At 42.1% G+C, this 57,671-nt stretch carries 32 protein-coding genes (2 of these 32 cut by a window edge); 13 read left to right on the top strand and 19 right to left on the bottom strand.

What is annotated here, in order from left to right; genetic code table 11:
• The 7 genes from Q0058_RS00610 to gcvP form a co-directional block, all read right to left on the bottom strand.
• Positions 1 to 20: the 5' portion of a glycosyltransferase family 2 protein gene (locus Q0058_RS00610; protein ID WP_298220630.1), read on the bottom strand. It extends 832 nt beyond the left edge of the window; the window shows 20 of its 852 coding nt (coding positions 1-20); it begins with the start codon at positions 18 to 20; the stop codon falls past the left edge of the window.
• A 101-nt stretch (positions 21 to 121) separates the two neighbouring features.
• Positions 122 to 757, bottom strand: coding sequence for a WG repeat-containing protein (locus Q0058_RS00615; RefSeq protein WP_298220632.1), 636 nt, complete (start codon positions 755 to 757; stop codon positions 122 to 124).
• 160 nt (positions 758 to 917) lie between these two features.
• The gene (locus tag Q0058_RS00620; RefSeq protein ID WP_298220634.1) at positions 918 to 1,439 is read right to left on the bottom strand and encodes a methyltransferase; all 522 of its coding nucleotides are present in this window, start codon (positions 1,437 to 1,439) and stop codon (positions 918 to 920) included.
• A 124-nt stretch (positions 1,440 to 1,563) separates the two neighbouring features.
• Positions 1,564 to 2,199 (bottom strand): WG repeat-containing protein, encoded by a 636-nt coding sequence (locus Q0058_RS00625; protein WP_298220636.1) that lies wholly within the window; start codon positions 2,197 to 2,199, stop codon positions 1,564 to 1,566.
• Positions 2,200 to 2,431: 232 nt separating this feature from the next.
• Positions 2,432 to 3,490, bottom strand: a complete 1,059-nt coding sequence (locus tag Q0058_RS00630; protein ID WP_298220638.1) for a 3-oxoacyl-ACP synthase III family protein — start codon at positions 3,488 to 3,490, stop codon at positions 2,432 to 2,434.
• A gap of 121 nt (positions 3,491 to 3,611) precedes the next feature.
• Complete coding sequence (locus Q0058_RS00635; protein ID WP_298220639.1) at positions 3,612 to 3,992, bottom strand: group III truncated hemoglobin; 381 nt, start codon at positions 3,990 to 3,992, stop codon at positions 3,612 to 3,614.
• A 68-nt stretch (positions 3,993 to 4,060) separates the two neighbouring features.
• Positions 4,061 to 6,910, bottom strand: coding sequence for an aminomethyl-transferring glycine dehydrogenase (gene gcvP, locus Q0058_RS00640; protein ID WP_298220641.1), 2,850 nt, complete (start codon positions 6,908 to 6,910; stop codon positions 4,061 to 4,063).
• Between the two features lie 139 nt (positions 6,911 to 7,049).
• Here gcvP and Q0058_RS00645 point away from each other — a divergent pair, with 139 nt between their 5' ends.
• Complete coding sequence (locus tag Q0058_RS00645; protein WP_298220643.1) at positions 7,050 to 7,871, top strand: hypothetical protein; 822 nt, start codon at positions 7,050 to 7,052, stop codon at positions 7,869 to 7,871.
• Between the two features lie 124 nt (positions 7,872 to 7,995).
• Here Q0058_RS00645 and Q0058_RS00650 read toward each other — a convergent pair whose 3' ends face one another.
• The 3 genes from Q0058_RS00650 to Q0058_RS00660 form a co-directional block, all read right to left on the bottom strand.
• Positions 7,996 to 10,023, bottom strand: coding sequence for a M3 family metallopeptidase (locus Q0058_RS00650; protein WP_298220645.1), 2,028 nt, complete (start codon positions 10,021 to 10,023; stop codon positions 7,996 to 7,998).
• A 153-nt stretch (positions 10,024 to 10,176) separates the two neighbouring features.
• The gene (gene purE, locus Q0058_RS00655; protein WP_298220647.1) at positions 10,177 to 10,662 is read right to left on the bottom strand and encodes a 5-(carboxyamino)imidazole ribonucleotide mutase; all 486 of its coding nucleotides are present in this window, start codon (positions 10,660 to 10,662) and stop codon (positions 10,177 to 10,179) included.
• Between the two features lie 115 nt (positions 10,663 to 10,777).
• Positions 10,778 to 11,938 carry a 5-(carboxyamino)imidazole ribonucleotide synthase gene (locus Q0058_RS00660; protein ID WP_298220649.1) on the bottom strand — a complete coding sequence of 387 codons (1,161 nt, stop codon included), beginning with the start codon at positions 11,936 to 11,938 and terminating at the stop codon, positions 10,778 to 10,780.
• 202 nt (positions 11,939 to 12,140) lie between these two features.
• Here Q0058_RS00660 and hpt point away from each other — a divergent pair, with 202 nt between their 5' ends.
• Together hpt and Q0058_RS00670 are read left to right on the top strand one after the other, a co-directional pair.
• Positions 12,141 to 12,671: a hypoxanthine phosphoribosyltransferase gene (gene hpt / locus Q0058_RS00665; protein WP_298220651.1), complete on the top strand. Its 531-nt coding sequence runs from the start codon at positions 12,141 to 12,143 to the stop codon at positions 12,669 to 12,671.
• Between the two features lie 36 nt (positions 12,672 to 12,707).
• The gene (locus tag Q0058_RS00670; protein ID WP_298220653.1) at positions 12,708 to 13,280 is read left to right on the top strand and encodes an adenylate kinase; all 573 of its coding nucleotides are present in this window, start codon (positions 12,708 to 12,710) and stop codon (positions 13,278 to 13,280) included.
• Positions 13,281 to 13,301: 21 nt separating this feature from the next.
• On the opposite strand, the gene Q0058_RS00675 is transcribed toward Q0058_RS00670, so the two are convergent.
• The gene (locus Q0058_RS00675; RefSeq protein ID WP_298220655.1) at positions 13,302 to 13,484 is read right to left on the bottom strand and encodes a hypothetical protein; all 183 of its coding nucleotides are present in this window, start codon (positions 13,482 to 13,484) and stop codon (positions 13,302 to 13,304) included.
• A 34-nt stretch (positions 13,485 to 13,518) separates the two neighbouring features.
• On the opposite strand from Q0058_RS00675, the gene Q0058_RS00680 reads away from it, so the two are divergent.
• Together Q0058_RS00680 and obgE are read left to right on the top strand one after the other, a co-directional pair.
• Positions 13,519 to 14,745: a hemolysin family protein gene (locus Q0058_RS00680; protein ID WP_298220733.1), complete on the top strand. Its 1,227-nt coding sequence runs from the start codon at positions 13,519 to 13,521 to the stop codon at positions 14,743 to 14,745.
• A gap of 39 nt (positions 14,746 to 14,784) precedes the next feature.
• On the top strand, positions 14,785 to 15,786 hold the full coding sequence (gene obgE / locus Q0058_RS00685; RefSeq protein ID WP_298220657.1) for a GTPase ObgE: 1,002 nt from the start codon (positions 14,785 to 14,787) through the stop codon (positions 15,784 to 15,786).
• A gap of 53 nt (positions 15,787 to 15,839) precedes the next feature.
• On the opposite strand, the gene Q0058_RS00690 is transcribed toward obgE, so the two are convergent.
• Positions 15,840 to 19,385: a T9SS type A sorting domain-containing protein gene (locus tag Q0058_RS00690; protein ID WP_298220659.1), complete on the bottom strand. Its 3,546-nt coding sequence runs from the start codon at positions 19,383 to 19,385 to the stop codon at positions 15,840 to 15,842.
• Positions 19,386 to 19,647: 262 nt separating this feature from the next.
• On the opposite strand from Q0058_RS00690, the gene Q0058_RS00695 reads away from it, so the two are divergent.
• Together Q0058_RS00695 and Q0058_RS00700 are read left to right on the top strand one after the other, a co-directional pair.
• A complete protein-coding gene (locus tag Q0058_RS00695; RefSeq protein WP_298220660.1) occupies positions 19,648 to 20,877 on the top strand; it encodes a T9SS type A sorting domain-containing protein in 1,230 nt (409 codons plus the stop codon).
• 423 nt (positions 20,878 to 21,300) lie between these two features.
• Complete coding sequence (locus Q0058_RS00700) at positions 21,301 to 23,451, top strand: S46 family peptidase (RefSeq protein WP_298220662.1); 2,151 nt, start codon at positions 21,301 to 21,303, stop codon at positions 23,449 to 23,451.
• 244 nt (positions 23,452 to 23,695) lie between these two features.
• On the opposite strand, the gene Q0058_RS00705 is transcribed toward Q0058_RS00700, so the two are convergent.
• The 3 genes from Q0058_RS00705 to Q0058_RS00715 form a co-directional block, all read right to left on the bottom strand.
• The gene (locus Q0058_RS00705) at positions 23,696 to 31,498 is read right to left on the bottom strand and encodes a T9SS type A sorting domain-containing protein (RefSeq protein WP_298220664.1); all 7,803 of its coding nucleotides are present in this window, start codon (positions 31,496 to 31,498) and stop codon (positions 23,696 to 23,698) included.
• A gap of 239 nt (positions 31,499 to 31,737) precedes the next feature.
• Positions 31,738 to 38,748 (bottom strand): fibronectin type III domain-containing protein, encoded by a 7,011-nt coding sequence (locus tag Q0058_RS00710; protein ID WP_298220666.1) that lies wholly within the window; start codon positions 38,746 to 38,748, stop codon positions 31,738 to 31,740.
• 318 nt (positions 38,749 to 39,066) lie between these two features.
• Positions 39,067 to 47,460 (bottom strand): PKD-like domain-containing protein, encoded by an 8,394-nt coding sequence (locus tag Q0058_RS00715; protein WP_298220669.1) that lies wholly within the window; start codon positions 47,458 to 47,460, stop codon positions 39,067 to 39,069.
• Between the two features lie 283 nt (positions 47,461 to 47,743).
• Here Q0058_RS00715 and Q0058_RS00720 point away from each other — a divergent pair, with 283 nt between their 5' ends.
• The 5 genes from Q0058_RS00720 to Q0058_RS00740 all read left to right on the top strand — a co-directional run bounded on the left by Q0058_RS00720 (position 47,744) and on the right by Q0058_RS00740 (position 52,040).
• Entirely contained in the window at positions 47,744 to 48,442 is a 699-nt protein-coding gene (locus Q0058_RS00720; RefSeq protein WP_298220671.1) for a hypothetical protein, read from the top strand.
• Complete coding sequence (locus Q0058_RS00725) at positions 48,443 to 49,798, top strand: Mur ligase family protein (RefSeq protein WP_298220673.1); 1,356 nt, start codon at positions 48,443 to 48,445, stop codon at positions 49,796 to 49,798.
• 83 nt (positions 49,799 to 49,881) lie between these two features.
• Complete coding sequence (gene radC, locus Q0058_RS00730; RefSeq protein ID WP_298220675.1) at positions 49,882 to 50,577, top strand: DNA repair protein RadC; 696 nt, start codon at positions 49,882 to 49,884, stop codon at positions 50,575 to 50,577.
• Between the two features lie 58 nt (positions 50,578 to 50,635).
• Positions 50,636 to 51,322, top strand: coding sequence for a YjjG family noncanonical pyrimidine nucleotidase (locus Q0058_RS00735; RefSeq protein WP_298220677.1), 687 nt, complete (start codon positions 50,636 to 50,638; stop codon positions 51,320 to 51,322).
• A 1-nt stretch (position 51,323) separates the two neighbouring features.
• Complete coding sequence (locus Q0058_RS00740) at positions 51,324 to 52,040, top strand: hypothetical protein (RefSeq protein WP_298220679.1); 717 nt, start codon at positions 51,324 to 51,326, stop codon at positions 52,038 to 52,040.
• Here the strand turns inward: Q0058_RS00740 and Q0058_RS00745 are convergent.
• Entirely contained in the window at positions 52,037 to 53,314 is a 1,278-nt protein-coding gene (locus tag Q0058_RS00745) for a replication-associated recombination protein A (protein WP_298220681.1), read from the bottom strand. The genes Q0058_RS00740 and Q0058_RS00745 overlap by 4 nt on opposite strands.
• Positions 53,315 to 53,610: 296 nt before the next feature.
• Here Q0058_RS00745 and Q0058_RS00750 point away from each other — a divergent pair, with 296 nt between their 5' ends.
• Positions 53,611 to 54,396, top strand: coding sequence for a rhomboid family intramembrane serine protease (locus Q0058_RS00750; RefSeq protein WP_298220683.1), 786 nt, complete (start codon positions 53,611 to 53,613; stop codon positions 54,394 to 54,396).
• Here Q0058_RS00750 and rlmB read toward each other — a convergent pair.
• The 3 genes from rlmB to Q0058_RS00765 all read right to left on the bottom strand — a co-directional run.
• Positions 54,393 to 55,127: a 23S rRNA (guanosine(2251)-2'-O)-methyltransferase RlmB gene (gene rlmB, locus Q0058_RS00755; protein WP_298220685.1), complete on the bottom strand. Its 735-nt coding sequence runs from the start codon at positions 55,125 to 55,127 to the stop codon at positions 54,393 to 54,395. The genes Q0058_RS00750 and rlmB overlap by 4 nt on opposite strands.
• Positions 55,128 to 55,196: 69 nt before the next feature.
• Complete coding sequence (locus Q0058_RS00760; protein WP_298220686.1) at positions 55,197 to 56,747, bottom strand: RagB/SusD family nutrient uptake outer membrane protein; 1,551 nt, start codon at positions 56,745 to 56,747, stop codon at positions 55,197 to 55,199.
• A gap of 5 nt (positions 56,748 to 56,752) precedes the next feature.
• A protein-coding gene (locus tag Q0058_RS00765; RefSeq protein WP_298220688.1) for a SusC/RagA family TonB-linked outer membrane protein crosses the window boundary here: on the bottom strand, positions 56,753 to 57,671 show its final stretch. The gene runs 2,162 nt beyond the window's last position; only the last 919 of its 3,081 coding nucleotides appear in the window; its start codon lies off the right edge, out of view — the gene reads right to left on this strand; its stop codon occupies positions 56,753 to 56,755.

Here is a 57,671-nt window from a genome sequence, read left to right on the forward strand (position 1 = left end):
ATGATAAGGTAATAATGCATCAGGTATTGACTTTATTTAAGAGCCGTAAAATTATAAATTTGAACCATTAAAAAAGGGATTCCGTGAAGAAATCCCTTTTTTATATTGAGGTTAAGGCTTATTAGTTCGTATCGGCCACTGCTGATTTTTTCTTGATAAACGCTTCGATGTTGTCATAAACTACCGGAATGACTTCTTTTCCAGTTTTGTCGATGAATCCTAACTTCTCTCTGCGGTCTTTAACCAAGGCCCAGTTTTTTCTGACTTTGTCGAATTTTTCGATCTCTACATATTTTACAGGAACGATGATGTTGCCTTCTTTATCGAGAAAACCTTTCATTCCGTCAGCTTCTACAAGCATCCAGTCTTTGGCGTATTCTCCGAAACCACCGATTTTATCATAAATTGGTGGAACGATTTCTTTTCCTAAATCGTCAATGAAACCGTATTTGCCATCTTTTTGGACTAAAGCCCAGCCTTCATTTAAAGTGCTATAGTTGTTGATCACTTCGTATTTTGGCTCGACAATGATTTTTCCTTTTTTGTCGATAAATCCGTAGAGGTTGTTTAATCCGACTTTCGACCAATTCATGTGAACCTTATCGAAATCGTCAACGGAATTGTATTTCGCTGGGATAATCTCGACTCCGTTTTCGTTGATTACGCCAAATTTATCATCGGAACTGACAATAAATAATTTCTGACCGAATGAAACGGTACATAAAGCCAATGCTGCGTAGGTGTAGATTGCTTTCATAAAAATTGAATTTTTTGTTAATTGATTTTGTTTATTATTACCGGACAATGATACAACCATTTACCGATAAAAAGCAAATATAATCGACGAAATACACAATTTTCAAAAAAATAAAAATAAAAATCTTACAAAATCAAACGGCTGTATTTAACTTTAATTGTTATTTTCTTACCGCATAAACAATATAATATCTATTGGTTACCAATCTGAGTAAAGGCCTGATTCCTATTTGTTTCACCGGATTGGTCCATTGTTGGCGGTCGATAATTTTCCAGCCTGTTTTTTCCAATAGCCAATCGAGTTGCCAATCTTCAAATTCATGATAATGCCTGTCCCAAGGATCGGTTTTGCTGCGATATGCCGGCGAGAACCACAAACGCATCGGAATCGAAATGAAAAGTTTGTCCGATTGTATTTCTTTTAAAATGGTATATGGATTCAGCAAATGTTCGAAGATTTCAAAAGCAGTTACCACATCAGCAGCTTGCTTTTTGAAAACGGTTTGATTTTCATCCAAATCTTCACCGGTGGTATTGGTCACCTGAAAACCTTCTGATTTCATAATTTTAGAAAACGGATTTTCGACACCAAGATCCAGAATAGTTTCAGTAGTATCAATATGTTTTTTTAGAAATGCTAGGGTCAATTTGAATCTTTTGCTGGGAAAAGTGTTTTCGTACATCAGAGTAATGGTATTGATTTCATGGCTGCAAATATAAGAAGAATGCTATGCCGTAGTTCGCTTCAAAGCATAAAAAAAGGGACTTCAAAAAATGAAATCCCTTTTGCTTTATATCGGACTAGTATTAGTCTACATTGGCGATCACCGTCTGTTTTTTGACGAAAGCTTCGATGTTGTCATACACTACTGGAATGACTTCTTTTCCGGTTTTATCGATGAATCCGAGTTTGTCTTTACTGTCTTTAACCAATGACCAGTTTTTTCTAATGTTATCAAATTTCTCTACTTGAGTATATTTGATGGGAACAATCACATTACCGTCTTTGTCAACAAATCCTTTCAAACCGTTGGCTTCAACGAGCATCCAGTCTTTTACGTAGTCACCGAAAGCGCCGACTTTGTCATAAACCGGAGGAACAATTTCTTTTCCTGCATTGTCGATAAATCCGTATTTATTGTCTTTTCTAATCAAAGCCCAACCTTCGTGGAAAGCATTGAAGGCGTTGATCTCCTGATATTTTGGCTCAATAATAATTTTACCGGTTTTGTCAATGAATCCGTATAAATTATCAAGACCGACTTTTGACCAGTTGGGATGGATCATATCAAACTCATCCACTGAGGTATATTTCGTAGGGATAATTTCTACGCCATTTTCATTAACAACACCAAATTTGTTGTCAGAGTTGACGATGAATAATTGTTGCGCAAATGAAAAAGAACATAATGCGAGGGCAGCACAAGTGTAGATTGCTTTCATAAAAAATTGATTTAGGGATTAATTCTGTTTGTTTTTAACACACTGCAATAGTATGACGAAACGACGATTAAAAACAAAAAAAATCGATGAAAAGCATAATATTTAAAAAAAATGGTATAAAAAACTTACAATAAATAAATTTTTAAAAAGCAAATTATTGCCGATAGTAAGTAGCATTAATCATTGCCAAAGTAATGTTGACTAGTGTAAAATGTAAAAACAAAAGAGAAGATTAATACTTGTATACGAAAGCATTCACGTTCATTCCGGCGCCCACTGAAGCAAAAATCACCACATCGCCTTTTTGAATCTGTTGCCCTTCAATCTTGTCGTTAACGAGCAAATCAAATAATGTTGGAATTGTGGCTACACTACTGTTGCCTAATAAAGTAATGCTCATAGGCATAATCCTATCGGGCATATTGCGATTGTATAGTTTGTAGAACCGGTTTACAATGGCCTCATCCATCTTTTCGTTGGCCTGATGAATTAGGATTTTTTTGATGTCGTCAATCGCAACACCGCTTTTGTCCAAACAGCTTTTCATTGCCAATGGAACTTGGCTTAAAGCAAATTCATATATTTTGCGGCCATGCATTTTGATGTAGCGCACATCGGGATTGAGGTCTTTATTGAAGGAATTTCCAAAGAACAAATAATTGGATTCTTCATAAGCGAAAGTCGCGCTTTCATGTGATAACAAACCTTCATCATCCGCGCAGCCTTCTACAATCGTAGCGCCGGCACCGTCAGAGTAAATCATGCTGTCACGATCGTGAGCGTCAACTACCCGTGATAAAGTTTCAGCGCCAATCACGAGGCAACGTTTGGCCATTCCTGATTTGATAAAGGCATTGGCTTGCAACATACCTTCAATCCAGCCTGGGCAACCAAACAGTACGTCATAAGCGACACATTTTGGGTTTTGGATCCGCAATTTGAATTTTACCCGCGAAGCAAGGCTAGGGACAGTATCCGATTGAATGGCATTGGGTTTTACATCGCCGAAGTTGTGGGCGAAAATGATATAGTCAATGGTTTCAGGATCGATATTGGCATTTGCAATAGCCTTTTGAGCGGCGAAAAAAGCCATGTCAGAGGAAGTCAGATGAGGTTCGGCATAGCGGCGTTCCTCGATTCCGGTAATACTTTTGAATTTGCTGATGACCACTTCATTGGAATAACCGAACGGAGTGCCGTCATCATTAAGAAATACATGGTTGCCAAAATCAGTATTTTTTACCCTTATTTCCGGGACATAACTGCCGGAACCTGTAATCTTGATGTTCATATCATTACTATTTCATTACGAAATTATCAATAAAAAGTGACGGATTCCTCAAAAGGACTGAGTAATTCAAATTAATTGTGAAATAGTCGTAGAATGACGGATATAATTATTGATGTCGTAATTATTTGCTTTTTTCCTGAGCGATTTTGATTTGCATAATCGTAGCGATACTGAGCGCATTGGTCTTTATTTTTTCTGAATTTGTTCCTGTAAAATTCTCGTCAACGGCTGTATCGAAATGCGCTAACCAGATTTGAAACAGTTCCGGAGACAAATATTCCTTCTGATTCACATCAAGATGAATTTGCGTCAGGTTTTTGGTATAACCACCGGTTCCCAAAATAGCCTGCGACCAAAACGTCACCAAGATGGGCAAGTGTTCCTCCAGTTTGATTTTGACCACTTCCGTGAATATATAACTGATCGCTGGATCGCTCAGTAATCGTTCGTAAAAATTTTCCACCAACAAATATAAGTCGTCCTGATTCTGAATGTCATTCATAATTGCATTGTAATAAAAAACCCTTTCAGAATCAATATCTAAAAGGGTTAATTCATAATTCGTAATTCTTATTTCTCCATGTAAGCTTCTATTGGAGCGCAACTGCAGATCAGGTTTCTGTCGCCATACGCATCATCAGCACGACGCACGCTTGGCCAGAATTTGTTTTCTAAGATATAATCCAATGGGAAAGCTGCTTGTTCGCGCGTGTATGGGAAATTCCAGGTTTCGGCAGTCAGCATCGCTAAAGTGTGCGGCGAATTTTTCAAAACATTGTTTGGTTGGTCAGCATTTGCAGCTTCAATTTCTTTTCTGATCGAAATCATCGCTTCGCAAAAACGGTCGAGTTCTTCTAAGTTTTCACTTTCTGTTGGTTCAATCATTAAGGTTCCTGCTACCGGGAATGAAACCGTCGGCGCATGGAAACCATAATCCATCAGACGTTTTGCGATGTCGGTTACTTCAATACCTTTTTGTTTGAACGGACGGCATTCGAGAATCATTTCGTGTGCCGCGCGTCCCATTTCACCGCTGTATAAAGTATCGTAATGGCCGTTGAGTCTTTCTTTGATGTAATTGGCGTTCAGGATTGCATATTTGGTAGCATCAGTAACGCCTTCAGCGCCCAACATCGAGATATAACCATAAGAAATCAAGCAAACCAAAGCCGAACCCCAAGGTGCCGCAGAAATTGCTGTAATCGGAGTGCTTCCACCAGTTGGAATAACCGGATTCGTCGGTAAAAACGGTACCAATTGAGGAGCGACACATATCGGTCCAACACCTGGGCCACCACCACCGTGAGGAATCGCGAAGGTTTTATGCAAATTCAAATGGCAAACATCCGCGCCAATCGTAGCTGGGTTTGTCAATCCGACCTGAGCGTTCATATTCGCGCCGTCCATATAAACCTGACCGCCATTGTCATGAATGATTTTCGTCACCTCAATGATTGAAGCTTCGTAAACACCATGCGTCGATGGGTAAGTCACCATCAAACATGATAAATTGTCTTTGTGTAAAATCGCTTTTTCTCTTAAATCCTCCACATCGATGTTTCCGTTTTCCAACGTTTTGGTCACGACTACTTGCATTCCAGCCATCGCAGCCGAAGCCGGATTGGTTCCGTGCGCCGAAGAAGGAATCAAAGCAATATTTCTGTGATGGTCGCCACGCGATTGGTGGTAAGCACGAATCACCATTAATCCTGCATATTCGCCTTGCGCTCCGGAATTAGGCTGTAAAGTCGTTCCTGCAAAACCCGTGATGATGTTGAGTTGGTGCTCTAATTTTTTGAGCATTTCCTGATAACCCTGCACCTGATCAAGCGGCGCAAACGGGTGGATATTGTTCCATTGCGGATTGCTCAAAGGCAGCATTTCAGCGGCGGCATTGAGTTTCATCGTACACGAACCCAAAGAAATCATCGAATGGTTCAACGACAAATCTTTACGCTCCAAAATTTTGATGTAACGCATGAGCGCACTTTCCGAATGGTAGTAATTGAATACTTCGTGCTGTAAAAAAGCTGAAGTTCTTTCTAAATTTTGTGGAAAATGAATCGCATCGAGTAAAGTGTCAAACTTTGAAAAAGGTTTTCCGTGCGCCAAAGCAAAAACCGAAACGATATCATTCAAATCATTGATACTTGTCGTTTCATTTAAAGAAATCGAAACCGTCTGGTCATCGATATAATTGAAATTGATTTCATGCTGTTCGGCAATTGGGCGCACTTTCTTCGCATCGGTTTTCACTACAATCGTATCGAAATAAGCCGTATTGGTTTGATACAAGCCTAATTTTTCCAGTTCGTTGGCCAAAGTAGCTGTCGAAGCGTGTACTTTTTTAGCGATATATTTCAAGCCTTTTGGCCCATGATAGACGGCGTACATTCCAGCCATAACAGCTAGTAAAACCTGAGCGGTACAAATGTTTGAAGTCGCTTTATCCCTTTTGATGTGCTGCTCTCTGGTCTGCAAAGCCATACGCAAAGCGCGGTTGCCATTCGTATCAACAGTAACACCGATGATTCTTCCGGGCATGCTTCTTTTGTATTCATCTTTCGTCGCAAAATAAGCGGCGTGCGGTCCGCCGTAACCCAAAGGAATTCCGAAACGTTGGGTAGTTCCAACCACCACATCAGCGCCCATTTCTCCGGGAGGCGTCAATTGTACCAAGCTTAAAATATCGGCGGCAACGGCTACTTTAATTTCGTTCAATTTGGCTTTTGCGATGAATCCTGAGTAATCATAAATTTGACCGTGTTTCCCCGGATATTGTAAAATCGCTCCGAAGAAATCGTTGGAAAAATCGAAAGTTTCGTGGTTTCCGATCACCAATTCAACGCCAATCGGTGTCGAACGGGTTTGCAGAACCGATATCGTTTGAGGCAACAGTTCTTCAGAAACGAAGAATTTGTTGATATTGTTTTTCTTTTGGTCACGCGAACGTACATCAAACAGCAAAGCCATGGCTTCAGCGGCTGAGGTGCCTTCATCGAGCAATGAAGCATTCGCGATTTCCATTCCTGTAAGTTCGATGACGGTGGTTTGGAAATTCAGAATCGCCTCTAATCTGCCCTGCGCAATCTCGGCCTGATAAGGCGTATAAGCGGTGTACCAACCCGGATTTTCAAAGATGTTTCTTTGGATTACGGCCGGAACAATGGCCTGATGATAGCCCAAGCCTATGTACGAACGGAACATTTTGTTTTTGTTCCCCAACTGATGGATATGGTTCGCAAATTCGTATTCGGTCATCGCAGGATCCAGATCCAGTGGTGCTTTCAGACGGATGTCATTGGGTAAGGTTTCGTAAATGAGCTGGTCAATCGAGTCAACTCCGATAGTTTTCAACATCTTTGGAACATCATGTTCTCTGGGTCCGATGTGTCGTAGAGCAAACGAATCTGTTTTCATAGCTTATAGATAGGTGTGTGTATTTTTTGAAGCACAAATTTATGGATTAATCTCAAAAAACGACGGTCTTTAACCTTTCATTTTTAGTAATTTTTGAACCAAAAAGCATTCTTATTAACAGTTTGACTAATTTTGTGTGATGAGCCTTTTCAAGCGCCTTTTAGATTTTTATTTAGACAGTAGCATTCATACCGCTTTGTCATGTTATGCCTTGGTGCGCATGACGCAGCATATATTCCAGATTCATGGAAATCAGTATGTCGCAGGTTTCGCTTTTTTCGGAACCATTGTAGGTTATAATTTTGTGAAGTACGATGCGCTCGCCAGAACCCAAAAAATCAAAATGGGCAAACAACTCATGGCCATTGTAGGTTTGAGTATTATGGCATTCATAGGCGCTGCGATTACTTTTTACCAACTCGACCACCTGACACAAATCATTGCTATCGCATTTCTGGCGCTGACATTATTGTATACGCTTCCGTTTTTCCCCAACAAAAGCAACGCGCGCAATTGGCGTGGCATCAAGATTTATATCGTAGCGTTTTGCTGGGTAGGCGTCACTTTGATTTTGCCGGTTTTAGATGCTGGCATCGCACTTACTTCAGATTTTTACTGGAAATGCCTCCAAAGATTTTTGTTATTGTTTGTGCTGATCGCCATTTTCGAAATCATCGACCTCAAAAACGACGATCCGAATTTACAGACCGTGCCACAAAAAATAGGCGTGAAGCGCACCAAAACCGTCGGCATTTTTTTATTGCTGGTGTTTTATGTTCTCGAATTTATGCAAACCAAGACCAACAATTTACAACTTACAGTCAATTTGATTTTAGTCGTCATGATGGCATTTTTCCTAATGTTTGCCCACGAAAACCGTTCGAAATATTACACGTCTTTTTGGGCAGAAAGTATTCCTATGATCTGGTATTTGATGCTCGTTTTGATCACTACATTTTAAATCTGGGCGTTCCCTTCGGTCAGGCTGTCCGCACTCGCTTTTTTGCGCTGAACGCCAGCACAAAAAGAGCTCAGACAAATGCTTCCATCCTTAACGCGGCCTGTCGTAATTCAAACCCAATAATTTAAACCAATCCCGCGCGTTTCAACAAAGCTTCGGGTTTCGGTTCCTGCCCGCGAAATCGCTTATACAAAACCATCGGTGCTTCCGTGCCGCCTTTTGATAGGACGTTGTCCTTAAACTTCGTCGCGACTTCCTTATTGAAAATTCCTTTTTCTTTGAAATATTCAAACGCATCAGCATCCAAAACTTCAGCCCATTTATAACTATAATACCCCGAAGAATAACCACCTTGGAAAATATGCGAGAACGAAGTACTCATCGCGTTTTCCAACACTTCAGGATATAGTTGCGTTTCGGCGAATTGTTCGCTTTCAAATTTCTTGACGTCATTAATGTGTGTTGTGTCCTGTCCGTGCCAGCCCATATCGAGCAAACCGAAACTGAGTTGTCGCATCGTCGCCATGCCTTCCTGAAAACTTGCACTTTCTTTGATTTTCTCCACAAGTTCCATCGGAATCATTTCGCCGGTTTGGTAATGCGTTGCAAACAAGGCCAGCGCTTCGGCTTCGTAACACCAGTTTTCCATGATCTGGCTTGGCAATTCAACGAAATCCCAATACACGGAAGTTCCCGACAAACTTGGGTAAGTCGTGTTCGCCAACATACCATGCAACCCGTGACCGAATTCGTGGAATAAAGTTGTGACTTCATTAAAAGTCAACAGCGATGGTTTGGTTTCGGTCGGTTTGGTGAAATTGCAAACATTCGAAATATGTGGACGTTCGTTGATGCCATCTTTAATATATTGCGATTTGAACGAAGTCATCCAGGCGCCGTTGCGTTTTCCTTTTCTCGGGAAGAAGTCGGCGTAGAAAATTGACACCAGATTCCCGTTTTCATCCTTGACTTCATAAGTCGTCACTTCTTCGTGGTATTTGTCGATGTCGAAAATTTCGGTGAACGTCAATCCGTAGAGTTTTTGGGCTACCGTGAAAGCACCAGCCAAAACCTTTTCCAACTGGAAATACGGTTTGAGTTTTTCATCATCGAGATTGAACAACTGTTGTTTGAGTTTTTCAGAATAGTAGGCGCCATCCCATTTTTCAAGCTGTTCAATACCGTCGAGTTCTTTGGCGAATTGCGTGAGTTGTTTGAATTCGCGTTCAGCCGCAGGTTTGGCTTTAGTGAGCAAATCACTCAAAAAGGATTTCACTTTCTCCGGATTTTCGGCCATACGTTCTTCCAAAACAAAATGAGCATGCGTTTCATAACCTAATAATTTGGCTCTTTCGTAGCGCAGTTTGGCAATTTTTAAAACGATTTCCTGATTGTCATATTCGTTTTTTTGAAATGCTTTCGCCCCAAAAGCCAAAGCCATTTTTTTACGCAATTCGCGATTGTCAGCATAAGTCACAAAAGGAATGTAACTCGGATAATCGAGTGTGAAAATCCAGCCTTCTTTTTCTTGTTGTTTGGCTAAAGAACGGGCAGCTTCGATAGCGCCTTCTGGCAAACCCTTCAAATCGGCTTCGTCAGTCAGGTGCATTTGGAACGCGTTGGTTTCTGCCAAAACGTTTTCTCCGAATTGCAAACTCAGCATCGATAATTCCTTGTCGATTTCGCGCAGTTTTTCTTTTTGATCTTCAGGTAAGTTCGCTCCGTTTCTCGAAAAGCTTTTGTAATTTTTATCGAGTAGCGTAGTTTGTTCCGGCGTTAAGTGGAGCGTACTTTTTTGCTCGTAAACCGCTTTCACTTTGGCAAACAAAGCCGCGTTGAGTCGGATGTCGTTGCTGAATTCTGATAATAAAGGCGAAACTTCCTGAGCAATCTGTTGCAGCTCGTCATTGGTTTCAGCCGAATGTAAGTTGAAGAAAATATTCGATATCCTATCAAGCATATCGCCACTAAAAGCTAAAGCTTCAATCGTGTTTTGGAATGTTGGCGCTTCAGGATTGTTGACGATCGCATCGATTTCGGTTCTGGCGGAAGCAATACCTTCTTTGAAAGCGGGCATGTAATCTTCGTTTTTGATTTGTGAAAAAGGCGCAGTGTCGTATTTGGTTTGGAATTTTTGGGTGAGTATGTTCATTTTCTCGCAAAGGCGCAAAGGCGCAAAGTTTTGATGTTAAAAGAAACGTTATTGGTTTTTTGGATGCCCTAGCCCCGATAGCAGTGGAAATCCTTTTGTGACGGTGTTCGGCACAAAAGATTGGGAGCGGATAGCGGGATTCAGCTCCTAAACCTATTGATTTTTAAGCTTGTCCGACGCAGTATTGACGCTGTCTTTCAGACTTTCTTTGTATTGGATGATTTTATTCTGAATGTTTTTGTCGTGGCTTCCGATGATTTGCGCTGCAAGGATTCCCGCATTTTTACCGCCGTTCAGTGCTACAGTTGCAACCGGAACACCGCCGGGCATTTGCAGAATCGATAAGACGCTGTCCCAACCGTCAATCGAATTGCTTGATTTTACGGGCACGCCGATGACAGGCAATGGCGACATAGAAGCGACCATTCCGGGTAAATGTGCCGCACCGCCAGCTCCCGCGATGATTACCGCGATGCCTTTGTTGTGCGCGTTTTTGCTGAAATCGAAAAGTTTTTCTGGCGTTCGGTGGGCTGAAACAATATCGACTTCGGTCTCGATGCCGAAACTTTTGAGGATGTCGATGGCTTCCTGCATGATCGGCAGGTCGGAAATGCTTCCCATGACGATGGCTACTTTCATATTAATTGATAATTAACAATTGATAATTGATAATTGGGGCGTTCCCCTGCGGGTCGGGCTTTCGCACTCGCTTTTTTCCGCTAAACGCTAGCGCAAAAAGAGCTCAGACAATCGCTCAATCCCTAACGCAAACGACCCGGATTGTATTTTTCACTTGCTCGGCGATTTTTCGCGCTTCCTGCATATTTTCATTGACGATCGTCACATGGCCCATTTTGCGGAACGGACGCGTTTGCCTTTTTCCGTAAATGTGTGGTGTGACGCCTTCGATATTCAAAATTTCATTGATGTTTTCGTAAACTACATTGCCCGAAAATCCTGCTTCTCCGACGAGGTTGACCATAATGCCTGCAACTTTGCTTTCGGTATTGCCTAAAGGTAAATTGAGAATCGCGCGCAAATGGTTTTCGAATTGCGAAGTATAACTCGCTTCAATCGAATAATGCCCGGAATTGTGCGGACGCGGTGCCACTTCATTGACAATGATTTCGCCGTCGTTGGTTTGGAACATTTCGACAGCTAATAAACCTACAGGTTCGAAAACTTCGGCGACTTTTAAAGCAATTTCGGTAGCTTTTTGTGCGACTTTCGCTTCGATTCTTGCGGGGCAAATTACATATTCCACTTGGTTGGCTTCGGGATGGAATTCCATTTCGACGACCGGATAGGTTTTAGTTTCGCCTGAAAGATTTCTAACGACAATCACGGCGAGTTCGTTCTTGAAAGGAATCAATTGTTCCGCTATGCATTCTCCATCGGGAAGTTCGTTTAAATCGGATGCTTCACGAATGATTTTCACACCATAACCATCATAACCGAATTCAGTGCATTTCCAAACGAATGGGAAAGTGGTTTTTCGGTCTTCGATACTTATTTTTAAATCGTCCAAGTGTAGAAATAACCCAAAGTCCGCCGTTGGAATGTTGTTGGTTTTATATAGGTTTTTTTGAACGCCTTTGTTTTGGATTTTACGCAAGGTTTTCGGAGTCGGATAAACCTGAACGCCTTCAAATTCTAATTTTTCAAGCGCATCAATGTTGACGAGTTCGATTTCAAAAGTGAGTATATCGACTTGTTTTCCGAATTGATAAACGGTTTCAAAATCCATCAGATTGCCCTCAACGAATTTGTTGCAGGCGATTTTACAAGGCGCGTCAGCACTCGGGTCGAGCACATAAGTCTGAATGTCCAATTTTCTGGTTTCAGCGAGCATCATTTTGCCGAGTTGTCCGCCACCGAGAATGCCCAGTTTAAAATCGGAAGAGAAATAGTTCATGGGTTGTAGTTGTAGTTGTGTGGCACAAAGATAGGCATGAATTGATAATGAGCATACGCGCAAAAGCTTTTTTTTATGAGGCAAGCCGTTGCTGAGAAATGCGATCTTTTAGGAAATATATCAAATTTGCAAAAAAGTCAAAATGCGTAGGCGTTAATCCTTTGAGAGTTCTTAAATTTGTGGCTTATTTAAAATCGATACGATGATACAACTGCATGATAAACATTTTGTTCCTTTTATTTCTGCCGAAGAAATTGAATTCGCCATCACCAACATGGCCAAACAAATGGACGACGATTTCTTTGATGACATTCCTGTTTTTGTGGGTGTTTTGAATGGTTCGTTTATGGTGCTGTCCGATCTGATGAAACACTACCGCGGCATGTGCGAAGTAAGCTTCGTCAAGATGGCTTCGTATGAAGGCACACAATCTACGAATGAAGTCAGACAACTCATCGGCATCAACGAAAACCTCGAAGGAAAAACCGTCGTGATAGTAGAAGACATCGTCGATACGGGCAACACGATTGAAGAACTCAAAGCGATCTTCAAAGAACAAAAAGTAAAACACCTCAAAATAGCCACGTTGTTCCTCAAGCCTGACGTTTACAAAAAAGACATCAAGCTCGATTACGTCGGCATTCGTATTCCTAACAAATTCATCGTCGGCTTCGGCTTAGATTACGATGGTTTAGGTAGAAACTTAAAAGACATATACCAACTAGCGGAATAATTCAAAATTTATAATTCAAAATTCAAAATAATTATAATGATCAACATCGTTCTTTTCGGAAAACCAGGTGCGGGAAAAGGCACACAAGCTGAATTTTTAAAAGAAAAATACAATCTGACGCATTTGTCCACGGGCGATATCTTCAGATACAACATCAAAAACGAAACGGAATTGGGCATGCTCGCCAAAACCTACATGGACAAAGGCGATTTGGTTCCCGATTCAGTAACGATACAAATGCTGCAAAGCGAAGTTGATAAAAACCCGCAATCCGCCGGATTCCTGTTCGACGGTTTCCCAAGAACAATCGCGCAAGCAGAAGCTTTAGACGTGTTTTTGGAATCGAAAAGCCAAAGCATCACCGCGACGATCGCGCTCGAAGCCAACGACGAGATTTTAGTGCAACGTCTATTAGAACGCGGAAAAACCTCTGGTAGACCCGACGATCAGGACGAAGCCAAAATCCGCAACCGTTACGACGAATACAACCAAAAAACTGCGCCGCTGATGCAGTATTATCAGGCGCAAGGCAAATTCCACGCGGTGGACGGCATCGGTTCGATTGCAGAAATCACGCAGCGTTTGAGTGCTGTGATCGATCATTTATAGTATTTTTAGGAGCTATTCCGGCTATTCGCTACACCCGAGCGAAGCGAACAGACCGAACACAAAAATAAATGATACCTTTGTGAGGTAATCTTTGCCGCCGAACAACGGCGCCAAAGGATAACCGCTACTATCCGGGCTAGTCACGGGAATCGGAACATCCGACGCACCATTAACTAAATCAACAATCTTGGAAATATTAATCATTCTTTTTCTGATCCTGCTCAACGGTGTGTTTTCGATGTCCGAAATCGCATTGATTTCCGCGCGCAAAAGCCGTCTTGAAACTGCAGCAAAGAAAGGCCAACACAACGCTAAAACCGCGCTGGATTTGGTCAATGCACCGAACAAATTACTCTCGACCGTTCAGATTGGAATTACGTTAATCAGCATCCTAACCGGTATTTATTCTGGCGATAAAATCACGACCAATGTACAGTTTTTTATAGAAGGCTTTGCCATCTTAAAACCTTACGGACATACCATCGCAGTTGGAATTGTAGTGGTTGTCCTGACTTTCTTTTCGTTAGTACTTGGCGAATTGCTCCCGAAACGCATCGGACTCAATTATCCCGAAGCTATTGCGAAATCGGTGGCCGTTCCGATGAAGATTATCTCGCAAGTTACAGCTCCGTTTATCTGGTTGCTCACAATTTCAACCGATGGTTTGCTCAATCTTCTGAACATCAAACCTACCGCCGACGGAAAAGTCACCGAAGACGAAATCAAAGCGATTATTAAAGAAGGAACCGAAGTAGGCGAGGTGCAGGAAATTGAGCAGGATATCGTAGAACGCGTGTTCCATATCGGCGACAGAAAAGTCAATTCGCTGATGACGCACCGCGGTTCGGTAATTTACCTTTCGCTCGAAGACAGCGTTGAACAACTTAAAGAAAAAGTACTCGAAGAACTGCATTCGGTCTATCCGGTTTGCGGAGAAAATCTTGATGAAGTGATTGGTGTGGTGTTGCTTAAAGATCTGTTCGTCGGTTTTGAAACCGGCCAATTCGATTTGAAGAAAATCACGAAAGATCCGGTGTACCTTATTGAACAAACTTCGGCCTACAAAGCGCTCGAAAATTTCAAAAAGTCTAAAGTGCATTATGCTTTTGTGATGGATGAGTTTGGTGTTTTTCAAGGCATCATTACACTCAATGATATTCTCGAAGCACTCGTAGGCGACGCTTCCGATTTTGACGATGACGAATACCGATTGATTGCCAATGACGACAATACTTGGACGATTGACGGGCAATATTCACTGCACGATTTCCTGACGTATTTCGACCTTGACGAACTCACGAGCGATTACGAAGTGACGACCGTCAGCGGATTCATCATCACCGAATTGGGCAACATCCCAAAACCCGGAGAAACACTGATCTGGCAGAAATTCGAACTTGAAGTCCTTGCGATGGATGGCGTGAAAATAGGTAAAGTTGGTATGAAAGCCATCAAAGAAAAATAGCATTACTATTGACCAAATAGCATAAAAAACAGAGAAAGAATGACAGAGGGAAATTTCGTAGACTACGTAAAAATATATGTTTCATCGGGTAAAGGTGGCAAAGGATCGACGCATTTGCACCGTGAGAAATTCATCGAGAAAGGCGGCCCTGATGGCGGTGACGGTGGTCGTGGCGGTCACGTTTATTTGGTCGGTAACAAAGGTTTGTGGACGTTGTTCCATCTGAAATTTGCGCGCCACATCAAAGCAGGTTATGGCGGTGATGGCGGTAGCGATAGAAGCACTGGTGCCGACGGAGAAGATAAATTCATCGAAGTGCCGCTCGGAACCGTAGTTCGTGATAAAGAAACCAACGAAATTTTATTTGAGATTACCGAAGACGGCGAAAAACGCATCCTCGCGCAAGGCGGAAAAGGCGGTCTGGGCAACTGGCATTTCAGAAGCTCAACGAACCAGACGCCGCGATACGCACAACCGGGTTTGCCAGGTTTGGAAATGGATGTCGTGCTCGAACTAAAAGTGTTGGCCGATGTCGGTTTAGTAGGTTTCCCGAATGCCGGAAAATCGACTTTGCTTTCGGTGCTGACTTCTGCAAAACCAAAGATTGCCGATTATCCGTTTACGACTTTGAAACCGAATTTGGGAATTGTCGCTTACCGTGATTTTCAATCGTTTGTGATTGCTGATATTCCCGGAATTATTGAAGGCGCTGCTGAAGGCAAAGGTTTGGGTCATTATTTCTTGAGACACATTGAACGCAATTCTACGTTATTGTTTTTGGTTCCGGTCGATACGCCGGACATCAAAGCTGAATATGATATTCTTGTGAATGAACTCACGAAATACAACCCTGAAATGCTCGACAAAGAACGCATGCTCGTGATTTCAAAATGCGATATGCTTGATGACGAACTTAAGGCGGAACTCAAAATCCAACTCGATAAAGACTTTAAAAACATTCCTTATATGTTTATTTCATCGGTCGCACAGCAAGGGTTGACGGAGTTGAAGGATAAGTTGTGGCGTATGTTGAATGAATAATTATTCAATATAAATTATAAAAAAGCCTCGTCGTTTGATGAGGCTTTTTCATTTTATAATTTAATGAACTTCGTATTGGATATTCCTTTGTCAGAATTTATTATGAGGAAATAATTCCCCGATTTTAAACCAGAAACATCAATTGTTGAGGTGTTTCGGGCATTTGGCACAGTGATAACCTGTTGTCCTAAAATGTTGAAAACCGATAGCGATGAGATTGCAATATTATCTTTCTTTTCAATACTCAATTGGTCATTGGCAGGATTCGGATACACCGTAAAATACTGATCGAACGCGAAATCTCTGACCGCTAAAGCCTGAATGGTTGTCGTAGCGGTATTGGTATTGACCGCGCTGTTGTAATCAAAAAAGATGGCAGCCGAATTGCTGAAACTATCTCCGCCGACGAGCGTTGCTTTTGTCTTTATTTTAAACGCAACATAACCATCGTTCGTGGCGTCAGCAAAAGGTAAGTTGATGTCTTCAAAATAAAACTCCACTTTATTTCCTTCGGTAATTCTGGTCACAAACAAATGGCTTCCGTTTATAGGTGTCAAAGTATTGATGTCGAATTTCGCTGTGTCAATCAAATCTTTTACGGAAATATTTTGTGCGTTATAGGTTCCTTTATTTTCAAATCGAATCATATAATGCACATAGTCTCCTATTTCATTGATACCTATTGTTGCTCCTTCTAAACAAGTTTTGTCATTCGGATCAAATGAATTTTCAACGATTTGATGAAAAGTAAAAGTATTGTCATTCGGGGTTTCATCCGTTATAGAGGATGTTATTGTTGTGGTGTAATTGAGAATCGATCCAATATTTAGAGGTGGTGTTTCTGTTGGTGTGTTCAAATTGAAAGTGAGCAAGATTTCTCTTTTTTCTAATGGTAATAGATTGGTATAATTCCAAGTTAGGTTATTTATAGTTTGTGAACTAGCATTTGGACTTGCAGTCACCAAATCGACTGCGGCATCATTAAAGTTCAAGGTCACGGATCCTGAATGTAACTGATTGCCTTTATTTTTATAGATGATTTTATACTTGGCATCAAAACCAGGTCTTGCAGTATTCAATGGCACAATGGTGACTTCCAAATCAGGATGAATGCCATTTGAGGTTAGGCAAAAATCCTGAACAAACGGGCTTGCATCTGATGGAAAAGTTACTGTAAAGCTCGTTGGACTGATCGTGAAAATATTAGAAACCTCAGGCGTTACGGTGTAAGTTCCCGGGGCAACCGTATACGAATAATCCCCTGTAGTGTCCGTAATCAGTGCGTTGGTGGTTGATCCGCTCGTGATGTTTAATTTGATATGTGGGAAATTGATGTCGGCTATATCACAACCGTTGTTATTAGAATCAAATTTAACTTTGCCTTTGACTAAAAAACCGTCACCACCGACCAACCTGATAAGGCCATTGCAAAACGTTCCGTTATATCTAGAGAAATCGCCACCCACCAGGATTTTTCCGTTGGATTCGATTAGAATAGAATTTACTGCATTATCAAAACCAATTCCGGGATCAAAGGAACTATCAAGAGATCCGTTACTGTTCAATCGGGCAATTCCATAACATTCGTTAATTCCGATAATTCGCAATGAACCGCCCACTACGATTTTTCCATCGGTTTGTAAAGCGATGGCATAGACACCTCCAAGATTTGCTGGCGCGTTGAAAGAAGAATCGAAAGTTCCATCAACAGCATTTAGTCTAAACAAACCTAACAACCCATCTGCAATCACTATTTTACCATCAGATTGAATCGCGATAGCATATAAACCACTACCATTTATCATTGGCATATTAAAAGTGGCATCAATAGTCCCGTCACTATTTAGTCGAACAATATCTCTTTTTGAAACGCCATTGTATGAAGTAAATTGGCCTGCGGCAAGAATTTTCCCATCAGGTCGCACGTCTATTTTATTGATGGAACCATAGCCATTAGTTCCCAGAGCAAGCGTAAAAGAAGCATCAGAAGTACCATCTGTGTTGAATCGTTCTACACGATAACTAAGGCTACCATCATTATTCAGATAACCAAAAGCCATCAATATTTTTCCGTCGGCTTGCAAGTTACTCGCGGTTGGGTTACTGGTAAGCGCTCTGTTGAATGTTGGATCAACGGAATAATCAGTATTCAAACGTATCACTCTGTAGTTATATCCATCAAGATCAGTTACGCTAAGCAATAATTTTCCATCCGTTTGTATTAGGTTACAATAAGAATCTGCGTTATATCCGGGATTTTTTAGATTAGGGTGGTAAATCAAATTCCCATCCTGATCCATCAATTTGGCTCTATGATAAAAGATGTTACTATAGGTACTGGTGCCTAAGGTCATTATTGCACCATTTGTTTTTTCAAAGACTTTGTTTACCCTCGTAATGGTGCTTGGTTGTTGGTTGTCGAGAACATATCCGTTCGGGTCTAGCCGAATAAAAGCAAACACACCATTGTTAGCAAACACACCAGCTGCATAATACCCTAAAATATTTCCATCGGGCTGAAGCAAAGGTTTGATTATACTTACCGCATCGGTTTGGTAGTTATAAGTGTTGTCAAAAGTGCCGTTTGCATGCATCCTAACACGACCGTTCACAGTATTACCATTATAACTTATGAAGTTACCGTAAACGACAATATCACCATTTGCTTGTAAAACTGGTTTCTCAAGTCTAACCCAAAAATCACTTACATCGAATCCGGAACCTAAATTAAAACTGTTGTCAATAGTCCCGTTACTTTCTAATCTCAATAGTTCGTCATCTATGCCGTAGGTAGTGGTTGTAGCAATCAATATTTTACCGTCTGGCTGAATCGTGACATTTGCGATAGGGATATTAAAAGGCGCAGCGTTGAACGAAGCATCAATGGTTCCGTTAGTATTTAATAGTACAATCCTTTCTGCAATTCCACCTACTCCGTTGAATTTTCCACCAGCGAGTATTTTGCCATTAGACAATAAGTTTATAGTTTTTAAGTAAATGTTAGTGCTGGAATTACCTGCAGCTGGAGCGAAATAAAAAGAATTGTCTATACTTCCGTTTGCATTTAATCGGATTAATAAAGTCTGATTACCAAAAATGAAATTGCCGCCAATTAGGATCTTGTTATCAGGCTGTACTTCAATACAGCTCACACCGCCAGCAGCTGGTATACTGGAGTTGACAAAAGTTGGGTCAATGCTTCCGTCGCCATTCAGTCTGACAATTTTCTGAATACCGGTAGTTCCATTGTAAGCTGTAAAATTACCTCCGACTAAAATTTTTCCATCAGTTTGGATTGCCACAGCATATACAATTCCATTGAATCCAGTGTTACTCGAAAAGGTTTCGTCGATAGATAAGTCGTTATTGAGTCGTAGTATTTGTACACTATTATTCTCTTGATTTCGGTATTTTATATATTTGGTAAAACTACCGATGACTATAATTTTGCCATCAGTTTGAATTATTGACTGGGTTGGTTGGTTGTTTAATAATGGAAGTTTGTCCTTAAAATCAAAAGTCAGATCTATTCCAGCCGGGTTTTGTGCCTGCAACAACGAAAGAAAAAATATGGTAAATACGATGAAAAGTTTTCTCATGGGATAAAATTTGAAATCAAATATAACACTAATTATTAATTGATTAGCTAGTATGCATTTCAAGTTGAGGTACTTTTTTATTTTCCTAAACTTCCAAATCTTTTTCTGACTCCCTTTTGTCTAGATTACGTATGTTATTTAATAGTCAAGCCATAGAATAAGTAAATTAGATTTCTTTGAGGCATTACGTGTTGAACACTTGTTAATTTTTATTTTTCATTGATTTAAGGAGATATTTTTTTTAAATTTGAAAAAAAACACCATGAAAAAAAGATATCTAATCTGCTTACTTACAGTGTTTTCTACTGTTTGTTTTGCTCAAATAAAGTTAGTTGGAATAAGATCTAATGATCCGGATCCTACGGTAAGTATTGTAAAGTGGGATGCTTTTGTGCCTGCAGTTGAGGAAGCATTTGCAAGCACGGCTTCAACCTATTTGGTGGGTTCTTCGCTTATGGATGCCAATACAAGCAATTATTATTTTAGATCAGAGTTTCAATTGAATGCCTTCAATACTCAAAATGATGAATATTATATTGTTCAGGACGAGACTAATTTTAATGGAGCGACACAAATTGATATGTCGGACGGAAGTATTTATGCAGTATTTCCAGAAGGTCAGATTCCAGATGCTCCAGATCCGGATTCTCCCTATTTTTCATTTGTAAAGTTGAATACTTTAGATAATTCAATCGTCAGAGTCGGCACAATTACAGAAAGTATAACTGCGCTACCATTTTCAGAAGGTACTTGTTACAATTCTGACACCTCTGATTATTACTTTTTGGGATATGATCAAAGTTTTCAATTGCACATGTACAAGTCAAGTTTAACCAATATGAATTTTAGTTATTCTAAAATAGCATTACCAGTTGAACCGATTGCCTATTATTTATCCGGATTGTATTTTGACATCCAAAGTAATAAAATCGTCGCTGTCAAATCAGTATTTGATGATGCTGATCAGACCAATCGTGAAATTGTCCAGATTGACCCTGTTACAGGAGCTTTTACAACTTTATATACCTTTAATAATTTAGTCAATTTGCAAAATGGATCAACAACATTTGATCAAAATACGAGAAGCTATATCGCCATTATTTTTGATCAAAATTTCAACAGAAAATTGTTTGTATACAATACACTGACAAATTCAGCCACTGAAACTACAATTCCCGAAAATGTTGGTGAAATTCAAGCGGATAATAGTAGTTTTGCGCAGTTGCGGTATTCAAATTTAGGGAATGCGTCTTTTGATAAAAATTTGGTCAAAGTATATCCAATGCCAATTAAAAACAATCTAACTGTTGAAACCCTTTCGGATGGTTTCAATACCCTTTCAATATATGGGATTGATGGTAAAGTTTATGGTAAAGAATCCTATAATACTTCTAAAATGAATCTTAATGTTTCTAATTTGCCTTCCGGATTTTATATGCTGCAACTAGAAAACAAATCCGGGATTTTATTCAGGAAATTGATAAAAGAATAATAGTTGCTTTCCAAAATTTTTATCGAATAGGAGAAAAATTATAGCACCTCAAACGAGGTGCTTTTTTATGGTGTAAAGTTTCTATTTTGTTGCGTTTGCGATAGGGATAGGAATGGCATCCTTTTGCGGCGGCGTTCGACGCAAAAGATATAATGTATAGCCCGGTCATTCGCCCTGAAATAATTGATAATTAGATTAGGCATAGTAGAGGTCTTTATTTATTTGTTGGGCATTGTCAATTATCTATTATGCATTATCCATTAATTTTACTACAACGTTTTAGTTTTCATGAACTTCGTTAGAATTTTTGCTAAAAAACCTTATATTCGCACGCACAATTTGAGCTTTGGGAAACTGGCTGTAACAAATAGCAAAACAGGCAGACTACTAGCTCACTTTATTAACTAATTCAATTTATTACCCATGAAAAAAATTATTTTATCCCTAATCGTCGGGATCATGCTTTTGCCAATGAGCGTAAAGGCCGACGAGGGCATGTGGTTTTTGATGTTCATTGAGCGTCTGAACCACCGCGACATGCAGAAAATGGGGTTGCAGCTGACTTCGGAAGAAATCTACAGCATCAACCACCACAGTCTGAAAGATGCGATCGTACAATTCAACGGCGGATGTACTGCCGAATTGATCTCTAAAGATGGCCTTGTGCTGACGAACCACCACTGCGGTTATGATGCCGTGGCAGAATTATCAACGGCCGACAAAAATTATCTTAAAGATGGTTATTGGGCGGAGAACCGCAAAGCGGAGAAAAAACCGTCAAGTTTGTACGTGCGTTTCTTCGTGCGTATGGACGATGTTTCAAAACGTATTTTATCAAAATTGAATGATAAAATGACCGAAGCAGAAAGAGAAAAAGCAGTGAACCAAGAAATTGCTTTGATCGAAAAAGAAAACAACGAAGGAGGTAAATACACCGTTTCTGTTCGTTCGTTTTTTCAAGGAAATGAATACTATTATTTCGTTTACCAAGATTATAAAGACGTTCGTTTGGTAGGGGTTCCGCCAGAAAGTTTAGGAAAATTCGGTGGCGATACGGACAACTGGGAATGGCCTCGTCATACGGCAGATTTCTCTATGTTCAGAGTATATGCTGACAAAGACGGAAATCCTGCGGACTATTCTGAAAACAATGTGCCATTGGCTCCAAAACACTATTTGCCAGTGAATTTAGGCGGTGTGAAAGAAGGCGATTTCGCGATGATTTTGGGTTATCCGGGAAGAACCAACCGTTGGATGCCAGCCGGAGGAATCGAGCAAAACGTGAAGTTTTCTTATCCTGCTTGGGTGGAAGGCGCCAAAACCGGTATGGACAACATGAAAAAATACATGGACCAAAGCGCCGCGTTGCGTTTGGTGTATGCTTCGAAATATGCGTCCACAGCGAACTACTGGAAAAACCGTCAGGGTATGATCGATGCGCTTACGAAGTTCGGTACTGCAAAATCGAAAGCGGCACAAGAAGCCAAATTCGACAAATGGGCGAACAAGCCTGAGAACAAAGCCAAATACGGTCATGCGATTTCCGACATCAACAAGTTTTACAGCCTGACCAACGAAAAAGCGCGTCACGACAACTACTTGCAACAATTGTTCAGAACGACTGCTTTTGGAACGATTGGAAGAACCATCGGAAAACAATTGGATACTTACGCAAAAGCCGATGCTGCGAAACGTAAAGAAATGGCTCCGGGAATCGTAGAAGGCGCTGAAGAAATGTTCAAAGAATTGTACATACCTGCTGAAAAAGATTTATTGGCGGCACAGTTGAAATTGTACGCAACAAAATCTACAGGTTATGCGATTGCTCCGATGGTGGAAAAAATCGGTAAGGAAAACAATTACGATTATACAAAATATGCGAGTGCTGCGATCGATATGAGTATCCTAACTTCTGTCGATAAAATCAAAGCGTTTTTGGATTATCCGATGCAATCGGTTTTGGACAATGACCCGATCTACACTTTGTCTAACGACATGATCACGCACATCAATTCTAAATCCGATGCGATTGCCAAAGCTCAAAACGATTATGGTGCAGGATTCCGTTTGTTGGTGCAAGGATTGCGCGATTCTAAAATCGGAACCATCCAATATCCTGATGCGAACTCGACTTTGCGTCTGACTTACGGAAAAGTTCGCGCGTTGCCAGCGGATAAACGCAACGACGCCAAAATCAACAACTATACGACCATGGACGGTATGGTGAAGAAATACAAAAAAGGCGATGAGGAATTCGATATGCCAACGAAAGTCATCGACATGAACAAGAAAAGAGATTACGGAAGATTTGCTGACAAAGACGGATCGATGCACGTGAATTTCTTGACCGATAATGACATTACAGGTGGAAACTCTGGTTCGCCAGTATTGAATGGAAAAGGAGAACTAATCGGTTTGGCTTTCGATGGCAATATTGAAGCGATGGCCGGCGATGTGATCTTCGACAAGAATTTGCAAAGAACCATCAACGTTGATATTCGCTATGTTTTATGGGTGATTGAAAATTATTCAGGTGCGAAAAACATTGTAGATGAAATGACCTTGGTGAAATAAAGTCCTACAGATTTCAAATAGAAAATCCGTCTCGTGGTTCATGAGACGGATTTTTTTTGTCTAAGATTTTCTGATCGTTTTAAAAGCAATTCACTTGGTAATTTTAATGAAAATCAAGTAATAGGGAAGAGGTTGTTCTGATAACATAAGTTGAAACCCTTTCTGCTTTCTGCATAAAAAAAACCACAAATTCAATACTTTAAAAGCGATTGAATCTGTGGTTTTATTTGTTTAGTACTTTCTTCTAGTGGATGATTTTCTTCGTCACCTCAATGCTATTGTCTAATTTGATTTTAACCAGATAAACTCCGTTAGCAAAATTAAATTTGGTTTTAAACTCTAAACTGTTTGTGTTGAAGGTTTGAATCAATTTTCCGGCAATATCGTAGAGCTCAACATGGGTGATGTTTTTCGAACTGTTGATGTTTAATTCGTGGTTTGCAATAAACGCCGCTACATTCGCATTGGTGTCAAAAGTATTGTTATTTAAGGCGCTGTTGTTGTAGCGGAGCACAAATCGGGTATCGAAACTGCCGGCTGCTGAGGTGAAACTGTAAGGGCTTTGTTTCAAATCGTGGATGATATTCAAATCTTTATCCTCAAGGTAGATGTTTTGGTTTTCAAACAATCCGTCGACACCATCGAGTCCGATAGAATAAGTATCCTGCACGGTCGACTTAAATCCTAATGTTACCTGATCCTGTTCGTCAAAAGGCAAAGGTCTTCCCTGAATGACGAGCTTACGCTCCGGAATCAACGAATACAACAACATGCCGGATTCGTCAATCGGAACACCATCGTACGTTCGGTCCCAACCTGTAGTGGCATCGGTAATATAACCTACAAGAATTTGACTGAAACCTCCGCTGTTGCTAATCAGGTCTAACCAAATACGGTTTTTGTCGGCAACACTATTCGCTGAACGTGGCTGTACATCCGATGGATTGCTATGTCTGAAAAACTGATTGTTGTTTCCGGTGACACGCATCGAATTTTTAAAAGTCACTGTAGCTCCTGTAGCCGCTGTTCCGGTACTTTTAGCAAAGAATCCTTGGCCTGAAGCGATAAAACCCGTTGGAACGACACCTCCGTTACCTGCAATACCTCTAAAACCAACAGCTCCAAGACTATTCCAAGCAGCATAATCGTTGTTGTTATAGTTTAGGGCGAAGGTTCCATAAAACGGATTCGGATTGGAAGCGCTAATAGGAGAATTATGCGTCCAGAAATAGATGGTTCCGTCTATAATTGGTGTATTCAATGGGTCGGTTAGAAATGCTTGCGCATCAAGAGCTGACGGATATGGGTTTCCTATCAAATTGTATTTGTCGTCGTTGGACACAAGAGGTAATGTTCCGTGATAAATCGGACTCGAAATGATACCATTATTTGGAGTTCCAATAAAGTTTGCGGTATAGGTTGTTGTATTTCCAGCTATTGGAGAATAGGTTTGCGGAGCACGAACACAATAACCTTTAATAGGGTTCATAATCGTAGCTGCAGATTCATTCGCCCAATTACCACCGGCATTGCTCACCGACGGTATCCAACTGAAATATTTATCCGGATAAGTATTAGGAGACAAACCTCCGGCACCACCCAATGCAAAATTGGAAGCCAGCGTAACAGGCGATCCCCAATAAGTAAAATCGTAACGATACATCGGTTGGGTATTCCTTTCCACAGTAATTATTCCTGTATTGGTGGCTGTGTCATCAGTTTGTATTAAACTCGCATTGTTGTTGAATTTTAGCGTACCCGGTGAAGCTACCGTAAGACCACCGGTCAATATCAAGGCATCGGGACTGTTGAACACCACATTTCCACCGGTAACCGAACAACTGCAACCGGATAAATTCCCTGCGGATGAATAACTCCCAGTAAAAGTTAAACTCGTATTGCCTGTTGGTGCAGATGGAGCCCAAGTGGTTCCATTCCAAGTGGAGCCACTCATCGTGATGGTTCCTGTGTTGGTTCGTATGCATCCAGTTATTGGTGTTGTTACTGTGGCCGTATATACGACCGGAGCTGGAGCTTTTGCATAAATCGTAGGTTGGTTCAAATGAATAGCCGGATTGTAGGCTGTGGTAGCGGTTGCATCGATATATAAGTTTGCCGTCGGAGCCCAAGTAATTGGAGTCTCAAAACCGAAAGTAACGATAGGCCTGTTCGCATTTGTTGTTCCTGTCAGTGAGGCACAAGATCCGCCACCGGTTCTCGAAATCGTACTTACGACCGCCGGAGTCGAGACCGAAACAGTACTGGCAACACCGGCAGTTCCCGTATGACAAATATTGATCACCACATTGGATGTGCCGTCCCAAGCAAACGGGGTACTAAAAGTGTGGGTATTCAATCCTAAAACTGGTAATAGATTTACGGTGCTGTAGACATTGGTAAACGCTGGTGTTAAATAGGTTGACGTCAAAACTGTGGCCGCTGTGTTGGCCATGCTAATCGCATAACTTCCCATAGCAAGGGTTCCTGCAGTCGTTACCGTAAAACCAATTGAAGTGATATTACCGCCCGTAATTCCTGCAGCATTCAGTTCTGCTTTCGTGAATAAATATTGTATTCTTACCTCGGTGGTAGTCCCTTGTCTGTATGAAGTGTTCGCTGCTACCGAAGATCCCGATGCTACGCCAACAGTTGCAGTACCGCTATTGGGTGTTGCTGCAAACGCCTGAATCGTATTGGGGCATATGTTGACTGTGCTTGGCGTAACCGTAATCGGTGTTGGAAGCGCATTTACTGTAATCGTGACGTCTTTCGTTTTTACACACGAAGCCGGTGAAGTTCCCGTAACAGTATAAGTTGTGTTTACGATAGGAGAAGCAGTAACCGTGGCCCCCGTTGTTGCACTCAAACCTGTTGAAGGGGTCCAAGTATAAACATAAGTTAAATCCGTACTGCTCGCTGTTAGACTCACACCACTTCCTAAACAAATCGATGTGTCTGGAGTAAGTGTGATGGCTGCAGGTTTCGAACCTGAAAATTCATCGGCACCGATATCCGGAGTGGTTGCATTTCTTGCTGTGGCGTCATAATCATCCAGAACAGAAACTGGCGTTCCTCCCGATTCGATGTCGGTGCATCCGGCAGTGATGTGCAAGTCAGCGGTAGCTGTATTCGTGAATGCTACGGCTATACCTGAATAACTATTTGCATCCCCGCCTGACGCTGTTTTCCATGCTAAGAAAGAAGTGTCCGTTGCGTTGCTTAATCCTATTGTTGTCGTTACGGAACAATTGAGTACGTTGTAGTTGGTGGTAATCCCTGTAAACGAAGAACTCGTATTGGCAAACGCATAATTTTTGCCCCCACTAGTTCTTGCCATCATGAAAATATTGTTCTTAATATCTGCACTTCCTGCAGCAGCGTTGAATTGGAAGGCCGTTGAAACCTGAGTTCCTGCATGGGCTCCGCCAATATAAATACTGTTGTAATAGTAATTTCTTGCGCCAAGGGCACCAGAATCATATACCCCGACAGCTTGCACCGTATTGTTATTCGTAATCGAGATCATGTTGTTCGTAACCGTCCAGGTTCCTCCGTTGGGTGCAAAACCAATGGTATAATTAGCCGCTCCTGTTGTAGTATTGGTCAAACCATAGATTCTGTTTTTGGAAATTGTTCCTCCCGCACCTGTATTGGCAGTAACTATAGCTGCAGCACTCACATTAATGGCACCTGATCCGGTAGCATTAATCGAAGAAATGGTATTGCCGCTGATGGTTGAGCCTGTGGCGCTCGATCCATAATATAAGGCAACGATTGGAATTCCTGCACCGGCAGTAACATTCGTAGTAGGTGCATTGATATTTGAAATGGTATTGGTACTAATGGTAGCACTGTTGGCTCCCTGCACTTCAATGCCTCTAACTGAAAAACCGGTTCCCGCACTGGTACTGGTCATACCATTAATCGTATTTCCTGTAATTGTATTTGATGTGGCGCCAAGCGGACTCACGTAAATGCCTCTAAACGAACCATCATTGGCAGAAGATAAAGAGGAAATCGGATTATTGGTAACCGTGATTGTTGATCCGCCAGTTACTGATATTCCACTGACTATTGAAGCCGCAGCTGTTGAAGTCGAAGAAATACCTGAAATGGTATTGGTGCTTATGGTAACGGCAGTTCCAGCCGAAGAACTAATGGCCGTAACCGTACTGCCGGTATTGGATAATGTTCCGATATTATTGTTGGATATGTTTTTGGTAGGCGAAGCAGAAGTACTAATGATTCCTGTTACTGCACCAGTTGTTGAAGACAATCCTGAAATCGTATTCAAGTTGGTATTGTTGGTTAAAGTAGTGGCTGGTTGCGCATTGCTGATTCCGATAACTGCTCCACCGGCTCCGGAAGAAGTTAAAGTGGAGATGTTGTTAGAGTTTATATTTAATGTAGTTGCTGTACCACTGGTCCCAATACTCAAACCGGTAATAGCATTTGTCGAAGTAATACCCGAAATCGTATTGCTGGAAACCGAAGATGTCCCGCCGCCCAAAAAGTTTACATTCAAAACAGTTACTGCTGAAGAACCTAATGCCCATGTATTAAAATTGTTTCCGGTAATGGTTTTTGTTGGGGAAGGTGTTGCGCCGTCTGTGTTTTGCCAACCTGTAACAGCCGTAGTACCTGATACTGTAATATTGGATAGGTTATTATTGTTGTTATTAATAATAGCGCCTGCTACTGAACTGGCATTGTCTAAATATAAAATCAAAGAACCACTTGCGCCACCTTTTGTAAAAGTACCTACGATGCTATTAGAATTCATGTTTTTAGTACCCGTCGCAGATAAAGTAACGCCATTCGTAAAGAAGACAATACCGCCTGTTGTATTCACATTCAAATTGGTGAAAGTGTTCGAGCTAATATCCTGCGATAAAGTGCTTGCGGAGTTGCTAATGAAGTTATGGCTTGGTGCAGCAGTAGCAGCAACGGTATGGGTAATACCTCTGAAGTCATTCGAAAGGATTGACAAAGCTGCAGCGGCAGTACCACCGGTATTCGAAATGCCTCTAAACAAACCGGAATTGGCAGCTGTGTAAGTGACCAAATCAGTTCCGGCAATCCCGAGAGTGTTGTTGCTTATCGAAATGGCTCCCGTCACAGCGCCTGAATTTTGAATGCCTGTGAAGTTGGATCCGTTGGCAGATGCAGAAGTAAATCGGATGCCTCTGATGCTGTTATAATTAATGTTAGTCGTAGCGTTCGCTCCCGAAGTTGTAATCCCGTTGAATGCATTGGCAGCGTTAGCATTCATGGTAATATTCTGAATAATATTCGAAAACCCAGCCGAGCCTATCGTAAGTGGAGAACCTGTAGCCGTAGAATTTATCCCCCTAAAAGTACTCAATGCTGTAGAGGTTCCTAAACTGCCCAGACTAATGCTGTTGGCCACCACCGAATTTCCGATAGTGTTGTTCGTAATGGTATAAACAGCAGAACTCGCTACATTGATTCCGGTAAAATCAAAAGCTGCCGAAGCCACTCCGGAAGTGGTTATAGATTGAATGGTATTGTTTTGAACATTAACTGTCGAGCTACTGGTTGCACTAATTCCCACAACAGTACCACCGCCAAAGGCTGCAGAGGCATTGAAGGTAATGGGTGCTGCCGCAAGTCCTATCGTATTTCCTATGATGTTTCCTATGTTTACGGTTCCGCTTGTTACATTGATTCCGTTGAATAAGGTAAAAAATCCTCCAAAAGTGGTAGTGTGTGCAATTGCTGCAATAGTATTGTTTTGAACGCTACTGCTGGAAGCTGTTCCTAGTGTTAGATTAATCGGATTGAAGACCGCTCCGGTAACTGTGCCTGTAAAAGTATAATTTCCTGTTCCTGCAGAAGTAGCATATCCAATGGTGTTTCCTGTAATTGTAAATGCATTTACGGCTCCTCCGTTGATGATACGAATAGCAGAATGAATAGCAGTCACATTGAGTGTTCTGGCAGCTGTTTGGTAAAATCTATTGTTGGTAATCGAGATGGTGTTCGACCCGATGGTTGCAACATCAATACCTGCGGAAGCTACCGTAGCACTGAAAAAGTCATAGATATTGTTGTTGGTGATTAAAATCCCACTGTTTTCAGCACCGGGTGTTCCGGTGAAGCAAATTCCTTTAGTCGGCAAATTCACGCCTGCAGGCCCAATATTACAAAATGAAATCGTATTGTTATCACTTCCGGTTCCCACAGATCCCGCGCCGAAGAAAATATTTCCGCCCGCAGTACCAGAAGCCATTGTAGCAGAGCCCAAAACAGTAGTGTTGGTCACCGTGTTGTTAATGGCATCAACCTGAAAACGAATCGTAGAAGTTCCTGCAGTAGCAGATACCGTTGTATTGGAAATGGTCAAGCTGTTTCCACCCGAATTCAATCCGTCAATGGTTACATTGTCAGCACCATTAATGTCAATTAAAGGATTTGGGACAGTAGTCGCTCCTGAAATCGTTCTTGGTCCGCAACCTCCCGGCTGAATTGATACTGAAGTAACTCCCGCAATTTGATTTAACGCTGCTGTTGCCACGCCTTCATTGGTGTCATTCAAGACAGAAATGGCGATGACACCGGTATGCGTTCCTGTAAGATTGATGGCGTCAAAAGCGGCTTTTAGTGTCGCGTAGTTCGCCAATAATGTTGTCCCAGTAGTTGCGGTTAAAACAATATTCCCTGGAATCAATTCCCCAATCGGGCTGATGCTTGCTCCAGGGGCATAACCCTGAAACGTAATCTGTGCCAATTGTGTTGCGGTAAGTCCGGTATTGTTGTTTCCGACAAAAACTTTAGCGCCGGTACAGCTGTTGGTCCAGCCGGTAATGGTGAGTGTTTTGGCTGGCGTCCATGCGACTAGATTACTGGCTGCAAAAGTCAGAATGTTGTTTCCTGTTCCAAGTTCAATGGTTGAATTGTCTGTCAAAGTCAAGGTTCCGACGGTATCGCTATAGCCGACTGTAGCTCCGGTACTGAATTTTCCACCATTTAGAATAACGTTGCTTGTATTGGCGATGGCATTGGCTGCTCCGTACTGTAAAGTTCCTTGATTGACAACTGTGGTTCCTGTATAAGTGCTTGATGCGGAAAGACGCGCGAGTCCGGGGCCAATTTTTCTGATGCCGCCTGTTCCTGAAATGGTATTCGTAAAATCTACACTTCCGCCCGCGCTCACGACATCAAAATTGACGGCATTGTTGTTTAAGTTGATGGTTCCGGAATAAGTGTGTGTATTTGAAGTGTTTAAAGATCCAATCGTGGCGTTGGTCGAATTGGCAGGAACCGTAACGGCGTTGGCTACTGTTGTAGGCGTTGAAACATTGCTGATGTAAAGTTTGTTGACCAGCGCATTGCCGTTTCCAACTTGAATGCCGCCCTGAATAATACCATTCGAATTTACCCAAAGTTCCCCTTCTTCTACAAAATAGCCACCGGATAATGAAGCGGCATTGTTATAATTGACTTCGACAATAGAATATTGCTTAAGATAAAAACCGACGCTGCCATTTCCTTCAGGATAATCATTGAGCGTTACTTTTTTAGAATTCGGACCGTAAACATAGAAAGGTTTATTCCCGCCATTGTATATCGGACGGTTAAAAGTCAAGCCTGCATTGATTGGGTTCAATTCAATAACAGTTCCGTTTTTTCCATGAAAAGGCAGGTTGAAAATCTGGGTTAAATTGGGCGAATAATTTTCAATTTTACCATAAAAATTAATCCCATTTTCGTTGCCAATCGGGCCGTCAGCATCAAATTGAGTGACCGATGAAGTGTAGGTTGCGGTGTAAGTAAGATTGTTGACGTCAATCCATGTTCCGAGATCTAGATACATGGTGGTTTGAAGGCCACTATTTTTTAACTGGATATTTAAATCCGTCGTAGAATTATACACCGCTGGACAGATGTCTGCAAACCAGTTATTACAATTCGTAAACCTTCCAATAGCATTATCTCCATCCCAATTGTTTTGGGCTTGTATTTTTTGAATACCCAAAACAAAAACAATCAGTACAATCAGTTTATAATGTAAATATCTCTTCATAACGCATCGATTAAATAATCAGCTTTCTAATGTTAATTTAAAGTTAGCCAAACTTGACAAAATTACAAATTTAATTTTTTAATAACCGACGCTTTGGCTTTATTTTGTTGGAATACAACATTATTATATTATTCTAATAAACAATACTTTATAACAAAAAAAAACCTCTTAGAATCAAGAGGCTTTTATGAATTTTTGTGAAAAATTTAAATTAATGAATAGTTTACATAATGTTAATTTTACGGATTCAATTTATGAATTAGTTTTTTGGCAACAATAAGATTGCTTTCCAACTTAATCTTTAGCAGATAAATACCTTCGGCATAGAAGAAAGGTTCGCTAATTTTTGTTGTTTTATTATTGGGAAGATAAGTTTTAATCAATTTTCCTGAAATATCATAAACCTGAACTTCTTTGATATATTGTGAAGCTTCAACCATCAAGTTCTTTTCATGTATAAGAGCAATTACATTCTGATTGGAGTCAAAAACCGAGGTGTTTAAAGCAGTATCGGTATAGCGAAGTACCAAACGGTCGTTGAAAGTGCCGATTTCTGAAGTAAAAATATACGGACTTTGTTTCAAGTCATGAATCGTATTGAGATAAGTGTCTTCGACATAAATGTTTTGACTCTCAAACAAACCGTCGAAATGATCCAGACGCAAAGAGTAACTATCCTGCAAGGTCGACTTAAATCCTAATGGAACCCGATCTTCGTCTGAAAATGGGGTCGGTCTTCCCTGAATCACCAAATCCCGGTCAGGAATCACCGAATAAAAAGTGGTGCTGCTACCATCTGTAAAACGTATTCCGTCGTAATTCCTGTCCCAACCTTCTGTTGCATCACTAATATAACCTACCAGAATTTGATTGAAAGAACCGCTATGACTCAACAAATTGAGCCAGATACGATGTTTTTCAGGATCATTATTGGCCTGTCTGAAGAATTGTGTATTGTTGGCAGATCGCATCGAGTTTTTGAAAGTCACGGGGTTTCCACTGGCTGCTGTTCCGGTGCTTTTGGTGAAGAATCCCTGACCGGTGCCGATAAATCCATTGGGAACTACACCACCTGAAAGTGCGGCGGAACCACGGGAACCTACTGCTCCTAAACTATTCCAGGAAGCATAATCGCTATCGGTATAATTGATTACGAAATCACCATAGAAAGGATCCACATACGCGGTGCTGGGAGCTGAATTGTGCGTCCAGAAATAAATCGTTCCATCAATTACAGGCGTATTGACGGGATCAGTTAAGAAAGCTTGAGCATCAATGGCTGAAGGATAAGGATTTCCTAATAAATTGTATTTGTCATTATTATTGCCGGCTCCTAAAGTTCCGTGATATATCGGACAAAGGATATTGCCATTGTTTGGCGTTCCTATAAAATTAGCAGTATAAGGGTAGAAAACCGTTGGTGTGAATGAAAAGCTTTGCGGTGCTCTGGTAATATAACCTTTTATCGGATTCATTATTGTGGCAGAAGTCTCGTACAACCAAGTGCCAAAACTATTGCCTACGGTAGGAGTCCAGCTGAAATATTTATCAGGTAAGGTTAAAGGAGATAAATTGCCCAAAGTAAAATTCGAAGCAAAGGTTACCGGACATCCCCAATAGGTATAGTCGAAACGATACATCGGTGTTGTGGTTCTTTCTATAGTAATGACGCCGATATTGGCAACATTGTTTACTTGTATTAAACTAGCGGAATTGCTGACAAAAAGCTGTCCTCCGCTGACCACATTGACGATATCAGTAACAGTAATATTATTGGCAGGATTGATTAATAGATAACCACCACTTAAAACCGTTAAGCTATAAGCGAGCGCATTGGTTCCTCCAGAGATGATAGGGTCAACCGCTGTGTTTGGAATGACGACACAATCTGATGCTGTCGGAACCCCAACCGGACTCCAGTTGCTTGCCGTGTTCCAGTCTGTTGTAGTTCCGTTCCAGTTTTTAGAGCCTGTGACCGTTCCTGTTCCTGTCATGCTTGTGGACGAAGCTGGGCAAGTAGCATCACTCAAAGCAGTAAGGGTATAAGTAGTAGGAATAGAAGGCGAAACATTAAATACATAAGGATTTGTAGTATTGCCAGTCACCGTTACAGGAGTTGTTCCATCGGTATAAGTAAATGTCCAAGGTGATGTTCCTGTCAATGCGATGCTCATAGGAACACTGCCGCTACAAGTGGAGCCAGTTCCGGAAATTGCCGCAGTCGGACCATTGATTACAAAATTCGCGAGCGATCTTACATTAGGATTGTTAGGGCAAGCCGCGTAATATGGATAAGTGCCCGGTGTATTGGTATTGGTTAATCCTGAACCGGAAACACCAACAGGATTAAACGGAGTTCCTGTACCAATTGGTATGCCACCAGCTGCTGCAGTATACCATTCTACGGTGCCTCCGACGACACCAGAAATAGTTCCCGGGCCGGTAACTCCCCATTGGAAGGTATTGGTTAATGTAATGCTTGATCCAGCGTAAAGCGTTGATATCAATGTATAAGTAACGCCCGCAGTCAATGTGGCACTCATCATCGGTTCATAGGTCGTCGGTCCGCTATCATCATCTCCGACAATCCAGGTGCCGCTTCCGCAATATCCGGGGTTGAATGGATTGATTACAATATACCCCATCGCGTCATAAGCTGTGGTCGGAGCCATTGTAAAAGTATAGAAACCTGTGGCGCTTACCTGAAAATCAAGTGAGGTGTAATTTGAAGTCAAACCCGCGCCATCAAACTGACAGGTTGATGAATTGGCCATAAAGATGACAGGACGAATAGCTCTCGGATCGCCACCGGCATCCCACGCACCATTGACTGTATTTCCTAAATTGGTCAGATTCGTACAAGATCCCGAGGCAGTCAAAGTTGCATTGCCTCCAGAACAGATGGCTGCGTTAGTGGTTACAGGCGGAGCCGCATTGGTGATGAACGAAATAGGACCTACCCAAACGCCTTTGTTGGCGCCACAATTAGATCGAACCCAAACATAATACATCGAACCCGAAGTAAGGCCGGTTAGATTCGCGGTAGTTATTCCGGCTGCTGTGCTTCCGTTTGGCGTAGTCACTAGTGTAGGGTCTGTGGCTGAAGTGGAATAAATATAATCGTATCCGCTGGCTGGTGCCGGACTTGCGGCAGTCCAATTGATGGTAGCCGTAGTAAATCCGATTCCGGTCGCAGGCTGATTTGTTGGATTTCCAGCGCAGGGTAAAGCGACTACAGTAAACGTATAATCTTCGGTTTCACCATTGGTGATCGAACCACAAGATTGCGGGTTGGAATCAAAATAGTCAGCCCTGATTCTCATGCGGTGATTGCCCACAGTAGCGTTGCCGGGAACTGTAAAACTTCCGGTATTGCTGGCGAAGTAATTTCCAGAACCGTATACTTTTTCCCCTGCATCATTAAAATCTAGATCATCATTCCAATCTACCCACATGGTGAATCCGAAAGTTCCTCCGCTGTAAGCAGATGAAAAATTCACCGTGCCATAAGGCTGCTGGCTGACCACTTGAGCTAGAAAATTGCCATAACCACTTGGGGAATATCCAGAGCCATTATTGGTGATATTGGCAATCCCTCCGGTCGTGGAGAAATTATTGATGTAATCAAGCGATGATGTTGAGGTCGATACACAATAACCGGTATAGAAATTCCCTGAAGGCGTCCAGCTGCTGAAAGTGCCGCCGCAATCACTTCTGACAAAAACATAGTAAGTTGTATTGGCAATCAGGCCAGTGAGATTTGCCGAAAGTCCTGCAGCTGCAGTTCCTGAACCTCCCGGTGCGACATTACTGGTAGATATAAAATATTGATAACCATTGCTTGGTACAATTAAAGGCACCGACCAATTGATGGTTGCACTAGTCAATGTAACATTGCTGGCATTGGATAACGTCGGCGGCAAACAAGACGGGCTTAACGTTACACTAACGTCATCCACAAACAGGTACCATAAGTTGGAAGGCGACATGCCGTGAAATCCGATATAGTAAACGCCTGTACTTGAAGGCGTAAAATCAACTGTTTTTTGAATGTATGGAGTATTACCAAGAACCGTTATGGTAGGAAACAATGTAGTAACCATAGAAGAAGATGAAGGTGATGTGCCGTATTTCACTTCGAGTAATTCGTCATCGCCGGTAAAATTATAAGCTCTTGTATAAAATGTTAGTCTATAGGCAGTTCCTGCAGTTAAATTTAATCCGCGAATATAAAACCAGTCGTTCATCGCGTTGGCCGAATCATACTGTATTCCCATCTGATTTGTTCCTGAAACCGGAGCAATCGCTGTAGCATTTCCTAAAGAAGTACTCGTGCATGTTTTCCAAAATCTCGTATCACCATTGGTGTTCTCAACAGCCACACAAGCCGGAAGTGCCGGTTGGGTAACACTGTCAAAATTTTGCGTATAAGGAACGTTCGAGGCCGTACAGGTTGTAGTCACATTTCCTGACACATAACTGCTGTTACATCCATTGGATGCAAGTATTCTGTAATAATAAGTCGTTGCTGTAGCCAATCCCGTGATGTTTAAGATAACAGTCGGATTCGCAATAGTAAATGGGGAACCCGCGATATTGGCGGTATATCCGGCATCAGTAGTTACTTGAATCGTATAGTTGATGGCGGCAGAAGCACCTCCTGTTGGGTTGACCCAATTTAATGTAAAGCTGCTATTGTTAAGGTTGCTCGTAGTCACGGCATTGGGCACCGCTACGCAGGTCAGTACATTACCTGTTAATGCCCCCGAAGCGTTGTAAACTGGACCTCCAGAGCAAGGAGAATTGTTGTAAGCATAAATAAAATAGTAATATCTCGTATTTCCATTCAAGCTTGTATCGCTAACGCTTGGTGTGGGGCTGTTTTGCACAAAAGTAAACCCGCTACCCAAAGAAGCAATGTTGCCTGCATTATAAATTGTTCCGTTTGAAGGTTGCGTTGGCGGCGTATTGGTCAAAGAACGAACTACTAAAAACTGATCGGCAACGCCTGTAAATGTAAATGCAGCCGAGGTAGCGGTCGTCGCTCCCAAGGTAAAAGCCGAAGCTTGGCTCGCAGGAGCCACACAAGGAACTACTGTAGATGCACAAATTCCAAAAGTTCCATTGTTATCATTGCCGTATTCCCAAACTCTTATGTATACTGTAGATCCGGGTATAAGACCGGTTCGGTTGATATACGACATGGCTCCGTTGGCACTATCGTCATCATCACATTCAATTAGAGTCAATGCGCCACAAGCACCCGAATAAAGCGCAATTCCTGAATCGAGCATCGAACCTGTTTGGGAATCGATGACTAGAATTCCATTCGCTGGAACCACAGCTTTAAACCATATATCGTTACCTAAATAATTTCCGCAACCCGGAGCCGGAGTACCGGTAGTGGAACTCGTCGTTGCAGAGGCGTTTGAGTAGGTGCTGTAGGAACAACTCGTATTCACTGTAAGCGGAATGGCTGTAATGCATTCATCATTAAAAGGGAAAAGCGTTGTACCGTTACCGGTTAATGGCCCTGAAGTGTTGTACACCGGCCCACCCAAACAGGATGTATCGTTATAGGCATATATGAAATAATAATACTGAGTGCCAGAAGCAAGTCCGCCACCAGCAATAGAATTGGTTGCGCCACTTTGAACAAAGGAAAATGCTGCTCCTAAAGTAGCGATGTTCCCTGCACTGTAAGTTGTTCCATTTACCGGCTGCGTTGGTGTTGCGTTGGTCAAAGAACGAATGACCAGATAACCATTTGCAGTTCCCGAAAAAGTGGCCGGAACCGAGGATGCGGTTACTGTTCCAAGCACAAAAGCCGTAGCTTGAGCAGGAGCCACACAAGCCGGTAATGAAGTAGTCACATTACCAGACGCGTAAGCACTGCTGCAACCATTACTCGCAAGAACTCTATAATAATAGATGGTATTTGAATTGAGTCCCGAAACGGACAATGTAGTAGTCGGCGCTACAACTGTAAAAGGAGAACCTGCAATCGGGGTTGCATAGCCTGCATCTGTGGTGACTTGTACTGTATAAGTTAGGGCTAAAGCCGAGCCGCCGGTAGGTGCTGCCCAATTGATGTTGAATCCACTTGAGGTTACCCCTGATGTTCCAAGAGTATTGGGAACCGCTGGGCAAGTGATGCCAGAACCTGTTAAAGGCCCCGAATTGTTGTAAGCTGGCCCGCCAGTACAGCTCGCGTCATTGTATGCATAGATGAAATAATAATAAGCCGTATTGCCGGTCAAACCTGTTCCGGGAATACTTGTCGAGGCGCTACTTTGAATGAAAGTAAGCCCAGATCCCAATGTGGCGATATTACCAGCATTATAAACAGTTCCGTTTGTGGGTTGCGTTGGCGGTGTGCTACTCGTAGATTGAATCACCAGATAACCGCTGGCGCTTCCCGAAAAAGTAGCAGGTAAGCTTGTTGTTGTTTTTGTTCCTGCCACATAAGCCAAAGCGGCACTCGGAGCCACACATCCTGTAGGTGATGAAGAAACTAAAGAAATATCATCAATAGCGGCTGGAGGTTGTGTCCCGGTCAATACATCATTTCGCCATTCGAAAACCAATCGGAAACTAGTTCCTGCAAAGCTTGAAGGAATGGTTACCTGAGCAGCGGTAACCCATGAACCCTGAAGGGCATAGTTGGCTAAACCAACATTAACGCCTGTCGGAACTACTACAGTAGATAAAGCAGTGTTAAATACAGGAGTATAAGTAGTAGGAACCAGCCATATCCTCATTCTGTCGATGGTTGTCTGACCCGCCCCAATCCATTTGAAGTTTAAAAAAATATTCGTTTCGCCTGCAGGAACGGTAATATCACGATACAAATGGGTAGCTGCGGCTGATCCGGTTGTAGTGTATGCGTGTGGAGGAACCACGGGTGTTCCGTCGGTATCATTCGAGATATAGGCACATCTAGACCCGCTAAAACCTGCAGTGGCTCCAGTGTTGCAAACCCATTGGTTGCTTGAAGTCGCGGGTGCTGTATCTGTAAACCAGTTGTTGGCGGCAAAAGTACTTCCGGTCTCAAAACCACCGTCGCCGGCTGGTGAGATAAGCGTAGTCTGAGCCTCAGTTTTTGCTACACTTAATAAAATAAAAGCAAGTGTAAAAAGGCTAAGGCTATTTCTGATTGGAAGTTTTATTTCATAAGTAAAGGCTTTCCCTATAAAAAGGGAAACCGCTCTAAAATAATCGAAATTGGGAGTAATGTAATTTTTCATCATAGCATCATCATAACAAAATAAGGGTGATAAAATTAACACAATTTTCAGAATAAATCGGCAACATTCTTCCTAAAATTATAAACAATATTCAAGGAAAATGCTTTTTCAGTTTAAAACTATGAAAGAAGCTCCGGATTATACACAAAACAAAGGGAGTTTCAAAAAAGCCATAAAAACTGTTGATTATCAGAAAATTGGATTTAGACCCAAAAAATCTTACGGAGCATCGTAATTCAGGTACTTTAAATTATAAATTTATCTTGTCCGAAAAAATTAAAACCTCCAAACAAACAATTTAGAGGTTTTAATTTAGAGGTTTTATTTCTTCTGAATCAGTTTTCTCGAAACAACAACACCATCATGAAGTTTGATTTTAGCGATGTAAACGCCTTCCGAGGCATGGAAATCCATTTCAAAATGCATTCCCGGGTTTTTTAAGGTTTCCACGGATATTAATTTACCTGAGATGTCAAAAAGCGAAACCTGATTGATGAATTCGTTGGCGTGAATTACTAATTTTTGTTGATTTAAGTACGCTATTAAATCCGAAGCAAATTCATTAGTATTCGTGCTTAGTAATCCATTATTATAACGCAATACAAAGCGATCATCAAAAGTTCCGATGCCTGAAGTAAACACATACGGACTTTGTTTCAAGTCATGAACGATATTCAACAAGCGGTCTTCAATATATATATTCTGGTTTTCAAACAAGCCGTCGAAATGGTCAATACGAATCGAGAACGTATCATTCAAGGTCGATTTATAACCCAACGGAACCTGATCTTCATTGCTGAAAGGTAAAGCCCTTCCTTGAATCACTAAATTCTTTTCAGGAATAATCGAATATAAAGTGATGCTGTTGTTGTCGGTAAAACGCACGCCATCGAAATCACGGTCGTAAGCATTTGAAGCTCCGTCAGCATACCCAACTAAAATCTGATTAAACGATCCGCCCTGATTGATCAGATTCAACCAAAGTCTGTGTTTTTCCGAAACATTTGTTGCCGAACGGTTGCTGTCAGCATTTACAATCGAACTTCTGAAAAACATATCGTTATTAAAATTAACACGCATCGAATTCCTAAATACTACCGGATCGCCATTGGTTGCCGCAGCCGTACTTTTAGCAAAGAAACCTTGTCCGGAAGCGATAAATCCATTCGGAACCGCACCTCCAGAACCAGCCGCAGCGGTAGTTCCGGTGCCACCCAATCTGTTCCACGAAGCATAATCGTTCGCTGCATAATTGATGATGAAATCGCCGTAAAACGGATCCACATTCGAAGCGCTAGGTGGCGAATTATGCGTCCAGAAATAAATCGTACCATCAATTACAGGCGTGTTGGCAGGATCGCTCAGGAACAATTCAGCGTCAACAGCCGAAGCGTAAGGATTTCCTAATAAATTGTATTTGTCGTTGTTGTTGCTCAAAGGCAATCCACCGAAATAAATCGGACAATAGATGTCGCCATTGTTAGGCGTTCCGATGAAATTGGCCGTATAAGGCACTTTCACAGTAGGATTAAATGAAAAATTCTGAGGCGCTCTGACGATATACCCTTTGCGCGGATCCATGATGGTGGAAGCCGATTCGTAAAACCAATTGCCAAAACTATTGCCCACAGAAGGAATCCAACTAAAATATTTATCGCCCAAAGTCAATGGAGAAAGCATGCCTAAAGTAAAGTTCGATGCCAATGTGACCGGGCTTCCCCAATACGTATAGTCATAACGATACATCGGTTGCGTAATTCTTTCGATGGTCACTTTACCCACATTGACCGCATTGCTGACCTGAACTAAACTCGCATTGTTTCTAACGGTAAAGTTGGCAGTAGCATTCACGTTTACGGCATCGTTAATTGTAATAGCGTTGGTAGCCGTGATTTCTAAAGAAGCATTGGCCAACAAAGACAATGATTTTCCAAGTGCATTATAATTGGTACCGCTTACAATCGGGTCGTTGGTCACATTTGGAATCACGATACAATCAGTAGCAGTCGGAACCCCAACAGGCAGCCAGTTATTGCTATTACTCCAATCTGTATTTGTTGCTCCAGTCCAGGTTTTGGTGAAACTCGTAATCGTGAGACAATTGCTTATTTCGCTGCACTGAACGCTATTCAAAGTCGAGGTGACCACTACATGATAATAAGTTGTTTGTAAAACATTTGGCGCATCATAGGTTGCACTTGTTGCTCCCGGAATGTTGCTCCAAGGGCCGCTACATCCGATGGTGTTGCTTTGCCATTGGTATGAAATTACACCGTTTGCCGAAGCAGGTGCTGTTACAGTGAAGGCTGCAGGATCGTCAGTACTTCCGCAAATGCTTTGGTTGCCATTGATGACAGATGCAGTTACAGAATTGACGAATACCGTTACAAAATTCGATGTAGCCGAACAATTACTACTGTTCACAGTTGCGGTTGCAATTCGTCTGAAATAACAAGTTTGTGTGATCGGTCCCGGAGCATCATATGTGGCGCTGGTCGCACTGACAATGTCTGTCCAAGGACCGGCACTTGAAACCGTACTGATCTGCCATTGGTAAGATAAATTCGTTCCGGTAGCCGCTACAGTAACCGTAAATGCTGTTGGATCGCCACCACTGCAAATGGTTCTGTTGCCGCTAATGGTTCCAGAAGTAACAGAATTTGCAGTCACCGTAATGCAATTGCTTGATGCCGTGCAAGTCACGCTATTCAATGTCGAAGATGTTACCCGTTGATAGTAAGTCGTCACCAACAAACCTGCCGGTGCGTCATAAGTTGCTGAAGTAGCACCCGGTATATTGGCCCAAGCACCGCCACAACCTGTCGTATTGCTTTGCCATTGGTATGAAATCGTGCCTGCGGCTGTTGCTGCTAGGGTTTCGGTAAACGCCGCCGGATTGTTGCCGCATAAAGTTTGGTCGCTGCCCACAGTTCCTCCGGTTACGGTATTGACAAACACCGTAATACAATTGCTGTAATCGGAGCAGGCAACGCTATTTAAAGTAGAAATGGCAATTCTTCTGTAATAAGTTGTAATGCTCAAACCGGCTGGTGCGTCATAAGTTGCTGCTGTAGCACTAGGAATATTAGCCCAGATACCAGCGCAACCTGTCGTATTGCTTTGCCATTGGTAAGTTATAATACCTGCGCCAGTCGCCGCAACGCTTCCAAAGATATTCGGATTTCCGCCATCGCAAATGGTTTGGGTTCCGGAAACAGAACCAGGGTTTATCGAATTCACGGTGATTAAAAGCGCAGCCGTTGTTGCCGTACAAGTAGTTCCGTTCACGGTTGAAGTAACGATTCTTCTAAACCAGGTGTTTTGTGTCAACGTGCCGGAATCATAAGTAATTCCTGTAGCACTTGCGATATTATTATAGGTGAAACTGTCTGTACTGCTTTGCCATTGGTAAGTCAAATTCAGACCGGTCGCCGCTGTAGTTTGTGTGAAAGCCACCGGATCGCCGCCACTGCAAATCGTCTGATTCGCTGCAATGACACCACTCGTAACATTCGGAGCTACAGTAATATTGATGATGACCGGCGTTCCATTACAGCCATTCGAAGAAGGCGTAATCGTAAACTGCACAATCTGACTGACCGCAGTCGTATTGGTTAAAACCGGATTGATGGCGAAAGCATTTCCAAAAGCGATATTTCCTGAAGTGCCGCTGTTGGTTCCGGTCACGTTCGCGGTGTTGTTTCTCGTCCAACTGAACGTCATGTTGGCATCGGTGATGTTTCCGCTTACGGAGATTCCTGCGCCGCTTCCATTACAAACCGTAGTGTTGTTTCCTGTAGCTGTGGCCACCGGAATCGGACGGATCGTCACATTGAAAACCTGTGGGGAAGTACTGCAAATGAAGGAACCAGATGGTGGCCCGGGATAGTTGTATACATTCGGCACAATCGATACTGAAGTGACTACTGTGGCGTTCGTATTATTGACAACAGTCAAAGGACCAATATTGGCGCTCGAAGTTCTGAATCCAAAAAAGGCACCTCCGGTGGTTCCTACAGGACCGCCAGTTCCCGGACTGATGTATGTCGGATCCGCAGTCCAGTTAAAACGCACGGCTGAAGTTGAAAAGTGAATCGAACTAATATCCGGAGTAAAGCTACTTCCCGAACAAATCGGCCCGGCAAGATTATCATTGAATCCGAAAGAAAACCCGATACTGCTGACAACCTCTACAAAGATTACATTACTGGTAACGTTGCCGCAAATGTTGGTGGTAATCAATCGGTAGTACGTATTGTTTGTACCTCCATTCACAAACGGAGGCTGATAAGTAGTGCCGGTAGCCCCAGCGATATTATTATAGGTAACGTTGTCGGCACTGCTCTGCCATTGGTAAGTATACACACCCGAACCTCCACTAGCCGGAGTTGTGATGGTTAGCGCAGACGGATTCGATAAAACGCAAACGGTCTGAGGTGCATTGATGACCGGAGCAACCAAAGGCGCATAAACGGTAACCGATGCAGTTGTTGTTGAGCTGCATCCATTGGGTGCCAAAGCAGTAATAGTGAAAATCGTAGTTTGTGTCGAAGTCGTATTGTTCGTAAATGTGCCGGTGATGGTAGCGCCATTTCCAGACGCCGCGATTCCGGTTAAGTTGGATGTGTTGTTGCGCGTCCAGCTGTAAGTAGTACCCACAACAGCATTGGAATTCCCGATATTGATTGTAGTAATCGCCTGCAAATGACAACGCGTCTGATTGGTCGGCGCTACTGTGATGAGCGGTGTAGGAAGCACAATAACATCAACAGTTATGGGGTCTGAAGGGCAGCTGCCTGCATTGCCCGTAATCGTAAAAGTGACAGTTTGATTGCTATTGGTATTGTTCACCAAAGTTCCTGCGATAGTAGTACCATTTCCGGAACTAGCCACACCGGTAACATTGACGGTGTTGTTTCTCGTCCAGGTGAAAGTCGTACCAGCAACAGCATTTGGGTTTGAAATCACAATCGATCCGAAAGGCGAACTTCCGCAAAGCGTTTGTGATAGAGGTAAAGCTGATACTGTCGGTTTAGGATTGACGATAATGGTAATGGTATTGATGGTGGTGCTGCAGCCATTCGCATCGGCTGTAATTGTAAAAGTAGTCGTTTGCGCAATATTCGTATTGTTGGTTAAATTTCCCGAAATCGTAGCATTAGTTCCTGAAGCCGGAATACCAGTCAGGTTGGTAGTGTTGTCTCTGGTCCAACTGAAGGTCGTGCCAAGCACAATATTCGGATTGGTTACAACAATTGGTGTAATCGCATTATCCGAACAAACCGTCTGGCTCACTGGCGCGGCCGCAACTGTTGGCTTCGGATTCACGAGAACACTTACCAGTACAGGATTTGAGAGGCAACTTTCATCTGAAGCTGCGTACAACGAGAAAAGAGTGGTTTGAGGACTATTGGTTGTATTGGTCAAGGTTCCTGAAATGGTGCTTCCGATTCCGTTGGCTGGTATTCCGGTAGTATTGGTTGTGTTATCACGCATCCAGCCATAGGTGATGACGCCCGAAATTCCGTTAGGGTTGGTCAGTAGGATATTCGCAATTACATTCCCTGAACATATAGTTTGCGAAGGAACACTTCCTGCTACAGTAGGTTTAGGATGGATGGTTACAATGACAGAAAAAGTACTGGCAGCGCAACTTCCCGATGTAGCGGTAACCGTATAAGAAGCTGTTTGATCCGTATTAGTCGGATTGGTCAAAGTCTGGTTGATTGACACCTGAGCAGTTCCTGCAGTACCTCCTGTCATTCCGCCAGTTACTGATGGAACTCCCCAAGAATAAGTAGTGCCGGCCGGAACAATATTTCCCGAGCCATTTACAGGAGTGAATGAGAAGTTCTCATCGCTGCAAAATGCCGAAGTGATATTATTCACCGCTGGTTTCGGATTGACGGTGACTACCAAAACGAAGGACTCTCCAATACAAGCACCGGCAGTTCCTGAAGTAGGGGTAATAAAATAAGTAGCCGTTTGTGGTGCATTCGTAGGATTGTCTAATGTCTGATTGATGGAAAGCTTGTTGAGACCCGCAGTACCTCCGGTTATTCCACCGGTAACTACAGGAGCAGACCAAGTATAAGAAGTGTTGGTAGGAACCACAGTGGCAGCTGTTGGGACACCATTTGTTATCGTATAATCGAAAGTATCCTCACTGCAAACCGATAAAGTCTGATCGGGAATAAACGGTGTTTCATAAACCACCAAAGCCGAATTATTGGAAGACAATCCGCTGGTACAAGTATTACTGACAACACAATGATAATCTGTTGCGGCATCAGAAAATGTAATAGGGTTAATCGTCAGAGAGTTTGTGGTTGCGCCGTTAATGATTCCTCCGTCGGTCAACATCGTCGCACCTTTATACCATTGGTAGTTCAGTGCGCTACCCGAAGCAAAAAGGAGGAAGTTCGCAAAAGAACCTGCACAAGCGGTTAGTGTTACACTAGGCTGTATAATAATACTGGCATTGTCATTTACAATTAAAACAGCGTTGTTACTGGTTATAGCACCACAAGGACTCGTACCGCTCACTATACAGTTGTAATTATTTCCGGCATCACTTAACGTTAATGAACTTATCGTCAAGGTAGATGAAGTCGCTCCTGAAATAGTTCCCCCGTCCGCCAAAGCAACAGCACCTTTGTACCACTGATAAGATAAACCCGTACCGGTAGCCGTTAGAGAAAAAGTTGCAGTAGTTCCAATACAAAGTGTTTGCGTCGGTGATGGTTGGTTGGTGATGCTGACTTTTTCATTGACGATTAATTCGGCATTATTGGAAGTAACTGGAAAGGCACAACTGCCGCTAACAACACAATAATAATTTGTTGAGGCGTCAGTTAAAGCCACGGGGTTTATGGTTAAAGTCGATGTGTTGGCGCCTGAAATATTTCCACCATTGGCTAAAAGTGTAGCGCCATTATACCATTGATAACCCGTAACCGCACCCGAAGTACTTATCGAAAAACTTACTGAATTGTCAGTACATACAGTTTGAGAAACAATAGGCTGAAGCGTGATGGAGTGCGCTGTATTGACATTGACTGTAACCGAAGCACAAATTGTAGTGTTACAGGTTCCCGCATAACGCACGTAATAAGATGTTGCAGTTGAAGGTGAAACATTGATACTGTTTCCAGTACCGGCTGAGGTTCCGCCACATGAAGTGGTAAACCATTGAGCCGTTGCTCCGGTTCCGGCAGTTCCGCCTACTACTGTTAATGTTGTGGAATTGCCGTTACAAATGGTTGTCGTTCCGCTGATACTGGTTGGAGCTACCGATGGCGCATTGATGGTAAACGTTGTCGGGCTGCTTGTAGCCGTTCCGCTTGCAGTCGTTACCGTAACAAAACCAGTGGTTCCGGCTCCGATGACGGCTGTGATTTGCGTGCTCGTAAAGGAAGTGATTGAAGTTACTGAAGTACCACCAATTTTCACATTCGCTGCAGTAATTCCTATAAAATTGGTTCCATTGATTACAATCGTATTTCCCGCGCAACCATTCGTTGAGCCTAAACTGGTAATCGTAGGAACTGCCGCCGTCACATTGATGACATAATCCTCGGCCTGACCTCTGATACCATCCTCGCAAGGCGCTGCGGAATAGCTTGTAGTTTTAAACATCACGCGCATTTTGGTCAATCCTAAAGTGGCGCCAGCCGGAACAGCAATGTTTCCTGTCAATGGTAAAGCCGCCACATCACCGAGAGAATTCGTTAACGAACCGATATTATAAATTTCGTTGGCATTGTTGCCAAAAGTTCCGTTTTGATCCCAATCAAAATAGACTCTGAAAAAGTAAGTGTTGTTTCCGTTGGTATTTCCTTTTAGTGAAATCGCATTGGTCGCTGAGCCCTGAATTACGGTTCCAGTGAGGCAAAAACTGCTGTATTCCGCTCCGACACCAACTGTGTTTGAAGTCGTGTTATTAATTCCCGCAAAAGTGACATTTGAAATGGGACGAACGCCACCTGTAAAACTAGGCGTACAATAATTTTGAAGCACCGAAGTGTAAGTAATCCTGATTTGTCCGTCAGCACCATCACCGCCAATGCGGCCAAAACATCCACCGTTGCAGTTTCTGAAACCACCACCGCCACCGCTACCGGGATTGGTCGCGTTATTTCCGTTTCCGTAAGTATTTCTTGAAGCGCCGCCCGCCAGCGCGTTGGAGAATCCTCCAGCTGCACCCAGTGCAGTTGTTCCTAGGGAACCGTTTGTTCCATTAATATTGGTAGTGCCGCCAGTAGCTGTTCCGCCAGTACCCACAGCACCTTGGTTTTGGTTTCCTCCGGTTCCGCCATTTGCGGTTAGAGCCAAAATGGTTGTAGCCGTTCCGCTGCCACCATTACCGTTACCACCAACGCCACCGGCACCGACCGTATAATTAATGATCTGACCGGGCGTAACTGCTACGGTATAACTACTATATCCGCCGCCGCCGCCGCCAGAACCACCATTCGGGTTAAAGTCTGCAGCACCACCGGCACCACCGGCACCCCAAGCTTCAATAATTATAGAGTTGACGTCGCACGGAACAGTCCAAGTTCCGGCTCCCGGAGTATTGATGGTTGTGGTTTGTGCGCTGGCAGTATTCGAAAGTAGGAAGTTTATCAGCAGTAAAAAGATCCATGATAAGCTTGTTATCGAAGGCGTTTTATCCAATAAAAGTGATCCGGAATTGTGGTAATTCTTTTTCATTTGGTTTAAGACTAAATTGATTTGGCTCTACAAATTTATCTCACCTTGCTACTCGGCAATAATTTTATGGGTAACTAACCGTAAAAATCGATGAAATACGGTTTATCTTATGATTTGCTTAAGGATTGCATCAAAGTGTTGTAGAATAAGTGTTTACGATAAATTAACATCGTGTTTTTTATCGATTTTTTATGCATTTAACAGGGTTGTTCGCTGAAATTCATTTTGTACTTTTCTTTAAAGTCATTCTAATTTTATTACTTTTGAGCATCAATTTTGTCACATGAAAATTATTGCTTTCCTATTGGTGTTTTTCCCTTCATTGCTGTTGGGCCAGACGGCTTTCGAAAAAGGCGAACGCTATTACAATGCAGAAAAATTCGATCAGGCAAAACTGCAGTTGGACCTTTACCTCAAACAAAACCCTAACGACCTGAAAACATTGGAGTATTTGGGCGATATTCAATGTCAATTCAAGCAATGGGAAAAAGCAGTTCCGTACTATCAGAAACTCATCAAGATCAAACCAACTGAAGCAGATTATTTTTATAAATACGGTGGCGCACTCGGTATGCAAGCTAAGGAATCCAATAAATTCAAGGCGTTGTCCCTGATTGGCGATGTCAAAAAGGCTTTCGAAAAAGCGATTGTCCTCAACCCAAATCACATCGGAGCGCGTTGGGCCTTGCTTGAAATTTACATCCAATTGCCCGGCGTGGTGGGTGGCAGTGAAAGAAAAGCTGTAAAATATGCCAACGAACTTTTAAAAATTTCCCCTGTCGACGGCTATCTCGCCAAAGGCCATATCGAGGAATATTTTGAGCGATACAACCTGGCCGAAAAGCATTACAAGAAAGCTATCGAAATAGGGAATTCGTTCACAACTTACCAGAAACTGGCCAATCTTTACCAATACAAAATGAACCAACCCGAAAAGGCGAAGCAACTGCTGGCCGTTTATAACGAAAAAAACAAATCATAAATGCGTACCCATTTTATTGCTATAGGCGGAAGTGCGATGCACAATCTCGCTCTGGCACTACATCACAAAGGATATCAGGTTACCGGAAGCGACGATGCCATTTTTGAACCTTCCAAAACAAGACTTGAAAAAAGAGGCTTATTGCCTAAAGAAATGGGCTGGTTTCCGGAAAAAATCACCGCTGATATCGAAGCCGTAATTCTCGGAATGCACGCGAAAGCTGACAACCCCGAATTGCTTAAAGCTCAGGAATTGGGATTGAAAATCTATTCGTATCCGGAATTTCTTTACGAGCAATCGAAGCATAAAACCCGCGTGGTGATTGGCGGTTCGCACGGAAAAACGACGATTACTTCGATGATTTTGCACGTAATGCATTTTCACAACATCGAAGTCGATTATATGGTCGGCGCGCAACTCGAAGGCTTTGACACGATGGTGCATCTGACTGAAGCAAATGATTTTATCGTGCTTGAAGGTGACGAATATTTGTCTTCGCCGATGGATCGTCGTCCCAAATTTCATTTGTATCATCCGAATATTGCGCTGATTTCGGGTATTGCTTGGGATCACATCAATGTATTTCCGACTTATGAGAACTATGTCGAGCAGTTTGAGATTTTCATCAAAATGATTACCAACGGCGGGATTCTGGTTTATAATGAAGACGATTCCGAAGTCAAGCGCATTGCTGAAACAGCGACCAATCCGATCCGAAAACTGGCTTACAAAACGTCGAAGTATAAAGTTGAAAATGGCGTGACATTACTAGAAACACCAGAAGGCAATATGCCGATTGAAGTTTTTGGTGCGCACAATCTCAACAATCTCGCCGGTGCCAAATGGATTTGCCAGAATATGGGCGTCGATGAAGCCGAATTTTATGAAGCCATCGCCTCGTTCAAAGGCGCTTCAAAACGTTTGGAGAAAATCGCCGAGAGCAAAACCAAAGTCGCTTATAAAGACTTCGCGCATTCGCCGAGTAAAGTTTCCGCAACGACTAAAGCCGTCAAGGAACAATATCCAAACCGGACATTGGTGGCTTGTTTGGAATTGCACACGTATAGCAGTTTGAATGCTGAATTCCTCAAAGAATATCAGGGCGCTCTTGACGCAGCCGACGTTGCCGTTGTGTTTTATTCGCCCGATGCGGTCAAAATCAAGCAGCTTGATGAAGTTTCTTACGAGCAAATCGCCAGTTCATTCAATAGAAATGATTTGATTATTTATACGAATCCGAAAGATTTCAAAGCGTATTTATTCGGTCTTAACCTAGAAAATTCCGCGCTTTTATTAATGAGTTCGGGCAATTACGGCGGATTGAATTTCGATGAAGTCAAAGCTTTGATTCAATAATCCACTTCAATTTATAAAAGAAAGTCACACACGTTGTGGCTTTTTTTATTTATATTAGTCCTTCATTTAAACGCCATACAACCATGTCTGAAAACACTTTTTTTCCCATCCGCAGTTGGTCGGAAGATGACAAACCACGCGAAAAATTATTACTCAAAGGCAAAGCGGCACTCAGCGACGCCGAACTCATCGCAATCCTTATCGGTTCAGGAAGCCGCAACGAATCGGCCGTAGCGTTGAGCCAGCGCATTCTGGCCAGTGTAAACCAAAACCTGAACGCGCTCGGAAAACTATCGGTAGCCCAACTCAACAAATTTAAAGGAATCGGCGATGCCAAAGCGATTACGATCCAAGCCGCGATGGAACTGGGCAGACGACGTAGGGCAGAAGAAGCCGAGGAACTTCAGAAAATCACTTCAAGCCAAACGGTTTTTGAAATTATGCAGCCGATTATTGGCGAACTGTCTTACGAGGAATTTTGGATCATTTATCTCAACAATGCCAATAAAATCATTGCCAAATCACAGTTGAGCAAAGGCGGGATTACCGGAACCGTGGTTGATGTTCGGTTGGTTTTTAAAACCGCTCTGGAATTGGGCGCGGTCGGCATTATTCTAACGCACAACCATCCGTCGGGAACTTTGCAACCGAGCGAATCCGACAAACAGATTACCAGAAAACTTAAAACCGGAGGCGAGCAACTCGACATTAAAATCTTAGACCACGTCATTGTCACTGAATCGCGCTATTTCAGTTTTTCGGATGATGGAATTCTTTGATGGATTTAACATCAGAAACCAAAAACTTTCCGATTTTTGCTTTTTAAAATTAATACAGTTGAAAAACGACATCACTCATATTTTCTTCGATCTTGATCATACGCTTTGGGATTTCGATACGAATTCGGCTTTGGCTTTCGATCAGATTTTTAAAAAGGATTATCCTCAGGTGGTTACGGCGGAGTTTTTAGAAAAATACATCCCAATCAATCAGGCTTGTTGGGCCTTGTTTCAGGTCGATAAAATGTCGCATGACGAGTTGCGTTACCAGCGTCTGAAGCAGTCTTTCGATGCTATTAAATTTGCTATTTCCGACAGTCAGATTGAGCAGATTGCCCATGATTATATTCAGTTGTTGCCGGAATTCAACCATTTGTTTGACGATGCTCTGGAAACTTTGTCGTATCTGAAAGCGCGTTACGATTTGCACATTATTACCAACGGTTTTGCCGAAGTACAGTTTAGAAAAATGTCGAATGCTAATTTGGCGCAGTATTTCAAAACGGTCACCAATTCAGAAATGGCCGGTGCAAAAAAACCCAATCCGATTATTTTTCAGCACGCGTTGCATTTGGCTCAAGCGAATAAAAAGCAAAGCATCATGATTGGCGATTCGATGGAAGCCGATGTGATTGGTGCGCTCGATTTTGGTATGGAAGCCATTTTTTTCAATCCGAATCAGGTGGAAGTTTCGGAGCATATTATTCAAATCAGTACTTTAGCCCAACTCAAAACGATTTTCTAGGATGAAAAAATATTTATGGTTTGTTTTTGTTTGTTTTAGTTCGTTTTTGTCGGCACAAAACACCATCAATCAATACCGATATGTCATAGTGCCTGCACAATTTGGTTTTTCCTCTGAAAAAGACCAATACCATTTGAATACGCTGACCAAAATGCTATTGGAAAAGTACGGATTCAAAGCTTACCTCGATACGGAGGAACTTCCGGCCGAAATCAGGGATTCGAATTGTGATAAATTATTTGCTGAAGTGAAAAGTTCAGGAAGTTTTATCATGACCAAAATGCAAGTCACTTTAAAAGATTGCAGTCATGTGGTAGTTTATGAATCAGCGGTCGGGAAAAGTAAAGAGAAAAAATACAGAGATGCTTATACTGAGGCATTATCCAAAGCTTTCGATTCTTTTGAGGCGCTACATTATCAGTACCAACCTTTGGAAATTAAGCCAAAAAAGGAAGTTTTAAATCCGCAAACCACCATCATGAATGCCTCGTTTGAGGATACGGATTTACTTCAAGCTCAACCCATTCCCAACGGTTATCAGTTGGTTGATGCGACGTCCAAAGTGGTAATCAAGGCCTTAAAAACATCGAACCCACAAATGTTTACTGCTATTAAAGGAACCATCACAGGCGTTCTGATCTCCAAAGACAACCAATGGTTTTTTGAATATTACCAACAAGACCAACTGGTTTCGGAAAAAATCGACGTAAAGTTTTAATAACCGTACTTCTCTTTCCAGCGGTTTTTCAAAAATTCGCGCGTTCCGTTTTCACGGCTGTTGTTTCCCGGAACATAAAACGCCGTATTTGAAATCGCGTCAGGCAGAAATTCCTGTTCCGCAAAATTGTTCGCGAAATCATGTGAGTATTTGTATTCATCGCCATAACCTAATTCTTTCATGAGTTTGGTCGGTGCATTGCGCAAAGGAATCGGAACCGGTAAATCACCCGTAGCCGCAACGGTTTGTTGCGCGTTGTTGATCGCCATATACGAAGCGTTGCTTTTCGGAGAAGTCGCGAGATAAATTGCGCACTGGCTTAGGATAATTCTGCTTTCAGGATAACCAATCGTTGAAACCGCCTGAAAAGTATTGTTGGCCATGATGAAAGCCGTAGGGTTAGCGTTTCCGATATCTTCACTCGATAAAATGAGCATGCGTCGCGCAATGAATTTTACGTCTTCACCACCTTCAATCATCCTCGCCAGCCAATAAACTGCCGCGTTCGGATCGCTTCCTCGAATCGATTTGATGAAAGCCGAAACGATATCATAATGCTGCTCGCCGGTTTTGTCATACAACACCGTATTCTGTTGCACGATTTGCAAAACGCGTTCATTGGTGATGAGAATTTCGTCTTCATCCGACGCGTTGACGACGAGTTCGAAAATATTCAATAATTTGCGTCCATCGCCGCCTGAAAGTCTTAACAAAGCTTCGGTTTCGCGCAATTCGATATTTTTCTGTTTCAAAATGACATCAGTGGCCATCGCACGTTGCAATAAAGCTTCAAGATCGGTTTTCGTAAACGGATTCAGCACATAAACCTGACAACGCGACAGTAACGCGGGAATCACTTCAAAACTCGGGTTTTCGGTAGTCGCGCCAATCAACGTAATCCAGCCTTTTTCAACGGCCGCGAGCAACGAATCCTGCTGTGATTTGCTGAACCGGTGGATCTCATCAATAAACAAAATCGGGTTTTTCGAAGTAAACAGACCACCGCTTTGTTTGGCTTTTTCAATCACTTCGCGAATGTCTTTCACCCCTGAATTGATCGCACTCAACACATAAAACGGCCGTTTCGATTCCTGCGCGATAATCTGCGCCAAAGTCGTTTTTCCCGTTCCCGGCGAACCCCAAAAAATCAATGACGGAATGATGCCTTTCTCAATCTGCAAAGTCAGCGAACCATTGGGCCCGACCAAATGCGACTGGCTGATATAATCTTCGAGATGTTGCGGGCGAATGCGCTCGGCTAAAGGTGCTTCCATGGTCATAATTCAAGAACGTAAATTTAAAGATTATTCGACAAAGTGGGCCGTTAAAAATTGAAGTATTTTTAGGAGCTTGATCCGGCTGTCCACTATATCTTTTGCGTCGAACGCCGACACAAAAGGATGCCTTTGCCATCCGGGCTAGGGCAATCGTTTCCATTTCAAAAACTGACAAAATAGCACGCCGTTTTTTTTGGATACATTTTTGACAACCGTTCGCAAACGAACAAGAGTCAAGAAAACGTTCCTAGGCGGTTCTTAAAATCTTAGAGTCTTAAAATCTCACAATCTCAATGGAAGACCAACATTTCAAATTCTCCGCCTCCGTCATTGCGCTTCCTTTTCTGTCGGTGCTGCTTTTATGGATTGTCTTTTGGTTCGGCGTGCGTTTTCATTTTGATCTCGAAGAATACGGCATTTATCCGCGTTCACTCGACGGTTTACGCGGGATTCTTTTCAGCCCGTTCATTCATGGGAACATCGAACACCTTTATAACAATTCTATTCCGTTATTCATACTGATTGCTGCTTTGCGGTTCTTTTATCGCGAACAGACGTTCCTGGTTTTAGGCTACGGACTGCTCTTGACCGGCGCCATCACTTGGATTATTGGTAGAGAATCGTATCACATCGGCGCGAGCGGATTGGTCTATTTGCTCGTCAGTTTTATATTTTTCAAAGGCATTCGCACGAAATATTACCGTTTGGTGGCTTTGTCATTAATGATTGTGATGGTTTACGGTGGTTTGGTCTGGTATATTTTCCCGAACGTCAAAGAAGGGATTTCGTGGGAAGGGCATCTCGCCGGATTGATTGTAGGATTTGCGTTTGCCGTTTCGTTCAAAACCCCGGAATACAAAAAACTCATCCGATATGATTGGGAACGCGAAGATTACGATCCGCAGGAAGATAAATTTATGCAACGGTTTGATGAGCATGGCAATTTCGTCAATTTGCCACCGCCTGAACCAATCATAAGCGAACCGCAAGATTCATTGCATACAACTACCACAGAATATGACGTCGTTTATGATGCCGTCGAGAATAAATATATTATAAAACGAAAAGGAAATCCTTAACTTCTTTGGCGCACGGCTTCGTATAGGAACGCGCCGCAAGCTACCGAAACGTTCAAAGATCCGATTGTGCCGAACATTGGCAGTTTGGCTTTTTCATCTACAATTTTCAATACTGAAGGATTGATACCGCGGTCTTCACTTCCCATAATAATCGCTACAGGTTCATTCAAAGCAACATCGTAGATATTTTGCTCTGTTTTTTCTGTTGCGGCAACGGTTTTAATTCCGGAACCCTGTAAGTAAAAAACAGCGTCTTTAATATGCTCGACTTTACAGATTGGCACATTGAATACGGCGCCGGCTGAAGTTTTTACGGTATCGCCATTGACCGGAGCAGAACCTGCTTTTTGGACAATTATGCCATTGACACCTGTACATTCGGCCGTTCTGATGATGGCTCCGAAATTACGCGCATCGGAAATTTGGTCGAGGATCAGAAACAAAGGCGTTTTTCCGGATTCCATGGTGGCTTCTACCAATTGCTCCAAATCCATGAAGCCAATCGGTGAGATCGTGGCTACAGCGCCCTGATGGTTGTTGGGTGTCAGCCTGTTGAGTTTTTCTACAGGAACGTAGGAGAAGTTGACATTGGCGCGCTTCATGACCTTCATCAAATCTTTCATTAATTCGCCTGAAATCTCCTTTTGAATGAAGACTTTATCGACTTCCTTTCCCGATTGAATCGCTTCTATGATGGCACGGATGCCGAATATCAGATGTTCTTTTTCCATGACGCAAAGCTAATAAAAATAAAAAACCCCTCACAAAAAGGGGTTCTTTATTTAAAAGTAATTTTTTATCTAATTAAAAGTAGGAAGGTTTGTATCGTCTGTCCTGGTTGGATTATTTTCGATATTATAGTGAGCTACCATTCCTGTTGGGTCGTTATTCGCTCCTCCGAAGGTATACAAGTCTTGACCGATAACTTGCAATACACTTGCAGGAACAGGGAAATGTCTAAAAGTACCCTTTTGAAGTTGATTGGTTCTTCTTCTGTCAAAGAAACCGCCTCCAAGTGCAGTGTTAAATAATTCAACATATCTTTCATAGAAAATGGCGTCTAAAACTTGATTTTTGGTAGCGGAATCTGCAATAGGTGCCAGATTTCCCCTTGAAACTCTTGTGCCATTATTAACTATTGTAATGGCATCTGATAAATTATCTAATCTGGCATTGGCTTCTGCTAATAATAAGTCATTGTCTGCTTTTGCAAAGGTTACTAAACGTTTGGTGTCTGATCCATCAGAGAAAAACGGATCTGTAACATATCTTTTACTGATGTAATGAGAAAAATGATACTTACCTCTAGCTGGTCTAAAATAAACCTGATCATCAAAATCAAAATCGGTATTGATTCTATTGTCAGTTGTTGTAATAGCAAGATTGTCTAGATTCGTGGTTGTTGGATAAAATAACGGTTGGGTAGGATCCATTAAATGAACAATTCTCATGTCTAATCTGCCTCCCGATTCTTCAAAACCATTAGGAGATGAGGATAAAACAACAACATTACTCCACCAGTTTACACCATTATCACCTATAGGACCAAAGTCATTTTGAATGCCATTTTCAGCTAGTGTTTTTACTGTTGCCCAATTAATGGCATCAGTTTCAGCTTGAGTTCTTGCTCCTTGAACAATGAATCTTGCGGCATAAGAGTTGCATAATTTTATCAGTTTGTCGTTGTCTAATGCATAACCATTAATAAAGTTTGACGGAAGTGTGAAGGTATTTGTTGAAGACAAATCTCTTGCTCTATCCAAATCAGCTATAGCAGCAGTAATCACCTCATTATAACTAGACAATTGGGTTATTGTTGGAATTGAATTTTCATCTATGATGATGGCTTTGTCAAAAAGTAAACCTAAATAGCCTAATGAGATACCTCTTAAAAAGTAGGCTGAAGCTAGAATTGAATTGGTTTCATCAACGCCATCTACCTCGTAAACAACTCCTTTGTTAATCGCTTTTATAACATCACTAGCGCCTGATGCCGCGGCGTAATAACCTCCCCACGGTTGCTCTAAAACACTGGCATCTGACCAAGAGGTACTATTTGGAATAGAATTTCTAGGTTCATTAGATAAAGTTCTCATGCCATAATTCCCCCAAGAACAGGTCGCAATATCTCCGGCAACAGCCAGGGCAGGATAGGTGTCTCGATTGCCTGCTTGCCACCATGAAGCAAACCCACCCGCAATGACAGATGTTAAATCTGAACCAGTAGACAATACTTGCGCTGCATTCGGGTCATTATTATTAGTTACATTATCAATGTCCTTCGTACATGAATTTATGGATAATGAAACAACAATTAATAATGTTATTTTAAGTTTTGAAATTGTTTTCATAATGATTAAAATTTTAATTGAATTGAAAAAGAAAATGATTTCAAAGTTGGATAGGAGAAATTATCTACTTTAAATACATTCGGATCTCCACCAGGAGTGCTAGCATCGCTACCTATACCGTCAGAAGTTCTTGACGTTAATTCTGTTCTGCCATTTTGTGCTGTGTGAGAAATTTCAGGGTCAGCTCCCGTATAATCGGTAAAAGTTAATAAGTTTCTTCCGATAACACCAAATTTTATTTCATCGATATACTTACTAATGTTTCCGTAAACATCTTTGTTGAGGGTATAATATAGCGATACTTCTTTTAATCTCACAAAAGAACCATCTTCTACGAATGCAGCACTTGCTTGATTGATATTGTATAAAGATTGATAAAAATTATACGGTAATCCTTCGTTTTGCACATCAACACTTCTGTTGTCTCTGTATAGCCATTGTTTGGCTTTGTTGTAGATGTCTCCACCTTTTTTCCAATATACTAAAGTATATAAATCGAATTTTTTGTATTTTAAATTGGAAGAAAAACTCATGTTGAAATCAGGAGTTATATCACCAATTTTGAAATTCGAGTTTCCGGTAGCATCTTTATAAATTTGAGCAGAACCTGTTGCGTTGTCAACTACATATCCTCTGGAGTTTATAGAATAATCAGCAGGATTCGCAGTTGAAGGCAGTTGTGACAAAGAGGTCATAAAAGTACTGCCGTACATGGCGCCAAAATTTTCACCTTCAGCAATTTTGAAAAAGGTCGACTCTTGTGTTCCGGGACCAGTAAAATAACTTGGCACATCTAATTTTTTTACTTTTTGAGATGATTTGTCCCATAAAATATTTAAATCCCATTTCCAATTATCGTTCTTAACCACATTAATTCCTAAACTTACTTCATATGATTTGGCTTCTATTTCTCCGGCATTTCTC

The sequence above is a fragment of the Flavobacterium sp. genome (genome assembly GCF_027484705.1).
Classification (GTDB): Bacteria; Bacteroidota; Bacteroidia; order Flavobacteriales; family Flavobacteriaceae; genus Flavobacterium.

What these genes read in the sequence shown, in the direction of transcription:
- Q0058_RS00615 (WP_298220632.1), bottom strand. Translation starts at nt 757, where the DNA reads ATGAAAGCAATCTACACCTACGCAGCATTGGCTTTATGTACCGTTTCA.
- Q0058_RS00620 (WP_298220634.1), bottom strand. Translation starts at nt 1,439, where the DNA reads ATGTACGAAAACACTTTTCCCAGCAAAAGATTCAAATTGACCCTAGCA.
- Q0058_RS00625 (WP_298220636.1), bottom strand. Translation starts at nt 2,199, where the DNA reads ATGAAAGCAATCTACACTTGTGCTGCCCTCGCATTATGTTCTTTTTCA.
- Q0058_RS00630 (WP_298220638.1), bottom strand. Translation starts at nt 3,490, where the DNA reads ATGAACATCAAGATTACAGGTTCCGGCAGTTATGTCCCGGAAATAAGG.
- Q0058_RS00635 (WP_298220639.1), bottom strand. Translation starts at nt 3,992, where the DNA reads ATGAATGACATTCAGAATCAGGACGACTTATATTTGTTGGTGGAAAAT.
- gcvP (WP_298220641.1), bottom strand. Translation starts at nt 6,910, where the DNA reads ATGAAAACAGATTCGTTTGCTCTACGACACATCGGACCCAGAGAACAT.
- Q0058_RS00645 (WP_298220643.1), top strand. Translation starts at nt 7,050, where the DNA reads ATGAGCCTTTTCAAGCGCCTTTTAGATTTTTATTTAGACAGTAGCATT.
- Q0058_RS00650 (WP_298220645.1), bottom strand. Translation starts at nt 10,023, where the DNA reads ATGAACATACTCACCCAAAAATTCCAAACCAAATACGACACTGCGCCT.
- purE (WP_298220647.1), bottom strand. Translation starts at nt 10,662, where the DNA reads ATGAAAGTAGCCATCGTCATGGGAAGCATTTCCGACCTGCCGATCATG.
- Q0058_RS00660 (WP_298220649.1), bottom strand. Translation starts at nt 11,938, where the DNA reads ATGAACTATTTCTCTTCCGATTTTAAACTGGGCATTCTCGGTGGCGGA.
- hpt (WP_298220651.1), top strand. Translation starts at nt 12,141, where the DNA reads ATGATACAACTGCATGATAAACATTTTGTTCCTTTTATTTCTGCCGAA.
- Q0058_RS00670 (WP_298220653.1), top strand. Translation starts at nt 12,708, where the DNA reads ATGATCAACATCGTTCTTTTCGGAAAACCAGGTGCGGGAAAAGGCACA.
- Q0058_RS00675 (WP_298220655.1), bottom strand. Translation starts at nt 13,484, where the DNA reads ATGATTAATATTTCCAAGATTGTTGATTTAGTTAATGGTGCGTCGGAT.
- Q0058_RS00680 (WP_298220733.1), top strand. Translation starts at nt 13,519, where the DNA reads ATGTCCGAAATCGCATTGATTTCCGCGCGCAAAAGCCGTCTTGAAACT.
- obgE (WP_298220657.1), top strand. Translation starts at nt 14,785, where the DNA reads ATGACAGAGGGAAATTTCGTAGACTACGTAAAAATATATGTTTCATCG.
- Q0058_RS00690 (WP_298220659.1), bottom strand. Translation starts at nt 19,385, where the DNA reads ATGAGAAAACTTTTCATCGTATTTACCATATTTTTTCTTTCGTTGTTG.
- Q0058_RS00695 (WP_298220660.1), top strand. Translation starts at nt 19,648, where the DNA reads ATGAAAAAAAGATATCTAATCTGCTTACTTACAGTGTTTTCTACTGTT.
- Q0058_RS00700 (WP_298220662.1), top strand. Translation starts at nt 21,301, where the DNA reads ATGAAAAAAATTATTTTATCCCTAATCGTCGGGATCATGCTTTTGCCA.
- Q0058_RS00705 (WP_298220664.1), bottom strand. Translation starts at nt 31,498, where the DNA reads ATGAAGAGATATTTACATTATAAACTGATTGTACTGATTGTTTTTGTT.
- Q0058_RS00710 (WP_298220666.1), bottom strand. Translation starts at nt 38,748, where the DNA reads ATGATGAAAAATTACATTACTCCCAATTTCGATTATTTTAGAGCGGTT.
- Q0058_RS00715 (WP_298220669.1), bottom strand. Translation starts at nt 47,460, where the DNA reads ATGAAAAAGAATTACCACAATTCCGGATCACTTTTATTGGATAAAACG.
- Q0058_RS00720 (WP_298220671.1), top strand. Translation starts at nt 47,744, where the DNA reads ATGAAAATTATTGCTTTCCTATTGGTGTTTTTCCCTTCATTGCTGTTG.
- Q0058_RS00725 (WP_298220673.1), top strand. Translation starts at nt 48,443, where the DNA reads ATGCGTACCCATTTTATTGCTATAGGCGGAAGTGCGATGCACAATCTC.
- radC (WP_298220675.1), top strand. Translation starts at nt 49,882, where the DNA reads ATGTCTGAAAACACTTTTTTTCCCATCCGCAGTTGGTCGGAAGATGAC.
- Q0058_RS00740 (WP_298220679.1), top strand. Translation starts at nt 51,324, where the DNA reads ATGAAAAAATATTTATGGTTTGTTTTTGTTTGTTTTAGTTCGTTTTTG.
- Q0058_RS00745 (WP_298220681.1), bottom strand. Translation starts at nt 53,314, where the DNA reads ATGGAAGCACCTTTAGCCGAGCGCATTCGCCCGCAACATCTCGAAGAT.
- Q0058_RS00750 (WP_298220683.1), top strand. Translation starts at nt 53,611, where the DNA reads ATGGAAGACCAACATTTCAAATTCTCCGCCTCCGTCATTGCGCTTCCT.
- rlmB (WP_298220685.1), bottom strand. Translation starts at nt 55,127, where the DNA reads ATGGAAAAAGAACATCTGATATTCGGCATCCGTGCCATCATAGAAGCG.
- Q0058_RS00760 (WP_298220686.1), bottom strand. Translation starts at nt 56,747, where the DNA reads ATGAAAACAATTTCAAAACTTAAAATAACATTATTAATTGTTGTTTCA.